Raw genomic sequence first — 42,459 nt, 5'->3', positions numbered from 1 at the left:
CTACGGCGCCAGCCCCGCGACCGCCGGCTTGAAGCCGAGTCGCCGGTTCTCGCAACAGCCCGGACGGCACACGTCGAACCACGGGCCCTCGGCGGTCACCGCGCAGCGCCGCGCCGCCGGACGTCCCTCGATCCGCTCGGCGACCAGGTCGGCCAGGGCGTCCACGAAGGCCGGGTGGACGCCGGGCGTCGGCGTCCGCCGCACCCACAGTCCGGCTTCGGTGGCGGTCTCCACGGCCTCGGTGTCCAGGTCCCACATCACCTCCATGTGGTCGCTGACGAAGCCCAGCGGCACCAGGATCACGCCGCGCCGTCCGTGCAGCTCCTGGATCGCGTCGTTGACGTCCGGCTCCAGCCAGGGCTGGCTGGGCGGGCCGGACCGGGACTGGTACACCAGCTGCCAGGCCATCTCGGGCGCCGCCTGGGCCATCACGTACTCGGCCACGGAGCGGTGCTGCGCCGGATAGGCGCCGCCGCCGCCGGACAGTTCGGCGTCCAGGGTGGGGATCGAGTGGGTGCAGAACAGCACTTCGAGCGCACCGCGGTCGATGCCGTCCGCCTCCGCCGCGGCGATCGCGTCCCGGACGCCCTCGATGAACGGCTGCACGAAGCCGGGATGGTTGAAGAACGGCCGGACCTTGTCGATCGCCACCTGGTCGGCCAGCCCGCAGTCCTCCAGGGCGTCGGCCCAGTCCTCGCGGTACTGGCGGCACGACGAGTACGACGAGTAGGCGCTGGTCGGAATCGCCAGCAGCCGGGTGAAGCCACGCTGGAACGCCTCGGCGACCGCGTCGTTCAGGTACGGCGTCCAGTTGCGGTTGCCCCAGATCACCGGCAGCGGCAGTCCGCGCTGCGCCAGCCGCTCCTCCAACGCACTGCGCAACGCGCGGTTGTGGTCGTTGATCGGCGACACCCCGCCGAAATGCCGGTAGTGGTGCGCCACCTCTTCCAGCCGCTCATCGGGGATGCCGCGGCCACGGGTCACATTGCGCAAGAACGGGATCACGTCGTCCTGCCCCTCGGGGCCACCGAAGCCCGACAGCAGCACCGCGTCGTAACGAGTGGGCGCCTCGACGTGCTCGGGGCCGCCTGCCGCCTCGGGGGTGGCGCTCGGCACGACCGCGCCGGGGCTGAGATGGACGCCGGTCGCCGCCGGCGGCTTCATGCCCAGGGTGCTTCTCATGCCAGCACCTCGGCGACCTCGTCGAGCCCGATCCGGCGTCCGGTGAAGAACGGCACCTCTTCGCGCACATGCAGCCGGGCCCGGGTGGCGCGCAGCTCGCGCATCATGTCGACCAGGTCGGTCAGCTCGTCCGATTCCAGCGGCAGCAGCCACTCGTAGTCGTTGAGCGCGAACGCCGACACCGTGTTGGCGATCACCGACCGGAAGGCCGCGCCCTTGCGGCCGTGCTCGGCCAGCATCGCCTTGCGGTCGTCATCGGGCAGCACATACCAGTCGTAGGAGCGGACGAACGGGTAGACGCACAGCCAGCCGCGCGGCTCGACGCCGCGCAGGAACCCAGGCACGTGCGCCTTGTTGAACTCGGCGTCGCGATGCACGCCCATCGCCGACCAGGTCAGCGCCAGCGGGGCCAGTTCCCGGCTGCGCCGCAGCCGGCGAACGGCCGCCTGCAGGCCTTCCGCGGTGGGCCCGTGCAGCCACAGCATCAGGTCGGCGTCGCCGCGCATGGCGCTGACGTCGTACACGCCGCGCACCACCACGTCGCCCGCCTCGACGGCGGCGACAGCATCGGCCAGCGCCTCGGCACCGGCCGCGGCCTGACCGATCTGGCCCTGCGCGGTCAGCGGATCGCGCCGCAGCACCGTCCACACCGTGAATCCGGTCGGACCCTGCTCACTCATCACAAACTCCCCACTCGCTCACAACTGCCCACTCATCCACAACTACTTGTCAGTTTCTCTGCTTCAGCCCGGGCCTGTGGCACGACGTTGGCCAACCCGACCCCGCTGATTCCGGCCCCGACCATGCCGAGACCGTCGATTCGCTGGCCAGTCAACCATTCCCGCGCGCGGGCCAGGCCGGGCGTTCCAGGGGGCAGGATCGACCAGCCCGTCCGTCGGACGGCGACCGGCTCGGGCACCCGACGGCCCAGCAGCACCGAGGCGTCCGCCCGGACCAGCGCGGTCAGCTCTTCGATCTCCAGGCCGGACGTCACCGGCTGCTGCCCGCGGCGTCCGTAGGAGAGCCGCAGCACGTCCCTTCCGCCGGCCGAGTCGCGTAGCCAGGGCCATTTCGCGGTGGAATGGGTGAGCGCCTTGGCGGCCACCCCGCTCACCCCGGCACCGACCAGGACGCCGGTGCCGCGCGGCGCCTCGCCGTCCAGTCCGGGGGCGTCCAGCACCATGGTGACCACGTCGATCGCGGTGGTCGGCGGCACCACCGGCCCACCGAGCAGCCGGACGGCGACGTCCAGCGGCACGGCCAGCACGACCACATCGGCGTCCAGTTGTCGCCGGGCGGTGGTCACTCGCCAGCCGCCCGGACGCCGGCTCAACTCACGCACCGGGTCACCACAGCCGAGCTCGGCACCGGCCTCGCTCGCCGCGCTGACCAGCAGCCCGGCGAGGGTGTGCATGCCGCCGCGCAGCCCATGCACCGCGCCCCCGGAGGGGGCGGTGTCCGCGGCCTGGCTGACCGCCGCCCGCAGTGGCGTCCCGGCGTCCAGCGCATCCGCCAGCCCCGGCGCCAGGTCGGCCACCCACACCTGGTCGGGCGCGGTCGAATAGACCCCGCCGACCAGCGGGGTGACCAGGTCGTCGAGCACCCGCTGCCCGTACCCGGCCCGGACCACCTCGGCCAGGCTCCCGGACGCCGCGCGCACCGCCGGCACGTCACCGACCACGGCATGCACGTCGCTCGCCCCGGGATCTGCGGGCATCCCGAACACCAGGCGTTTCGGGATCGGACGTGCCCCGGACGCGGTCTGCAGCCAGGCGCCGCCCGGCGCGGGCTGCGCGATCCGGTCGGCTGCACCCAGGTCGGTCAGCAGTTGCGCCACCGCCCCGCCGCGCACCGAGTAGCCCTCCGCACCCACGTCGAGGGCAAGGTCGTCCACTACGACTCGGTTGAGCAGACCGCCGGGTCGTTCGCCGGCTTCGATCACGGTCACAACCCAGCCGGCCCGGGCGAGTTCCCAGGCCGCCACCAGCCCGCCGGCTCCCGCGCCGACGACGATCGCCTTCATCGGCCCATCCTCATCAACGACTGTCTCATCAACGGCTGTGCACGTGGTCGACGATCCGGGTGAGCACCTCGGGATCGGCGCTCGGCGGCACCCCGTGGCCCAGGTTGAACACGTGACCCGGTGCCACTTCGCCACGGCGCAGCACGTCGTCGATCGCCTCCCGCAGCACCGGCCAGGGCGCGCCGAGCAGCGCCGGATCGAGATTGCCCTGCACCGCGGGACCGGTCGGCATCCGGCGCCAGGCCTCGTCCAGCGGAGTGCGCCAGTCCACCCCGATGCAGTCGACGTCCAGGTCGAGGACGCCGTACAACTCGCCCGCGCCGACCGCGAAATGCACCAGCGGCACCGGGCGGCCACGATCGTCGGTCAGGTCTCGGACGGCGTCGAAGGTCTTCGCGGACGCCGGCGCGACGTGCGCGCCATAGATCGCGGCCGGCAGCGAGCCCGCCCAGGAGTCGAACAGCTGCACCGCGGACGCCCCGGCCAGCACCTGGGCGCGCAGGAACCGTCCGGAAAGCTCGGCGCACCAGTCCAGCAGCCGCGCCCAGGCGTCCGGGTGGCGGTGGATCATCGCCCGGGCGGCCAGATGGTCCTTGCTGGGCCGTCCGGCGACCAGGTAGGCGGCCAGGGTGAACGGTGCGCCGGCGAACCCGATCAGCGGATCCCGTCCGTCGTGCAGCAGCCGCAGCGCCATGACGCTGCGCCGCACCGCCTTGCGGATCGGGTCGAGCGCACCGTCCAAACCCTCCGGCGGATGCTCGGCGAGCAGGGCATCAACGGCCTCAGGGGTGTCGACCGGCGCCGCGAAGACCGGGCCGACGCCGGGCTCGATCTCGACCGGCACCCCGGCGAGCTTCAGCGGCACCACGATGTCGGAGAAGAAGATGGCGGCGTCCACACCGTGCCGGCGTACCGGTTGCAGGGTGATCTCGGCGGCCAACTCGGGGTCGAGGCAGGCGTCGAGCATGCGGCGCCCCACCCGCAGCTCGCGATATTCGGGCAGCGAACGGCCGGCCTGCCGCATGAACCAGACCGGGGTCGTGTCGGGACGCTCACCCCGGTACGCACTGACCAGCCACGACGAGGCGGTGTCGGTGTTGAGCGGATGCGTCGCCGGCAGCACTGTCGTGGTCACATCAGCACCCTATTCTCCGTTGACACCGCCCACTGCCGTTATCCGAGGTCTATGCTGGCGCGGTGCTGTTGTGCCTGACCGCGAGCCATCGCACCCACGATTTCGCCGCTCTCGAGCAGTTGAGCGGCGATGCGGGGACGGCACTCGTGGACGCTCTGCTCGCCGCGGACGGCGTCGCGGGCAGCATCGTGCTGAGCACCTGCAATCGCTTCGAGGTCTATCTCGATGTGGCGCCGCACACCCTGTCCAGCATCGAACGACTCCGCGGTCCGCTCACCCTGTTGCGCGGTGAGGCGGCCGCACGGCACCTGTTCGGCGTCACCGCCGGGCTGGAATCGGTGGTGATCGGCGAGCCCGAGATCACCGGTCAGGTGCGCCGGGCGCTCAACCGTGCCGAGAGCCACGGCACCGCCACCCCTCGGCTGCAGCGGATCTTCTCCGACGCGCTGGCCACCCGGCGGCTGGTGCGGGAACGCACCGGGCTGGGCGCGGCGCGTCCGTCGCTGATCCGGCTGGCGCTCGATCTGGCCTCCCATCGGATCACCGATTGGGCCGAACAGAAGGTGCTGTTGGTCGGCACCGGGCGCTATGCGACCTCCTGCCTGGAGGCGCTGCGTGACCGTGGCGTGCAGGCGATCACCGTCTGGTCGCCGTCCGGACGCGGCTCCGGTTTCGGCGCCCGGCACGGGCTGCAGCAGGTGAGCGGGCACGCGGTGGCCGCGACGGCGAGCGCCGCCGACATCATCGTCTGCTGCACCACCAGCACCGAACTGGTGGTCGGTCCCGCCCTGTTCCAGGGCCGATGCCCGGTCACCGCCCACGCCGCCGCGCAGTGCCCGGTCGGTGGGCCGCACACCGGCCACCGCCGCCGGGTGATCGTCGATCTGGGTCTGCCCCGCAACGTCGATCCGCAGGTGGTCGACCAGCCCGGCGTGGAACTGCTCGACCTCGAGGCGATCAAATTGCACGCCCCGTTGCACCATCTCGCGGTGGCCGACGACGCCGAGGCGATCGTCCGGCAGGCCGCCGCGGCACACGCCGAGGATGCCGATTCGGTCGGGCCGGCGGTCGCCGCGCTGCGTTCCCACGTCGGAGACGCGCTCGAGGCCGAACTGACCCGCATCCGCCGGCGTTACGACCCCGAAACCGCCGAGAAGGCTGAAGCCGCGCTGCGGCATTTCGCCGGAGTGCTGCTGCACGGTCCCTCGGTACGGGCCCGCGAGCTGGCCGGCTCCGGACGCCGCGACGAGTTCCTGGACGGGCTGTCCGCCGTCTTCGGCATCGACCGTCCCGCCTGATCCCACCCTTCGCCGGCGACGGCGAAGGCCCACAAGCACCCAGGGGAATGGTGCTCGTGGGCCCGTCGGGAGCCGCGTCAGCCCTGCTGCGGCAGCTTCTTCGTCCAGCCCTTGGTGAGCTCACGGGCGGCCACCCAGCCGGCGTACAGGCCGTCCGCCTCGTCCCGGCTCATCTCGGGCTCGAAGACCCGCTCCACCGCCCACATGTTCGACAGGTCGTCGAGCGAGCCGTAGACGCCGCTGGACAGGCCCGCCAACAGCATGGCGCCGAAGATCGTCGCCTCGTGGTTCTTCGGCCGGATCACCGGAATGCCCAAGATGTCGGCCTGCATCTGGCAGAGCAGGTTGTTCTTGACGGCCCCGCCGTCCACCCGCAGTTCGGGGATGGTGACGGCGTTGTCGACGGTGGCCGCCTCGACCATGTCGCGGGTCTGGTAGACCATCGACTCCACCGCGGCCCTGATGATGTGCAGCCGGGTGGTGGCGTTGCTGATGCCGATGATCGCGGCGCGGGCGTAAGGGTCCCAGGTGGGTGCGGACAGGCCGGTGAAGGCCGGTACCAGGTAGACGCCGTCGGTGCTCTTCACCTGACCCGCGTACCACTCCGAGTCGGGTGCGGCGTGGATCAGCTGCAGGTCGTCGCGCAGCCACTGCATGGTCTTGCCCTGGGCGAACAGCACGCCCTCGATCTCGTAGGACGTCTTGCCCTGCACCGTCCAGCCGACGCTGGGGGTCAGGCCGGGGATCCGCTGCGGCTCGGTGCCGCAGTTGATGTTCAGCACGCCCGCGGTGCCGTAGGTCATCTTGCACTGACCCTGCTCGAAGGCGGCCTGCCCGAACAGGCCGGCCTGCTGGTCGCCGAGGTCCGAACCGATCGGGATCGGCGCGCCGAAGCTCGACTCGAGGTCGCCGAAGTGCGCGTCGCTGGGCAGGATCTTGGCCAGCATGCTGCGCGGAATGCCGTAGTGGCCGAGCAGTTCCTCGTCCCAATCCAGCGTCTTGAGGTTCATCATCATGGTCCGCGAACCGTTGGACACGTCGGTGACGAAGGACTCACCGCCGGTCATGTTCCACATCAGCCAGGTGTCGATGGTGCCGGCGAGCAGTTCGCCGCGCTCGGCGCGCTCCTGGGCGCCGGCCACACGATCGAGGATCCAGCGGATCTTGGACGCCGAGTAGTAGGCGTCGGGGATCAGGCCGGTGCGCTCCTCGATCAGGCCGCCGATGCCTTCGGCGACCCACTTCTCCACCACGTCCACGGTCTGCCGGGAGGCCCAGACGATGGCGTTGTAGATCGGCTCACCGGTCGACTTCTCCCACACCAGAGCGGTCTCGCGCTGGTTGGTGATGCCGGCCGCGGCGATGTCGGCCGGGGTCACCTCGGCCGAGCGCAGCGCCGCCCGCATCACCTCGAGCTGCGAGGCCAGGATCTGCTTGGGGTCGTGCTCGATCCAGCCGGCCCGCGGATAGTGCTGGGTGAGTTCCTGCTGGCCGAAACCGACGACGCTGCCGGCTTCGTCGATCACGAACGAGCGCACGCTCGTCGTCCCGGAGTCGATCCCGAGGATGTATTTGGTCATGGCTCCCCTTCACATCAGTGTGGTTGGGTTGATTGGGTCCCTGGGCCGCACCATCGCGGTCGCCCTCGGGCACACCTTAGGAAGGGTTCACTGAACAGGTCAACCCTTGAACATACTTGTCTATACCTGTAGCCTCCGTGATTCCCCGGGAAGGAGCTCCATGCTGGATCATCTCGACCTGTCCACAGTCCGCGCCGTGGCGCTCGACGTCGACGGGACGCTAGCCGGCGCCGACTCTCTGGTCACCCCGCGCACGATCCGCGCGCTGAACGCGGTGAGCCGGCTCAACCTCCCGGTGATCCTGCTCACCGGACGCACCCGCCACAACGCCATGGACATCGCTCGGCGGGCCGAACTGCCGCACCTGGCGATCGCCTGCAACGGCGCGCTGGTCTTCGACCCGACCACGGACGAGGACCTGGCGGTCAACCCGATGGCGCCGGCCGACAAGCGGGCATTCCGGGAGCTGGCCGACGACCTGGGCCTCGACCTGACCTGGTGGACCAGGGACCGTCTGTACGTGGCCGCCGACGGTCCGATGCGCGAGACGATTCGGGTGCTCAACCACGAGGACGCCGAGATCGGCGATCCGGACGACATCGACGACGCCGTCGTGCTGAAGATGATGGGCTGGGCGACCAACGACCGGATGGACGAGGTCGCCGACGAGATCCACCGCCGGCTGCCCGGCGTGCAGCGCTCGATGGACACCATCGTGGAGTTCGTCGACCGCGAGTCGACCAAATGGCACGCGCTGGAGTGGGTGCTGCGGCGCTACGACATCGCCCCGGACGACGTCCTCGGCGCGGGCGACGGCGGCAACGATGTCGGCTGGCTGAGCCGGATCGGCTTCCCGGTCGCGATGGGCAACGCCCGGCCCGAGGTACATCAGGTGGCACGCGGCGTGGCGCCGTCCAATGCCGACGACGGCGCCGCGCACCTGCTGGAACGACTGGCCGCGGCGCACGGGGCCTGACATGGTGGCACGCGCGATCCTCGCCGAGGTGGCCCGCGAGGGCGACTACCTGCTGGCCAGCTACGCCCTGGAGTTGCCCGCCGACGTCGACCCGTGGGCGCGGATCTCGCGGTTCGCGGTCGGCCAGACCACCGGCACCTGGGTCGAGGTGCCCGGGCTGACCCCCGAGCTGCGGGAGCGGCACGAGGGCCGCGTCGTCCAGGTGCTGCCGATGCCGCCCGCCGACACCACCACGCATGCCGAGGGTGGCGCGGTCGGCTACCTGGCCACCATCGCCTTCCCGACGATCAACTTCGGCGCCTCGCTGCCGCAGCTGCTGAACGCGCTGATCGGCAACGACGCCTCCACGTCTTTGGAGGCGAAGCTGGTCGACCTGCAACTGCCCGGCGCGCTGGAGCGGGCCTTCGGCGGGCCGCGGTTCGGGGTCGCCGGGCTGCGGGAACTCACCGGGGTCGCCGACCGTCCGCTGCTGCTCAACATGCTCAAGCCGTGCACCGGGCTGCCGCCCGAGGTGGCCGCCGAGATCTTCGAAACCACCGCGCGCGGCGGGATCGACCTGATCAAGGACGACGAGCTGATGGGCAACACCGACTATTCGACGGTGCTGCGCCGGGTGGAGCTGTTCACCGCGGCCGCGGAGCGCGCGTACGCGGCGACCGGGGTGCGGACCATCTACCTGCCGAACATCACCGACCGTCCGGACCGGATGCTGGCAACCGCTAAGCGAGCGGTGGACGCCGGCGCCCGGGCCCTGATGGTGGCCTACACCACCGCCGGGCTGGGTGCGGTGGAGATGCTGGCCGACGAGGTCGGGGTGCCGATCCTGGGCCACTTCGCCGGCGCCGCCCCGCTCTACGAGGGCCCGCGCACCGGAATGAGCGCACCGCTGGCGACCGGGCTGCTCCCGCGGTTGGCCGGCGCCGACCTGGCATTGCTGGTGTCACCCTACGGCGGCTACCCGATCTCGAGGCTGCAGTACCTGCGCACCGCGCAGCAGCTGTCGTTGCCGCGTCCGCACCTCAAGCCGGCCTTCCCGGTGGTCGGCGGCGGCGTCCACCCCGGCACCGTGCAGCGCTTCATGGACGAGCTCGGCCACGACATCGTCCTCGGCGTCGGTGGCGCCATCCAGGGCCACCCGGACGGCGCCGCCGCCGGCGTCCGAGCCCTCCGGCAAGCGGTCGATGCCGCCCTGGCCGGCATCCCCGCGTCCGAGGCGGCGAACGACCACAAGGAGCTGGCGACCGCGCTCAAGCTCTGGGGCACCCTGTAGCCCCTAGGTACGTGACCGGGCGATCCGTTCGAGCGACTCCAAGCCGATCACGCCGCGGTCGTCGCGGACGTCGTCGCCGGCCAGGACGACTGCCGGGGAGCCGGGCTCACCGAGGTTCTCGACGACCACGACGGCGTCCGGGAAGGGGTCGTCGCGGGTGAAGTGGCTGACCGTGACGATGTGCGCGATGCCGGCGGCGGCCGCGGCCTTGGCGCCGCTCTCGGAATCCTCCACCACCACGGCGTCGCCGGCCGAGAGGCCGAGCTGGTCGAGGGCGTACAGGTAGATGTCGGGGGCCGGCTTCTTGGCCGGAACGACGTCACCACCGAAGATGCCGGCCAGCCGGTCCCGGGTGGCCTGTCCGAGAACGGCGACCGCGACGGCCTCGACGCTGGGCACCGCCGAGGTGGACGCGATCGCCACCTGCCAGCCGGCGTCCAGCGCCTCCTCGACCAGCCGCTTGATGCCGGGACGGCCCGGGATCCGGCCGCTGTTGACGATGTCCTGGTAGTCGGCGCTCTTCTGCTTGTGCACCCGCGCCAGCAGGGTGTCCAGGTCGTCCGAACCGGGCAGCTCGATCTCGGGGTGCTGGCTCAGGTAGTGCCGCATCCGCTCCTTGCCGCCACCCACCTTGAGCAGGTCGGCGTACTCGTCCTCGGACCAGCGGAACGGGTAGCCGAACTCGTCGAAGGTCTGGTTGAAGGCGACCAGATGGCCGTCCTTCTCGGTGTCGGCCAGGACGCCGTCGCAGTCCAGGATCAGCGCGTGCCCGCTCACTGGGCACCGCCCTTTCCAGCCCCGTCCTTACCGGCGGAATGGAAGATGTCGGCGAAGCTGACGAACAGCTCCTTGGAGGCAGCGATCATCGGTTCGAAGAGCTTCACCGGCTCCCATTTGTTGCTGGCCTCACACTGTTTGAGGTACTCCAGCGCGGTCTTCATGTAGGCGTGCTTGAGCGCGGTCGAGATGTTGATCTTGGTGACGCCGGCGGCGATGAACTCGTCGAACTCGGCGTTGCTCAGGCCGGTGCCGCCGTGCAGCACCACCGGAATGTCGCACAGCGCCAGGATCTGCTCCACCCGCTCGGGCAGCAACACCGGTTGCGCGCTGTACATGCCGTGCGCGGTGCCCAGCTGGGGCGCCATCAGATCGGTGCCGGTCTCCTTGGCCACCTCGACCAGCTGCTCGACGGTGTAGGAGTGCCGGGACTCGTCGGAACCGACGCCGTCCTCGACGCCGATGATGTTCTCGATCTCGCTCTCCACGGTGACCCCGGCGGCGTGCGCCTCAGCGACCACCTCGGCGGTCTCCTTGCGGGCCTGCTCCAAGTCACGATCGGACGCGTCGAACAGCACCGACGACCAGCCCTGCCGGATCGCCAGACTGATCACCTCGCGGTCAGGGCAGTGGTCCAGGTGCAGCGAGACACCGACGGAGGCGTTCTCGGCGGCCTCCTTGGCCGCGAAGTGCAGGACGCCGGCGCCCGCCGATTTCACCGTCTTCACCGAGGTCTGCAGGATGACCGGCGAGCCCACCGAGTCGGCCGCCTCGACGACCGCCTTGATGGTCAGCGGATCGACGATGTTGATCGCGGGAACGGCATAGCCCCTGCCCTTGGCTGCGGTCACCAGATCCAGCGTGTTGACGTAGGGCATGGGCTCCTCCAGATGACTTGTCGGGTCCGACGGTGGACGACACGTATGTACAACTATAGACAACTTGGCGGGGCGCTGACCAGCCTTTGACTAGCCCAATGATTCAGCCGAGTGCGGCGCCGCCGACCTCGAAGACGACTTTGCGGCCCTGTCCGACCAGCTCCAGGCCGGCCTCCCACTCCTCCAGCGGAAGCACGTCCGAGATGAACGATTCCGCGTCGATCCGGCCGTCGGCCAGCAGCCGCAGGGCGGTGCGATAGCTCTGCGCATTCTTTCCCCGTGACCCGATCAGCTCCAGCTCGCGGTTGACCAGCAGATCGAAGTCGACGCCGACCTCACCGTGGTAGAGCGCGACCAGGACCAGCCGTCCGCCGCGCCGCAGCAGCGGCTGCAGGTCCCGCGGCCAGCTGTTGGCCGCCGAACACTCGAAGGCGGCGTCGGCGCCGTAGCCGTCGGTGAGCCCGTTGACGAAGCCGGCCAGGTCGGTGCTGTCGACGTCCACCACGTGGCTGGCGATGCCGCGGTCCAGCGCGCCGGCCAGAGCGGCGGCGTGCCGGGAGCGTCCGATCAGCACCGTGGTGGCCCCGACACCGGTGGCAACCGCGCTGGTCAGCGCCCCGATCGCGCCCGGCCCGGTGACCAGCACCAGCTGGCCGGCCAGGGACGGGCTGCGCTCGATCACCGCATGGACGGCGATCGACAGCGGCTCGGTGAGCGCCGCCGAGAGCAGCGCGACGCCGTCCGGCAGCTTGTGGACGGCCAGCTCAGGCATCACCAGACTGTCGGCCAGGGCGCCGTCGGCGGTGGTGCCGATGCCCTTGCGGTACGGGCAGCGCTGGAACTGCTCGGCCCGGCAGTACAGGCAGGTGCCGCACAGGTAGGCGTCCGTTTCGAAGGTGACCCGGTCGCCGACCGCCAGGTCGCCGCGGAGATCCGGCCCGAGCCCGGCGATCACCCCGGACGCCTCGTGGCCCAAAGTGCGCGGGATCAGTCCGCCGTAGCGTCCGTCGAGGGCGGCCCGGTCGGTGCCGCACACCCCGGCGTAGGCGACGTCGATCAGCACCTGTCCGGGGCCGGGCTCGGGACGGGGCACGTCCCGCAACTCGATGTTGCCGGGACCAGGGGCGTATTTCACCAGAGCTCGCACCCGCATTTCGTACCACGGTCCAGCACGCTTGACCAACGCTAGACATGTCTATACAACTCTGGTTACCATCGCAGCGACCGCGCGGACGCACCGGAGCGTTCGCCTTGGCGGAAGGGACAGCTCAATGCCGCAGTACCTGATGGGGATCGACGCCGGGACAAGCGTGATCAAGGCCGCCATCTTCGACATCCACGGCAACGAACTCAGCCGGGGTGCCAAGAACGTGCCGATCGTCAACCCCACCACCTACATGGCCGAAGAGGACATGGAGACGGTTTGGGTGGCCGCCACCCTGGCCATCCGTGAAGCGATCGAGGGCTCCTCGGTGAGACCGGAGGAGATCGTGGCCATCTCGGCCACCGGGCAGGGCGACGGTACCTGGCTGGTCGATGCCGACGGCCGTCCGGCCGGGCCGGCCATTCTGTGGACAGACGGCCGCGCCGGCGACCTGATCGACGGCTGGTACGCCGACGGCACGATCAGCCGGCAGTTCCAGACCAGCGGTCTCGGCCCCTATGCCGGCACCGCCTCCGCCCTACTGCGCTGGCGGTTGGACAACCAGCCCGAACTGCTCGAGGGCGCCACCAATCTGTGGTGCAAGGACTGGATCGAGTACAACCTCACCGGCGACCTCTCCACCGATCCCTCGGACGCCTCGCTGGCCGGGATCGACGTCCGCACCCGGCAGTGGTCGCTCGAGGTGCTGAATCACTTCGGGCTGACGGACGTCCGCAACGTGCTGCCCGAACTGAAATCCCCGATCGCTCAAGTGGGCGGGATCACTGCCACCGCCGCCGGGCTCACCGGGCTGGTCGAGGGCACCCCGGTGTTCAAGGGCCAGATGGACATCACCGCCTCGTCGCTGGGCGTCGGCGTGGCCCGTCCGGGCGACTGCATGGCGGTGATCGGCACCGCCGGCATCGTCACCGTGGCCACCGACGACCTGAGCGGCACGATCGCCCCGGACGACGTCGGCTGGGTGATCCCGCACAGCCCGACCACCTGGATCCGGGCCATGGGGATGAACTCCTGCACCCCGAACCTGGACTGGTACCTGCGCGAGTTCGGTGCCGAGTTCCGGCACGAGGCGGAGGCCCGCGGCCCCCAGTTCAGCTTCTTCGACTACCTCGACGAGGTGGTCGAGAGCGTGCCGGTCGGCTCCCGTGGGGTGCTCTTCCACGGCTACACCGCACCGGGCGGCGAGCGGGCCCCGTTCGTCAAGCCGAGCGCCCGGGCGTCCTTCATCGGCATCACCGGTGCGCACACCCGCAACGACCTGCTGCGGGCCGTCTACGAAGGTGTCGCCTACGGCATCCGGGACTGCCTGGACGCCATCCCGACCGAGGTGAAGACGGTCCGGATGGCCGGCGGCGGTGCGAACTCGGCGGTCTGGTCGCAGATCTTCGCCGACGTCCTGGGCCGCGAGGTGATCGTGCCGGCCGGCACCGAGTTCGGGGCCAAGGGTGCGGCGATCGTCGCCGGCGTCGGGGCCGGGCTGTTCGACTCCTACGAGCAGGGCGCGGACGCCACCGTGAACATCCTGCGGCGCTACCGCCCGAAGAAGAAGCGGACGGCGCTGTACGACGAGTACTTCGAGATCTACCGCGAGTACCGGACGGCGATGCCGCCGATCTGGGACAAGCTGCAGGCGATCACCCGGCGCGCATGACCGACCTCGACGCGTTCGCGCGGCGGAGTTCCGCCGGCGCGCTGACCCGGCTTGCCGCCGGCCCGGCGGCATTGGATGAGATCCCGGGGTTGGCGCGCCGGCTGGCCGCACCGGGCGAGCGGGTGTTGTTGTCCGACGACACCGTCAAGACGGCCGCCGACGTCGACCTGCTGTCCTGGGTGGCCGGTCTGGTCGGCCCGGCCCGGCTGGTCACCGCCGGCGAGCCCCACGGCCACGTCACGCTCGACGAGGCCACGGTCGAGGCGGCGGTCGCCGAGGTCGGGACGCCGGGCCTGGTGGTCAGCGTCGGCTCGGGAACGATCACCGATCTGGGCAAGGTGGTGGCGGCGCGTTCCGGCGCGCCGCTGCTCGCCGTGCAGACCGCGGCGTCGGTGAACGGCTTCTCCGATCCGCTCAGCGTGCTGGTGATCGGCGGGGCGAAACGCACCAAGCCGTCCAGCTGGCCCTCGGCGCTGGTGATCGACGATCGGGTGATCCGCGCCGCCCCGGCGCGGCTGAACCGCTCGGGGGTGGGTGACGCGATCGCGATCTGGTCGGCGCCCGCGGACTGGTACCTGGCCTGCCGGCTGGGACTGGACGGCCCGTTCGACGACGCCGTCGTCCGTCCGGTGCTGGACGCGGTCGAACAGCTCGCCGACCCGGACCCGGAGGTGGCTCAGCGGGCGCTGGTGGACGGCCTCACCCTGGGCGGCCTGGTGATCGGCATCGCCGACTCCACCGCGCCGCTGTCCGGGTCGGAGCACCTGGTCAGCCACATCCTCGACATGACCGCGATGGCGCGCGGCACCGAGCACGACCTGCACGGCGCCCAGGTGGGTGCCGCCACCGTGCTGTGCACCGCGTTGTGGCAGGAGGTGCGGGCCAGCTGCCGGGTGTTCGACCTGCGTTGGTCCGAGCTGACCTACCCCGACGACCTGGCCGAGCGGGTGCTGGGCACCTGGGCCGAGCTCGATCCGTCCGGACGGCTCGGGCAGGAGTGTCTGAGCGCCGTCCAACGCAAGGTAGAAGCCTGGGACGCCGCCGACAAAACCGCCTGCGACAAGGGTCGCGGCGAGTTGCTGGACGTCCTGTTCGGCTATGTCGGCGACCCGGCCCGCAGCGCGGCGACGCTGCGGCATTGGGGTGCCGCCGTCCGATTCGACGAGTTGACCCCGGCGGTCGGTCGCGAGCAGCTGGCCTGGACGCTGTCGGCGCTGCCCTTCATGCGTGACCGGCTCACCCTGCCCGATCTGCTGGTGATGTCGGGTGAGTGGACGCCGAAACTGATCGGGCGGGTGCTGGACCGCGCCGAAGCTAGCGTTTCCGGGGACCGGTGAGGTCGTAGTCGAACTCGAGCCGCACCCGGTCGCCCCGGAACTTGATCCGGGTGTACTCGAACAGCCGGTGCGAGGCGTCCCTGATCCGCTGTTCGAGCAGCAGCAGCGGAATGCCGCGGCGCACCCGCAGCGCGCTCAGCTCGGCGGGTGAGGGGTTCAGCGACTCCAGGCTTTCGTGCACGTAGGCCATGTCGAGGCCGTAGTCGCGGGCCAGCACCTGGCAGAGCTGCTTCTCGGCGAGATCGTGGCTGAGCAGGCCGGGCGCCAGCGGCATCGGCACGTACGACTTGTGCAGGCTGATCGGGGTGTCGCCGGCGTAGCGCAGCCGTTCGACCATCGACAGCGGCGTGCCGACCGGCACGTCGAGCTCGCGGGCCAGCCGGACGTCGGCCTCGAGTTCACCCGAGTTGAGCATCTCGGTGCGGGTCGAGTAGCCCTGCTGCTCGAGTTGCTCACGAACCCCGTGGTACGACGGCGAGCGGGTGGCGATCTTGGGCTGCGCGACGAAGGTGCCCTTGCCGTGCACCCGGAACACCAGGCCCTCGTCGACCAGTTTGCCGAGCACCTGCCGGATGGTCATCCGGCTGATCGAATAGATCTGGTTGAGCTCGTTCTCGGACGGGATGCGCTGTTCCGGTTGCCATTCACCACTGAGGATCTTGTTCCGCAACTCGTCGGCGAGCTGCAGGTAGAGCGGAACAGCCGAGTTCCGGTTCAGGGTGGTGGTCACGCATCACTCCTTGGGGGATCGGAACGAGCATGCAACTTGGCTGTACATGTACGATCATGTCCTGTAGCTTGAGGCTACCTGAGCTTACCTCACCCGTAGTCACCGCATGGATGCGGTGCCCGCGTGCCCTAGGAGGCAACGAAGTATGCCGACCATTGAGCCCTTGCAGCCCTCGGCCGCCTGGAACCAGTTCATCGCCGAGCAGGCCGACTGGGACGCCGCCGATCCGGCCCTGCTGGAGACCATGACGGTGCAGATGCACCTGATCCGGGCCTTCGAGGAGCAGGTGCTCGAGTTGGCCGGCCAGAAGCTGATCAACGGCCCGGCACACTCCTCGATCGGGCAGGAGGCCGGCGCGGTCGGATCGGCGCTTCCGCTCACCACCGCCGACCAGATCAATGGCTCGCACCGCGGTCACCACCAGTTCCTGGCCAAGGCGCTCAACGCAGTGGCGCCTGACGGGTTCCGGTTGGGCGCCGACTGGACGCCGGACGTGGTCACCGTGCTGTACCGGACGCTGGCCGAGATCGCCGGGCTGTCCGACGGCTACTGCCACGGCCGGGGCGGCTCGATGCACCTGCAGTGGAAAGAGATCGGGGCGATGGGCACCAACGCCATCGTCGGCGGCGCCGTCCCGTTCGCCACCGGGTTCGCCAAGGCCCACCAGCTGGCCGGCACCGACGCGGTCGCCGTCACCTACTTCGGCGACGGCGCCAGCAATATCGGCTCCACCCTCGAGGCGCTGAACATCGCGGCCGCCTGGAAGCTGCCGATCGTCTTCTTCATCGAGAACAACCACTACGCGGTCTCCACCACCGACGACGAGTCCACCGCCGATGCGCGGCTCTCCGTCCGCGGCCTCGGCTTCGGCATTCCCAGCTGGCGGGTCGACGGCCAGGACGCACTGGGGGTGAAGCTGGTGATGGACGAGGTGCTCGCCCACGTCCGCACCGGGCAGGGGCCGGCCGTGGTCGAGGCCGACACCTACCGCTACTTCCATCAGAACGGCCCCTTCCCGGGCAGCGCCTTCGGCTACCGCAGCAAGGAGGAGGAGGCCAGCTGGCGCGACCGCGACCCGCTGCAAATGGCCGAGCGGCACCTGGAGCGGCTCGACATCGCCGACCGCGAGCAGCTGGACGCGCTGCGCCGCGCCTGCAAGCAGCTGATGCGCGAGCTGGCCGGACGGATCACCGAACCCGACCCGGACGGACGGCCCGGGCAGCTGCGAATCAGGCCCGAACTGTGGCCCCCGGCGTCCTTCATCGACGTCGGCATCCGCGGCGACTGGCCGGAGATCGACCCGGCCCGGGTGCGCACCGGACTGGACTTCGCCGCCGACGAGCTGGCCACTGCGCGGTTCGTGGACGTGATCGCCGCGGTGATGCATCGCCGGATGGAGACCGACGACCGGGTGCTGGTGCTCGGCGAAGACGTCCACAAGCTCAACGGCGGCTCCCGCGGCGCGACCAAGGGCCTGCCGCAGGACTTCCCCGGACGGGTGCTGGGCACCCCGATCGCCGAGGCCGGCTTCACCGGGCTGGGCGGCGGCATCGCGCTGGACGGCCGGTTCTACCCGGTGGTCGAGCTGATGTACGCCGACTTCATCTGGGTGGCCGCCGACCAGATCTTCAACCAGATCGGCCGGGCCCGGCACATGTTCGGCGGCGACCACGACATGGCCATGCTGATGCGGCTGAAGATCGGCACCACAACGGGTTACGGCTCGCAGCATTCGATGGATCCGGCGGGCGTGCTGTCCACCTCGGTGGGCTGGCGGATCATCGCGCCGTCCACCGCCGTCGACTACGTCGGGCTGCTCAACGCCGCGATGCTGACCGGCGACCCGGTGGCGGTGCTCGAACACGACGCCGACCTGTACAAGCTGGAAGGGCCGGCCCCGACCGACCTCGACTACGTGCTGCCGTTCGGCAGGGCCGCGGTGCGCCGCGAAGGCTCCGAGGTCACCCTGATCAGCTACCTGTCGATGGTGCAGCGCTGCCTGGACGCCGTCGAACAGTCCGGCGTCGACGGCGAGGTCATCGACCTGCGCTGGCTCGACCGGGCCAGCATCGACTGGGACACCATCACCGAATCGGTGCGGAAGACCAACCGGGTGGTGATCGTCGAGCAGGGCGCCCAGGGCACCTCCTACGGCGGGTGGCTGGCCGGCGAGATCGGACGCCGCTTGTTCGACTGGCTGGACGCCCCGGTGCTGCGGGTGCAGGGCGGCGAGGCCGCGCCGAGCATCTCCAAGGCGCTGGAGACCGCCGCCAACGCCAACACCGACGACATCGTCGCCGCCCTCAACGAACTGAAGGGATGACCGATGGCCTTCCTGCTGCGCATGCCCGGTGTCTCGGCCGACGCCGACACGGCACTGCTGGACCATTGGGCGGTCAGCCCCGGCGAGAGGGTGTCGGAGGGCACCGTGCTGGGAACGGTCGAAACCGATAAGGCGCTGGTCGAGATCGAGGCGGACGCGGACGCGGTCGTGCACACCCTGCTGATCGCCGACGGAACCCGGGCCCCGGTGGGCGACCCGATCGCGGTGCTCTCCGAACCCGGCGAGGATCCAGCGGTGGCGGCGGACCTGGTCGCCCAGCTGCGCGGTGCGTCCGAGCCGGAACCGTCGGTGGAGACGATCGCGGTGGCCGAAGACATGCAGGCAGCCGATCCCGAGACTCCGAAGGCTCCCGCGGCACCAACCCCCGAGCCCGAGGCTCCCGCCGCTCCGGCCCGCCGCGCCGGCGAGCGCATCTTCTCCAGCCCGCTCGCCCGCCGGCTGGCCAAGGAGTACGGCCTGGAACTGGACGACATTCCGGGCACCGGCCCGGCGAACCGGATCACGAAGAAGGATGTCGAGGCGGCCCGCGCACGAGCCGCCCAGCAACCCGCCCCGGCCGTCCCCGCCCCCACGCCCACCGCTCCGGCGCCGACCGCCGAAGTCACCCGGATTCCGCACACCCGGCTGCGGCGGGCGATCGCCAACCGGCTGCAGGCGTCCAAGCAGAACGCACCGCACTTCTACCTGACCCGTGAACTCGATCTGGGTCCACTGCTGGCGCTGCGCGCCGAGGTGAACGCCGCCGCCGAGCGGCGGGTGTCGGTCAACGACCTGTTGGTGAAGGCGGCCGGACTCGCCCTCCAGCGGGTGCCCGAGGCGAACGTCAGCTGGAGCGACGACGAGATGCTGCAGTACGCCGGCAGTGACGTCGCGGTGGCGGTGGCCAGCGAGCGCGGGCTGGTCACCCCGGTCATCCGTGGCGTCGAGCAGCTGGGCATCACCGCGCTCGCTGCCGCGATCTCCGACCTCGCGGCCCGCGCCGGCGAGGGCCGGCTGCAGCAGCGCGAGCTCGAGGGCGGGTCGCTGACCGTCAGCAATCTGGGCATGTTCGGCATCGACGACTTCGCCGCGATCCTGAACCCGCCGCAGAGCACCATCCTGGCCATCGGCACCGCCAAGCCCCGGCCGTGGGTGGACGAGTCGGGTCAGCTGAGTGTCGCCACCACCTGCCGGATCACCGCGTCGTTCGACCATCGCGCCATCGACGGCGCCCTGGGCGCGCAGTACCTGCAGGCCCTGGCCACGCTGATCGCGCACCCGATTCAGCTACTGATCTGATCCGCCGACCGGTGGCGACGAGGCCGCCGGCAGTCCAAAGGGAGAAGTCATGAAGAAGATCATCAACGACCCGGCGACCGTGCTGGACGAGATGAACCGCGGCTTCGCCGCCGCCTACGCGAACATCGTCGAGGTCCATGAGGACCCGCTCTACGTGTGCCGGGCCGGCGGCGCCGTCCAAGGCAAGGTCGGCGTCATCTCAGGTGGCGGCAGCGGCCACGAACCGCTCGGCGGCGGCTACGTCGGCAAGGGCATGCTGAGCGCCGCGGCGCCCGGCGCCTTCTTCAGCTCGCCGACTCCGGACCAGATCCTCGCCGCCACCCAGGCCGCGGACGGCGGCGCCGGCGTGCTGCACCTGATCCTCAACTACACCGGCGACATCCTGAACTTCGAAACCGGTGCCGAGCTGGCCGACATGGAGGACATTCCGGTCACCACCGTGGTGATCAACGACGATGTCGCCGTGGAGGACTCCACCTGGACGGCCGGACGCCGCGGCGTGGCCGGCGCGATCGTCGCCTTCAAGCTGGCCGGCGCCGCCGCCGACCGCGGCGACGACCTGGCGAACGTGACCCGGATCGCCGCCAAGGCCAACGACTGGATGGCCACCATGGGCCTGGCGCTCACCCCGTGCACCGTGCCGACGGTCGGCAAGCCGTCCTTCGAGCTCGGCGAGGACGAGATGGAGCTGGGCATCGGTGTGCACGGCGAGCCGGGCGTGAAGCGGGTCCCGATGATGAAGGCAGACGACATCGTCGACACCCTGCTCGACGCCACCGTCGGCGACCTGAAGCTGGAGCGCGGCGAGAACGTGCTGCTCTACATCAATGGCCTCGGCGCCACCCCGCTGTGCGAGCAGTACATCATGTACAACCGGGCGGCGAACCGGCTGGCCGACATGGGAATCAACGTCACCCGTAGCCAGGTGGGCAATTTCTTCACCTCATTGGAGATGGCCGGGGCCTCGCTGACGGTGATGCGGCTGGACGACGAACTCACCGAGCTCTACGACGCCCCGATGCACACCGCGGGCTGGCGCGCAGGCATGTAGCCACTAACCGGCCGTGCCTGGCGGAGCCCGGGTGTCTCAGCACTAGACTCCGAGCCGTGAGCGCAGCGACCACCTCCGAAACCCACGGCACGCCCGAGGGGATCCGGATGCTCTATGCCGGGGCCGCCATCGTGGCCTGCCTCGTCGGCGTCTACTTCATCCGCGACGTGGTGGCGCCGGTGTTCCTGGCGATGACGCTGGTGCTCACGGCTCGCCCGCTGGTCTTGTGGCTGAACGCGCACCGGGTGCCGAAGTTCCTGAGCGCACTGATCGGCATGCTCGTGGTCTTCCTGGTGCTGTTCGCGATCCTGCTTGCCGTGACGGTCGCGATGATCCAGTTCGTCGCCGCGATGCCGGCCTACGCCGACCGGTTCAACGCCCTGTACAGCCAGGCGTCCGCCCAGTTGATGGCCTGGGGAGTGAGTCAGGAGACGATCACCCAATGGGTGACCACCTTCGACTACTCCCGGCTGCTCGGTTATGTCACCGGGGTGATGGGCCAGGTGGGGTTCTGGGTGACCTTCCTGGGCTCGCTGTTCCTGTTCGTGGCGTTCATCTCGATCGACCTGACCGACACCGGCGAGGGCGGCACGAAGCTGGCTCGGGTACGGCCCAATCTGGCGGCCGCCCTGCTCGACTTCTCCTGGCGGGTGCGCAAGTACTGGATCGTCAACACGATCTTCGGCCTCGCTGTCGCCGCGATCAACATGGGCATCCTGACCTGGCTGCAGATCCCGCTGGTGATCACCTGGGGCATCCTGGCCTTCGTCACCGCCTACATTCCCAACATCGGCTTCATCATCGGCATGGTGCCGCCGGCACTGATGGCCCTGCTGGCCCGCGATCTGCAGACCATGGTGATCATGGTCGTCGCCTACCTGGTGGTGAACTTCATCGCATCGATGGTGATCCAGCCCAAGGTGACCGGCGACGCCGTCGGCCTGAACATCACCACCACGTTCATCTCGCTGGTCTTCTGGTCGATCATCATCGGCCCGCTGGGCGCCATTCTGGCCGTGCCGCTGACCCTGTTCTGCAAGGGCATCTTCTTCGACGCCGACCCCCGGACGCGCTGGCTGTCGATCTTCCTGGGCGGCAATCTCGACAACGTCGTGCCGGGCGCGGCCGAGCCGGTGCCGCCGCTGGAAGCGCCGGCCGTCACCGAAGAGCCCGAGGTCGAACCGGAACCGGAACCAGAACCGGAGGACGATCGCTCCTGATCGAAGTCGGCGCGCGGACCGGCCGAACCGGTATCAGCACCGGCTCCCCCGCGCTCTGAATGCTCACACGAGCATTCGAGACAGGAGCCGCCGTGAGCGTCGATCTCTCCCCGGCCTCGCCGGACCAGCCGGCCAAGAAGTTCGCCTTCCTGGCCCATCCCCGGGCCGATGTGGCCGCCGACATGGGCCGGGTCTGGAGTCCGCTGGGCCGCATCCCTTCGGCCGCCTGGGACTGGGGACTGCGCCGGCTGCCAGTGCCGCCTCAGCTGCTGGCCACCATTCGCCGGCGTGACACCGCGCCGCAGGCCGGCCCGGACGGCTGGATGCTGGTCGTGCCGGTGGGCGCTCGCCAGCTGCTCACCGAAGACCGGCGCTGGGCGATCGACAAGGTGGAACAGAGCATCGACCGGGCGCAGGAGCTGGGCGCGGAGATCGTCGGGCTGGGCGCCCTCACCGCGCCGGTGACCGGTGCCGGACGGCTCCTGCGTCCTCGTCGGGGTGTCACGATGACCACCGGGAATGCGTTCACCGCCTACCTGACCGTCGAAGCGCTGCGCCGGCTGCTGCCCGCGGCGCCCGGTTCGCACATCGCGATCGTCGGGGCCACCGGCAGCGTGGGTTCGTGCGTGGTGCGGCTGCTGGCCGACGAGCCGCTCGGTGCCACGCTGACCCTGATCGCCCGCGGCGAGCGGCGGCTGGCGTCACTGGCCGCGAGCCTGGCCCCGCACGACACCGGCGTCGAGGTGCGCACCGCCACGTCGCTGGACGCCGTCCGTGACGCCGATCTGGTGCTGCTGCTCACCTCGGCCGCAGATGCGCTGATCGGGTCGACGCACCTCAAGCGCGGCGCGGTCGTGCTGGACGACACCCAGCCCCGCAACACCGACCCGCGGCTGCTCACCGAGCGGCCGGACGTGCTGGTCATCGACGGCGGCGTGGCGGCGATACCGGGCATCGACGTCCGCGGCGACATCGGGCTGCCGCGTGGGCTCGCCTACGCCTGCCTGTGCGAAACGATGCTGATGGCCTTCTCGGGTCACACCGAATCCGCGCTGGGCGAGGCCAGTGTCGACCACGCGATCCGGATGCGGGACGCCGCCCGGCGCTTCGCCCACCTGGGCTTCACGCTGGCTGAACCGTTGTCCTTCGGCCGTCCGGTGAGCTGGCCGGAACCACTGTCCGAGCCCGACCTCGTCGCGGCGGCCTGAGATGGTCACCGAGATCGTGGTGGCCGGCGGCGGCTACACGGGAGTCTGGGCGGCGCGGGCGATCGCCCGAGCCGTCCGGGCCGGAACGCTCGAGGGCGTCCGGGTCCGGCTGGTGTCAGCGACACCCGAGCACTCCTTCCACGGGTGGACCGCCGAAGTGATCACCGGCCACGTCCGTCCCGAACGGGCTCGGGTGCCGCTCACCCGGCTGCTGCCCGGCGTCGAGATCATCGCCGGCACCGTGGACGCGGTCGCCGTCGACGAGCGGCTGGTGCACATCACGACCGCTGAGGGGCCACGCACTCTGCCGTACCACGAGCTGGTGGTCGGCGTCGGCAGCCGGGACGCCACTGCACCCGTGCCGGGGCTGGCCGAGCACGGTTGGTCGCTGAAGGATCCGGATGGCCTGGCCGCCCTCCGGGCGCACTTGGCCGGGCTGACCGAACCGGAGACCGTGGTAATCGCCGGCGGCGGGTTCACCGGCGTGGAGGCCGCGGCGGCGCTCGCCCAGCGGCTACCGGAGGCCCGCGTCGTCCTGGCTCACTCCGGTGCGCAGGCGCTGCCGATGCTGCGTCCGCGGTTCGCCCGGATCGCCGACTACGCGGTGGCGCAGGCTCGGGCCTGCGGCGTCGAGTTCCTCCCAGGGGCCCGGCTCTGCCGGGTCACCGCCGAGGGTGCCGATCTCGGTGCGGCCGGTTTCGTGCCGTCCACGACGGTGATCTCCACCGTCGGGCAGACCCCGGTCGCGCTGCCCGGCCTGCAGCGGTTCGTGCGGGATGCGTCCGGACGGCTGGTCACCGACCGTTGGCTACGGGTGACGCCCGGAATCTGGGCGGGCGGCGATGTCGCGGCGGTGCCGCATCCCTCCGGTGACGGCCCGTGCCCGGCCAACGCGCTGTGGGCGATCTATCACGGCCAGCGGATCGGTGGGAACGTCGTCCGTGCCGTCCAGGGCCGGGCGCCGAAGCCGTTCACCTTCCCGGGCCTGGGACAGGGCGCGAGCCTCGGTGTGGGTCGCGGAGCCACCGAGCTGTACGGCGTCCAGCTGACCGGATGGCCGGCCTGGCTGGCCCGCTGGTTCTTCTTCCACTGGTTCATGCCGTCCCGCACGGTCGCGCTGCGCACCGCACTGGACTGGGTGAGCGGCACTCAATCCCACCAGAACGTCCAAGCCGGCGAGCCGGCGATCTGCTCGCCGTACTCGGCCAGGTCGTCGGTGCCCTGGTCGACGTTGTCGGGGCAGAAGGCGTAGTGCTCGGCGACCAGCCGATCGAGGTCGTCACCCGAAGTCGGAACCGCTTCGTTGGCCACACCCAGCACGTCGAAACCGAGCAGCACCGGCACGGTGCCGAACCGGTCCTCCCAGGACCGCAGCACGACCGTCAGGTCGGCGGGCGAGTGGTGGTTGGTGGCACCCAGCCAACCCAGCCGCGACAACACGTCGGAGGGCCGGGTGGTCGGCACCAGCAGGATCCCGCCGGACGGCAACGTCAACCGGGGCACCTGCACCGTCTCGGAGTCGCTGCGTAGCGTCGCCGCCATGCCGGGGAAGCCCGCCGGATACCGCCATTCCAGACCCTCCAGCTCAGGGTCGGACGGCGCCTGCTCACCCGGCAGCACCTCGGCGAAGAATTCCTCCGCGGAGCGGACCGGCTCGATCGGGTCGGAGAACTCGCCGTCGCTCCACGGACGCCCCGGGTTGCGCGGGTCATCGAGCGACTGAACCACCAGCGGCCACAGGCCCGTCTCCGGAAACACCCGGGCCAGCCGCCACCACAGCGCGGTCGGATCGTCCAACTGGCCGGCCGACATCCAGGCCCGCTGCGTCGGCGCGGCCGGATCGTCGGAGAATCCCGGATCGGCCGTCACCAGGACACCCAGCGGCAAGTCCACCCCGGCGATCCTGGTGGGTGCTGTCGGCGGTAGCCGTCCAGGCTCGTCGGAGCGGACGACAAGGGTTTCGCTTTCAGTCATGGGAGCCATCCTCACCCAACCGGTCCCGGCACGGCCAGCCGCGGAGTACCGTCGGTGTACAGCAGCAGGAGGTGCCTATGTCCCCCACTCAGAGCGGACCCACCGAGCGCGAGGCCCGCAAGGTTGCGGAGGCCGCCCGGGAATCCGAATGGATCAAGCCGAGCTTCGGCAAGGAACTCTTCCTCGGCAGGCTCCGGCTCGACCTGGTCGACCCGTGGCCGACCAACAGCCCCGAACAGGTAGCCGCCGGCGAGGCCTTCCTGGAGCGGCTGCGAGTCTTCATCGAGGGCGTGGACGGCGCCGCCATCGAGGCCGAGGCGTCGATCCCCGACGAGGTGTTCACCGGCCTGGCCGAGCTGGGCGCGTTCGGCATGAAGCTGCCCACCCAGTACGGCGGACTCGGCTTGTCGCACCTGTACTACTGCAAGGCGCTGACGCTGGCCGGCTCGGCACACTCCTCGCTCGGCACCCTGCTCAGCGCCCACCAGTCGATCGGCGTCCCGCAGCCGGTGAAGATGTTCGGCTCCGAGGAGCAGAAGCAACGGTTCCTGCCCCGGGTGGCCGGCGGCGAGGTGTCGGCCTTCCTGCTCACCGAGCCCGACGTGGGTTCGGACCCGGCCCGGCTGGCCTGCTCGGCCACCCCGGTCGACGGCGGCTACCTACTCAACGGCGTGAAGCTGTGGGCCACCAACGGCACCATCGCCAGCCTGCTGGTGGTGATGGCACGAGTGCCCGCCGGTGAGGGACGCCGCGGCGGCATCACCGCGTTCGTCGTCGAGGCCGATTCCCCCGGCATCACCGTGGAGAACCGCAACGCGTTCATGGGGCTGCGCGGCATCGAGAACTCGGTCACCCGGTTCCATGACGTCTTCGTTCCGGCCGAGAACGTGCTGGGCGGGGAGGGGCGCGGCCTGAAGATCGCGCTGACCACGCTGAACACCGGACGTCTCTCGCTGCCGGCGCTGTGCGTGACCGCGGCTAAGTGGTGCCTGAACGTAGCCCGTGGCTGGCCGGCCGAGCGGGTGCAGTGGGGGCGTCCGGTCGGACGGCACGAGGCGTTGGCGACGAAGATCAGCCACATCGCCGCGACCGCCTACGCCCTGGAGGCGATGCTCGATCTGTCCTGCCTGCTGGCCGACGACGACGCCAACGACATCCGGATCGAGGCGGCGCTGCTCAAGCTGTACGCGTCCGAGCAGGCCTGGACGATCGCCGACGAACTGGTCCAGATCCGCGGCGGACGCGGTTTCGAGACCGCCGCCTCGCAGCGGGCCCGCGGAGAACGCGGCATCGAGGCGGAACAGGTGCTGCGTGATCTGCGGATCATGCGGATCTTCGAGGGCTCGACCGAGATCATGCATCTGCTGATCGCCCGCGAGGCGGTCGACGCCCACTTGGCCGTCGCCGGCGACATCATCGACCCCGAGGCCTCCCGCGAGGACAAGATCAAGGCGGTGGCGAAGGCGGGCGCCTTCTACGCCACCTGGCTGCCCACCCTGGTCGCCGGCAAGGGCGCGGTGCCGACCTCGTTCGCCGAGTTCGGTCCGCTGGCCGCTCATGTCCGCTACCTCGAACGCACCACTCGCAAGCTGGCCCGTTCGATCTTCTACGGCATGGGCCGCTGGCAAGGGGCTATGGAGCGCAAGCAGGCATTCCTGGGCCGAGTGGTCGACATCGGCGCCGAGCTGTTCGCGATGACCGCGGCCTGCCTGCGGGCCAAGGCCGAACGGGCTGAACACCCCGAGGGCGTCGAGCTCGCCGACCTGTTCTGCCAGCAGGCCCGGGTGCGGATCGGCGCGCTGTTCACGGCCCTGTGGGAGAACACCGACGACGCCGACGATGACGCAGCCAAGAAGGTGCTGGCCGGCCGCTACACGTTCCTCGAAGGCGGCATCGTCCTGCCCTCGGACGAAGGGCCCTGGGTGAGCCCCGTCGTAGCGGGGCCATCGGCGAAGCCGGATGTCCGGCGGCACCTCCCACAGCCGGGGGGCAGGTGACCGATGGGCTCAGCACAGATAGGCCTTGGTCACGCTGCTCGAACTGTAGGTGTCATCTCCGCTGAACGAAGCCGTGATCCGGCACTTGGTGGCGCCGCGCGGAATCGTGAACTCGCTGCGGTAGTTGCCCGTCTTGCTCAGTGACGCCGACCGCACCGCGACCACCGACCACGAGGCGCCCTTGAAGACTTCCAAGCGAACGGCAACCGGGGGCTTGGTGAGCGCCGGTGTCAATCGGCCTGTGGCCACCAGATTGTCCGCGACGCATCCGCTCGGGGTGCAGTGCCCGCTCAGCGTACTGACCACGGTGATCGAGGTGGGCTTGCCCACGGCCTTGAACACGGGGCATCCCTTGGGGCCACAGGCCTGCCAGTCGTAGAGCGGACCGTGGACGCTGGTGGTCTCAATCGCACCCTTCAGGCTGATCAGGGCCACGTTCAGCCCGTCGGAGAACGCATAGGAGTTGCCGTCCGGCGCCGGTACGACCGGGCGATTGCCGACGATCTGGTCGCTGGTGACAGGTGGCCACGCCGCCACCTTCGTGGGTTTCGCCGATCCGAGCTGCAGGCTGCCCAGGGACCATGAGCAGGGCGCATCCTCGTTGCAGTCGTAGATCGACACCGCCAGCCGATCGCCCGTCGGCTGCCAACGAACCTTCTGCCCCGCGTAGCTATTCGGCGACTGGCCCCGGCACTCATTGAGGTCGCCGCGGTAGGTGGTGTCGAGCCCCCGTGGATAGGCGCAGTTGCGCGTCCACTGCGACAGCTGCTTGCCGGACGAGTCCATGGTCCAGATGTCCCTGCCGAAGGTGAACGCGATCAAGTCACGACTGGGATGCCAATCGAGGCTGGGCTCCCAGCCCGGCCAGTCGCTGCTCGCCGTGGTCATGATCGACGTCGCCGTCCCGCCTGAGACGGGGACGGTGTAGATCGACTTGACGCCAGTGACTTGGTGTCCATCGAGCTCGCGCACGAGGAAGGCCAGTCGCTTCCCGTCCGGCGACCAGGTCAGCTCCTGGACGGCTCCGTTCGCGATGCTCGTCACCTGCGCATCGCTGCCGTCGGCCCGGTGCACACGCACGTCCTCGGAGTTGGACTTCGCCGAGCGTGCCAGGTAAGCGACGGAAGCACCGTCCGGGGCCATGCGTGCATCGTGGGTGTAGTCGGTGGTGATCCGGGTCACCGGACCGCCTGTGACGGGAGTCAGCCCCAGCCCCCCGCGCGAGATGTGCACCAGCAGCATTCCGTTGGCGCCGCTGGTGGTCGCGTGCGCGGGCAGCTGCGCCGGTGTGGTCGCAAGCAGCAGCAGTGCGACGGCGAGCCAACGGCTCCATTGCATCGGCCGCCGGGTTCGGATTCGGTTCATGACGCCACTCAATCGTTCGCCAACGGACCGCATTGCGGGCTCGGGACGTGCACCCGGTATTTCTTGCTGTACGCCTTGCGTAGCGAACGCGGGTACTTGAGGTTGATCTCCATATCCCACGACGAGGCCGAACTGAACGACTGTCCGAGGCCTGTGGCGTTCAGCCACCCCTTGAACTTCTTGTTCTTCTTGGTCTTGTACTTCGCCGTCTTCGACCAGTTCGACCACCATTGAATCTGGCCGTCGGTGCCCCGCGCCACCAGTCGGTACTTGAACTCGGCCCCCTTGACCCTGTCCTTGCCCTTCGACCACACATAGATGGAAGCCCTGGTGACCTTGAACACGGCTTGGTCGGGCACACAGGAGTACCACCAACGGGCGATGCCATCGTTGTAGCTCGGAGCGTTCTGGCCCGCGCCGTACGTGCCCTGCCAGACACCACCGGCATGGCTCACCCCCGGCGCAACCAGCGACAGCATCAGGGCCAGGACGGCGACGGCCGCCAGTCGAAATCGATTTCGTCGTCGCCGTCGCGGTCCGTCCGCACTCGGATTCGCAGCTGCCGCCGGCGCCTGTGCAGGCACGTCAAATAGATCGTCCGTGGACACGATTCCCCCCCTGAATCAGCACGCGCCCCCCGCGCGTAGCAAACAAATATCGGACAGTTGCACTCTGGTCAAGCCATGGCATTGAGGTCGGCATTTCCCCGAGCCCCCGGTCACCCGGCTACCCTTACGGCATGCCGCCGCTTCGTCTTGCCGCCATCGGCTTGGTCCTGGTGCTGGTCGAGATCCGCCTCGGTTCGCTGCTGTTGTCGCTCGACCTGATCGGTTGGGCCCTGGCTGCGATCGGCATGAACCAACTCATCGATCTGAGCAAGTGGTTCGTCTGGGCCCGCAATCTGGCGATCACCGCGCTGGTGCTGGAACTCGTCCAATTCATCTCGCCACTCGCCCTGATCAGCCTGCTGGCGGACGTCGGACTGCGGCTGGCGGTGCTCGGTTTCGTCTACTGCCTGTGCACCGCGCTGCTGCAGCGACTCGGCAAGCGGGACGGTGGCTACGCCGTCACCCTGCAGGTGCTGCGAGTGGCCATTCCACTGGTCACCCTGCTCGGCGCGGCGTCCGCCGTGGTGTCGCTGCCGGCGAGCGTGCCGGTGGGTTGGCTGTATCCGGCACAACTGGCCGCAACGGTGGTGCTGGCCGTGGTGATCTGGTTGTTGGGTTCCCGGTACACCTACAGCCGCTGAAGTCGATTTCCGTCGCCGACGAAAGGCTCCAGCATTTATTCGGCTGAACAACTTCTGAGAACCGCCTGTGCGCCAGCCTAGTCCTGTGCAAGTATGGCGGATCGCCTGAGCAACGACGCCGGGCGATAGCCCCCCATTCCAGCGCCGGAGCGGTTCGATCCATACCCCCGGGCTTGGACTGATCGAAGGAGTCGCATTGCGAACCACCCCAACCCTGGCCGCCATTGTTGGCGGCGTGCTCACCTGCACATTATTGGCCCCACCGGCGGCGCAAGCCGATCCGTACGGCCAAGGCCCGACCGAGAAGACGGTCACCGACGGAACCACCTCCTTCACCGTGGTCACCAACCCCAATGGTGGCGCCACTCTGAGCTACATCGCCGGCGGGCCGGTCAAGCTGCTGAAGATCAAGTCGGGGAAGACCACCCTGGCCTTCAAGGACATGAACGCCAACGGCAAGCTGGACACCTGGGAAGACTGGCGCAAATCGGTCGACGAGCGGGCGAAGGCCCTGGCCCAAGAGGTGACCATCGAGCAGATCGCCGGCCTGATGCTATTCAGTTCACACGAGCGCAACCCGCAGGACGGTCTCACCGACGCGCAGCGGAAATACATCAAGGAGGACCAGCTTCGCAATGTGTTGAACGCCGGCCCGAACGATGTCACGGCCAACGTCACCTGGGTGAATGCGATGCAGGCCTTCGCCGAGAAGCAGGCGGCGTCCGGGCTGCCCTACATTCCGGTGAACTTCTCTTCCGACCCGCGTTCCACCGCGGCCCAGGACTCGGCCTACAACGCCGAGGGCGATGATATTTCGCGCTGGCCCTCGAACATCGGCCTAGCCGCGACGTTCTCTGAGAAGACCATGCTGAACTTCGCCAAGATCTCGTCGGCCGAGTACCGGGCGATGGGAATCACCACCGCACTCGGTCCGCAGATCGATCTGGCCACCGAGCCGCGTTGGCTGCGCAACGACGGCACCTTCGGTGAGAACGTCGAGCTGGCCAAGACGATGGCCAAGGCCTACGTCGACGGTTCGCAGAACACCTACGACAAGCGCGGACGCTCAACCGGCTGGGGTTCGGACTCGATCAACACGATGATCAAGCACTGGCCCGGCGACGGTGCTGGTGAGGGCGGTCGTGAGTCGCACCTGAATGCCGGCAAGTACGCCGTCTACCCGGGCAACAACTACGCCGAACACACCAAGCCCTTCATGGCGGCCAAGAACGCGACCGCGGTGATGAGCTCGTACTCGATCGCGATCGCCGGCAACGGCAAGCCGCTCACCGGCAACCGGGTCGGCTCCGCCTACGACAAGGTCAAGATCGGCGGCCTGCGCAACAGCGGCTACGACGGCGTCATCTGCACCGACTGGGGTGTCACCACGGGCTACACCGACCCGAACTCCATCTTCGGAATGGCCTGGGGCATGGAGAAGGCGTCCGTCGAAGAGCGGCACTACGCCGTGTTGAAGGCGGGCGTTGACATGTATGGCGGCAACAACAAGAAGCTGCCGGTACTGGCCGCCCACCAGATGTGGCAGGACGATTTCAAGGCCGGCAAGAACAGCATCGACGCCGACACCCGGTTCCGCCAGTCCGGCGAGCGCATTCTGCGCATGCTGATGTACCCGGGCCTGTTCGAGAACCCCTACCTCGACCTGGCCACGTCGCAGAAGATCGTGGCGAGCGCCGACAAGGTGCAGGCCGGCATCGACGGACAGTTCGACTCGGTGGTCATGCTGAAGAACTCCCACCGGACGATTCGGCAGGCATCGCTGCGGCAGTTCAAGAACAAGACCGTCTACATTCCGAGCTCGATCGGGCACGGTTTCCCGAGCGTCTTCTCGCAGGCCACCGTCGACCGAGTGGGGCCGACGCTCGATGCCGACCTGGCCAAGAACTACTTCAAGAAGGTGCTCACCGATACCCCGGTGAAGAACTCGAATGGCGATGTGGTCGACTACATCATGCCCGACCTCAAGAACGTCGATCTTGTTCTGCATGCGATGCGCAGCCCGGACAACGGCGACAACTTCACCGGCGCCGGACGGAATCCCGATAACACCTACTACCCGTTGTCGCTGCAGTGGAAGCCCTACACCGCCACCGGTCCGAACGTGCGCAAGAAGTCGATCGCGGGCGACATCCTGGACAACGGTCGCCAGGAGAACCGGTCCTACTTCGGCGCCACCTCCAAGATCGGCAACGAGTTCGACCTGAAGGCACTCAACCGCACGGTCAAGGCCGTGAAGCAGGTCGAGCGCCGCACCGGGAAGAACATTCCGGTCATCGTCTCGGTCAAGGCCAAGAGCAGCTTCATCCCGAAGGAGTTCGAGAAGAAGGTGGACGCGATCCTGGTCGGCTACTCGATCAACGACCGGGTGTTCATCGAGACCGCTCTGGGCCAGCACAACCCGCAGGGGCGCCTGCCGCTGACCAGCCCGAAGAACATGAACGCGGTGGAGAAGCAGAAAGAGGACGTCGGCGAGGACATGAAGCCCTACGTCGACTCTCGCGGCAACGTCTACAAGTTCGGCTTCGGCTTGAACTGGTACGGCAAGATCCGCGGAAAGCACCAGCACCGCTGACAGCTGAGCGGGGTGAGTCCGATCGCGGTCGGACTCACCCCGCTTTGCCGTTGGTCGAGTTCGTCCCGTTGCCCGAGCTTGTCGAGACCCGGGCCCTCAACCGAGTTGGTACACCCGCCGGGCGTTGCCGTTGCCGATCAACTCGGCGATCCGGACGGCGTCCGCGACTGAGGCATGACCACGGTCGATCCACTCGGCCAGGGTCTCAGCGAGACCTTGACGGAACAGCTGCGCCCCGACGTAGTAGAGCTCGGGCAGCCCGAAGGTGTCGGTGGAGAACAGCGCCTTGTGGAACGGGGTGAGCTCCAGCGATTCGGCGATCACCGCTGCCGAGCGCGCCCCCGTGTAGTTGATCGCCAGCCCGACGTCGCAGTAGACGTGCGGATACACCTGGGCCAGGTAGCCGGCCTCGCGGTGGTACGGGTAGCAGTGCAGCAGCATCACCGACGTTCCCGACTCGCGGGTCGCCTTCAACCAGGCGGACATCAGCAACGGGTTGCAGCGAACCAGGTCGACGTCGGCGTCCCCGTAGCCGACATGGAATTGCAGCGGCAGCGCCAGGTCGACGCCGCACCAGATGCCGAACCGCAAGAGCACCGGGTCGGTGAGCCGGACGACGCCGGTGCGGGCGATCTCGTCCAGCCAGGCCGCGGCCCGTTCGGCCACCTTAGCCTCGCTGGGCCGTCCGGGCGCGAAATCCAGGCCGTACCGGTAGGCGACGATGCTCTTCAGCCCCACCGCGTCCGCGGTCGCGGAGGCCAGCGCGGCCCGGTACGCCTCCGGATAGCCGGCCCCGGAACCCACCACCGCCGCCACCTGTTCGGCGACCGCCTCCAACCGGACGATCTCGTGCGCCTCGGCACCGCTGACCTCCGCCATTCCCGGCACGTCGAGGATGTCATCGCCGCGGTAGCCCGTGTCCAGCAGCAGGGTGTGCAGGCGGGCTGCCCCCAGCAGTCGCCGGTTGACCTCGCCGGCCCCCAGCTCGGCGCGCCGCGCCAGGTAGTCGGCCGGACTGCGGTCGGGTGACAGGTCGAGCGCCGGTGCGCACCGACGACGGATCGCCAACCCCACCTGGGAGTCCCAGCCCGAGGTTCCCGCCGGGGCCGGCCACGGTGACTCGGTCATCAGGTCGTCGAAGACGGCGGCCGTGGGATGGCCGGTGATCACCCCGTGGCAGTGGTGGTCGATCAGTTCGACCGCGTCGATCAGGTCTCGACAGGCTCGACCAGCAGAGATGTCAGTAGACATCGCGGTAGTCGGCGCAGATGTCGGCCTCCGAGCGTCCCTTGGCCCGGGCGATCTCCTCGCGCTTGATGGCCAGGAAGGTGTCCAGCATCTCGCGGTCGAACCAGCCCGTGACCACCTCGTCGGCCAGCAGCGCGTCCAAGGCCTCGGTCAGCGACGCCGGCAACGTCCGGACGCCGGCCGCCTCACGTTCGTCGGGCGTCAGGGCGTCCACCTCGACGTCGAGCACCCGCGGTGCCGGCAGCTTGTTCCGGATGCCCTCCAGGCCGGCCCGGACGATGCAGCCGAGGTAGAGCCACGGGTTGCTGGTGGCGTCGCCGGCGCGGTACTCGATGTTGTACTGCGCGGCACGGTTCTTGCCCTCGACCTCGACCAGCGGGCAGATCCGCAGCATTGCCTCACGGTTCTGCTCGCCGAGGAAGGCGTGTCCGGCCGACCAGCGATGCGGGGTGAGCCGCTGGTACGAGACCACGCTGGACGCGGTCAGCGCCGTGATCGCCCGGCAGTGTCGCAGGATGCCGGCGGCGAACTGGCCGGCGACCTCGGACATCCGTCCCGGCCGGGAGGCGTCGAAGGTGGCCGGCACACCGTCGCCGGTGCGCAGCGACACATGCAGATGGACGCCGTTGCCGGAGCCGTCCGGGTCGAGCAGTGGTGAGAAGGACGCCTGCTTGTCGTGCAGTTTCGAGTAGTGCCGGACCAGGTCGCGCAGCAGCACCGCACGGTCGGCGATCTCGACGTCGAGGGCCGGTGGGATAACCACCTCCCACTGGTTCGCCCCGTACTCGGGCAGCCAGTTCTCCGGTTCGATGCCGGCCTTGGTGAGCGCCGCCACCAGGCCCGAACCCCACGGTTCGCCGCCCAGCAGGGCGTCCAGCGAGAACGGTGCCGGCGGCGCGTCGTCGGTGACCAGCATGAACTCGTGTTCGAAGGCGCCGTAGATGTGCAGCCCGGTCTCGGCGGCCAGGTCGGCCAGCGCGGTGCGCAGGAAGGTGCGCGGACAGGCGGCCCAGGGCGTCAGGTCGATGTTGACCGTGTCCCCCAGCATCACGGTGACCGGCCGGCCGTCCGGCCCGGGTGGGAACTGGGTGCGGGTCGCCGGGTCGGGGATCAGCCGCAGATCACCGGTGGAGCCGAACACCGCACCGTCGGCGACGATGTGCCCGAACGGCCCGATGCCCAGGTTCGCCGGCACCCAGCCGCAGCCGGTGTCCAGGGAATCTTCGAGCCGGGCCAACGGCATTGCGCGTCCGCGGGTGATGCCGACCAGATCGTTGGTTCCGACGAAACCGAGTTCGCTGGTCATCAGGACTCCTTACCGGCCGCTGTCGCGGCCTCGTCGGGTTCACCGAGCTCTTCGGTGAGATGGGCGCCCACTCGCTGGGCGATGGACGGTGCGAGGAAGATCACCAGCAGGCCGATCACGCACCAGGCGCCGGCGATCCACGGGAAGAGGGTGTAGGGGAACTCGGTGCCCAACTGCTGGCTGTAGACGTAGAGCAGGTAGCCGATGCCGAGCACCGGGATGGCGATCTCCCACTTCGGGATGGTGTTGTTGCCCTTGAGGGTGAAGTAGATGACGCCCGCCGAGGCCACCGAGTAGGCGACCAGCATGCACAGCACGGCGATCGTCGCGTACCAGTAGTAGGCGTCGAAGGCGGCGACGCCGGCGAAGCCGAGCCCGGCGCACAGCGCGAACGACAGCACCACCACGCAGGTCACGGCGTTGCCCGGCACCCCGTGCTTGCTCAGCACGCCAAGTTGCTTGGGCCCGAATCCGTCCCGGGCGAGGGCGAACAGCAGACGTCCGGCCGCCGCGGTCGATCCGATGGTGGACGCCAGCGCCACTGCCAACGCGCAGAACGCGAGGACGACCGCGAACCATTCGCCGACGTAGATGGCGGCCAGGTCGGTGATGCTGGAGGTCGATCCGGCGAACGCCGCGATGCCGGCCGCGTCGGTGCCGAAGCCGACGGTCTGGGCGAACATCATCAGCACGTACAGCAGGCCGCCCAGGATCACGGCGCCGGCGATCGCCCGCGGAATGTTGCGGCGCGGGTTCTCTGTCTCTTCGCCCAGCGACGAGCAGGACTCGAAGCCGGCCCACGAGAGGAAGGCGAACACCGAGGCCGCCATCAGGGTTCCGAACGGGACGTCGCCGGGGGTGAAGGTGCTGACCACGTCGATCGTCTGACCGTTCGGTGCGCTGCCCGCCGCGGCCCGGCCGAAGATCACCGCGGCCAGCGCCAGCAGCGCGGCGATGCCGATGCCGCCGATCAGCAGCAGCACATTGGCCGTGACCGTCGACTCGCGGAGGTTCAGCGCCAGCACCAGGACGGCGGCCAGCAGCGCCACGATCAGCCAGTTCGGCATCGCGGTGACGCCCAGCTGTTGCAGGAACGCTTCGAAGAACACTCCGCAGGAGGCCATCGTGCAGGCGGCGAAGAACACGTAGGTGCCGAGCAGCGACCAGCCGCCGAAGAAGCCGGCGCGCGGTCCGACGGTGATGCCGACCAGGCCGTAGATCGAGCCGGCATGGTTGAAGTACGAAGTGAGCCGGACGAAGCCGTAGGCGACCGCGCCGACGCCGGCGAACGCGATGACGAACACCAGCGGAACGCTCGCGCCCACCATGCCGGCCACCCCGATGCCGTTGAGCGACATCGCCAGCACCGGCGCCATGAAGCCGACCGAGATGGCGATCGCCTGCCAGAGTCTGAGCTTTCCGGTGGTGGCGGTATCAGACATGGCTCCTGCTTCCTTGGCGGGTTCTCAGGCAAACGTGCTGGCTAGGGGTTCTCGGCGTCAAGCACCCCCCTCCCGGGCTGAGACCTTGTCATGGGCGGGTGACAGCCGGCGATCAGCACAGTCCGAGCGCTACTCGGCCGTCAGGTCGCCCGAGGCGAGGGCCGCCGCATCGCCGGCCATCCGGCCGCTCGCGTAGCCGGCGGAGTCGTAGCCACCACGGACCCGTTCGGAGGTGGTGCGTGCGAACCGGTCGGCCATGAACTCGTCGATGCGGGTGTCCCGCGAACGCAGCACGGGCAGGAATCCCTGCGCGTCGGTGCCCGCGTAGGCAAGCCTGCGGACCTCCTCCAGTCGTTCCCCGATCCGTCCGGTGAAGCCGAGCAGGAAGGCGGAGCGGAACGCCTGGGACCGGGTGCGCGCCCCCGCTGGAGCCGTCGCACTCGCCTCAGCCAACGCACGTTGGGCCTGCACAAGCAGCGAGGTGAACAGCAGTTCGACCGCCTCCAGGTCGTCGCTGTAGCCGATCACGTGGGACAGCGCCAGTTCGGCTAGGAAGAGGGCTCGGCAGCGGGTGTTCTCGGCGATCGTCTGCAGCAACAGCGCCTTGGCGTCGGCGTAGGGCGGGTCGAGTGGAACCCGAATCATCCCCGGAGAATTCTCGGCTGCGCCGCCCTCATCAACCATCGCTTGCTCGATGGCGTGTTTGGTCATCAGTTGCTGGGCTTTCGCGGTGAACGCCATCGCCTCGGACTCGTGCTCAGTCGACTCCGCCTTCGCCAGCAGCGCACGGACACGCTCGAGGATCGGATTGGCGCTCGCGGCGGAGGCGGACCGGCCGACCAACGGACGTCGGACGCGAACGCCGGGCGGCGGAGCCAGAAGCTGTTCCAAGTCGGGAAGCCGGCCCAGGACCGCCGCGAGCCTGAGGACGCTCACCAGGGCATCGTCGGGCACCCGCCTGGCCCAGGTCATCGCCCAGCCATGGCCCGGCAGCTGCCGGGGCAAACCTGCAGCGGTCCACTGCCGGATCCACTGCGGATCGTCCAGCGTCGGGTCGTGCCGCGAGGCTCGCTCGGCCGCGACAGCGAAGCGGACCAGGTCAGCACCGGCAGCCTTCGCCCGCGTCCGCGCGATGCGGATCAGCTCCGTTGGCTGCCAGCCGCTGCCGTACAGCTCGCGCACCCAGCCCACCAGGACCGGTTCGGCGTCGGCATAGAACTTGGCCGGTTCGACGGACCGCGCCTCGGTCAGGATCGGCAGCATCGGCCTGCCGGCGCGGGCATCCGCCAAGATCTCGGTCGTCCCCCGCGGACGCGGATCCGGTTGTCGGGGCCGATGGAAGGCACTGTCGAAGAACCTGTCGGCCTCCGCCGTGAACGGGCTGGCCGGCCCATTGGGCCGTGGCGGCTGCTGCTTCTCACGCGCCCGCTGCCGGGCCCGTTCCTTGGCTCGGGTGGCCCTCTTGGTCTGACTTCCGCGACTCATGACGCAGATCGTAAGAAGTGCCTCCGACAGAATCTGCGGGCGAGAGTTTGTGTCAGTGCGGCGTGGCATTGTGGTCGCGTCATGGCAGACGACGTTCTCGATCGGTTCTCCCCGGCCACCGCGAGCTGGTTCCGGAGCAGCTTCTCCGCGCCCACCGCGGCCCAGGCGGGGGCCTGGGAATCGATCAGTTCCGGTCAGCACACCCTGGTGGTCGCGCCCACCGGATCGGGTAAGACGCTGTCGGCATTCCTCTGGGCGCTCGATCGGCTGGCCACCGAACCGACCCCTGAGAAGCTGAAACGCTGCCGCGTGCTGTACGTGTCGCCGCTGAAGGCGCTGGCCGTCGACGTGGAACGCAACCTGCGCTCGCCGCTGGTCGGGATCGGCCACGAGGCCGTCCGGATGGGGGTCGAACCGCCGGTGATCACGGTCGCGGTGCGCTCCGGCGACACCCCCGCCGACCAGCGCCGCAGCTTCGCGCGCGAGCCGTCCGACATTCTGATCACCACCCCGGAGTCGCTGTTCCTGCTGCTCACCTCGGCCGCCCGCGAGACCCTCAGCAATATCCAGACCGTGATCGTCGACGAGATCCACGCCCTGGCCGGCGGCAAGCGCGGCGCCCATCTGGCGCTGTCCCTGGAACGCCTGGACGCCCTGCTGGAACGCCCGGCGCAGCGCATCGGGCTGTCGGCGACGGTGCGTCCGATCGAGGAGGTGGGCCGGTTCCTGGCCGGTGGGCGTCCGGTCAGCATCGTCAACCCGCCCAGCGAGAAGTCCTGGGAGCTGTCGGTCGTCGTTCCGGTGCCCGACCTGGGCGCGCTCGGCGAGGTCACCGACGACCTCTCCGGCCCGGCGGCGGGTGATCCGCGGCGCACCTCGATCTGGCCGCACGTCGAAGAGAAGATCGTCGACCTGATCGCCGCGCATCGTTCGACCCTGGTGTTCGCCAACTCGCGCCGGCTGGCCGAGCGGCTGACCGCCCGGTTGAACGAGATCTGGGCAGAGCGATCCTCGCTGGGTCTCGACAAGCTCGACCAGCGGACTCGGGCGCCGGCGGAGATCATGGCCCAGTCCGGCCAGTCCCACGGCGCCCCGCCACTGCTGGCCCGCGCCCACCACGGCTCGGTCAGCAAGGAACAGCGCGCCCAGACCGAGGACGACCTGAAGGCCGGGCGGCTGCCCGCCGTGGTGGCCACCTCGTCGCTGGAACTCGGCATCGACATGGGTGCGGTCGACCTGGTGGTGCAGGTCGAGGCGCCGCCGTCGGTGGCGTCCGGGCTGCAACGGGTCGGCCGTGCCGGCCACCAAGTGGGTGCGGTCTCCCGCGGCGTGCTGTTCCCGAAGTTCCGCGGCGACCTGGTGCAGACCGCGGTGATCACCGAACGGATGCGGGCCGGCGCCATCGAGGAGTTGCGGGTGCCGTCCAATCCGCTGGACGTGCTGGCCCAGCAGATCGTCGCGATCTGCGCGCTCGATTCGATCACGGTGCCCGACCTGGAGGCCCTGGTCCGGCGCGCCGCGCCGTTCAGCGGGCTGACCCGTCCGGTGCTCGAATCGGTGCTCGACATGCTGGCCGGACGCTACCCGTCCGAGGCGTTCGCCGAACTGCGGCCACGGCTGGTCTGGGACCGCACCACCGACACCCTGACCGGACGCCGCGGCGCGCAACGACTGGCCGTCACCTCGGGCGGCACCATTCCCGATCGCGGCATGTTCGGCGTGTTCGTGCTCGGCGAAGGGGTCGGACGCCGGGTCGGCGAACTCGACGAAGAGATGGTCTACGAGTCCCGCGTCGGCGACGTGATCACCTTGGGCACCTCCACCTGGCGGATCGAGGACATCACCCACGACCAGGTGCTGGTCAGCCCCGCGCCCGGCGAACCCGGACGACTACCGTTCTGGAAGGGCGACACGCTGGGTCGGCCCGCCGAGCTGGGCAAGGCGCTGGGCGCGTTCGTCCGCGAGCTCGGTGGCCTCTCCCCCGAGGCGGCCCGGCAGCGAGCCACGGCGGCCGGCCTGGACGCCTGGGCGGCCGACAACCTGATCGGCTATCTGACCGAGCAGCGCGAGGTGATCCCGCAACTGCCCAGCGACACCACGATCGTGGTGGAGCGATTCCGCGACGAACTCGGCGACTGGCGGGTGGTGATCCATTCACCCTTCGGCGCCGGGGTGCACGCGCCATGGGCGCTGGCCATCGCGGCCCGGCTGCGGGAATCGCACAGCGTCGACGTCCAGGCCATGCACGGCGACGACGGCATCGTGCTGCGGCTGCCCGATGTGGGCTGGGCCGAGGAAGGGAACCCGGTTCCCGACCTGGTGGACGCGATCGTGCTCGATCCCGACGAGGTCTCCGGCCTGGTCACCGAGCAGATCGGTTCGTCGGCGTTGTTCGCCAGCCGCTTCCGGGAGTGCGCGGGCCGGGCGCTGCTGCTGCCGCGGCGTCGTCCGGACAAGCGTCAGGCCTTGTGGCAGCAGCGTCAGCGGGCCTCGCAGCTGCTCGAGGTGGCCGCGCAGTATCCGAGCTTCCCGATCGTGCTCGAGGCGGTGCGGGAATGCGTCCAGGACGTCTTCGACGTGCCGGCGCTGGTCGAGCTGATGCGGGCGATCGCCGCCCGACAGGTGCGCACCGTCGAGGTGACCACGCCGAGGCCGTCGCCGTTCGCCGGTTCGTTGCTGTTCGGCTACGTCGCGCAGTTCCTCTACGAGGGTGACTCGCCGCTGGCCGAGAAGCGCGCGGCGGCGCTCACCCTCGACCCGGCGCTGCTCGCCGACCTGTTGGGCACCTCCGACGGTCTGGCGCTGGCCGACCTGCTCGACCCCGAATCGCTGACCCGGACCGAGTCCGAACTGCAGCATCTGGTCGAGACTCGCCGCGCCCGCGATCTGGAGGACCTGGCCGATCTGATCCGGATTCTCGGTCCGCTCGACCTGCCCGCGCTGCGTGCCCGCAGTGCCGAACCCGAGCGGGTGCCCGAGTGGCTGATCGCGCTGACCGAGCAACGCCGGGTGATCGAGGTGCGCATCGGCGGCGGTACCCGGTGGGCCGCTGTGGAAGATGCCGGACGGCTGATCGACGCGCTGGGCGTCAGCGTGCCGGTGGGAGTGCCCGAGGTGCATCGTGCGCCGGTGCCGGATCCGCTGGGTGATCTGGTGCTGCGCTGGGCCCGTGGGCATGCCCCGTTCCTGGCCGCCGACGTGGCCGCCTGGCTCGGTCTCGGACCGGTCGTGGTGCACGGCGTGCTGCGCCGGCTGGTCGCCGACGGACGTCTGGTCGAGGGCGATCTGCGACCGCCGGGTTGGTTGCCGCCGTCGGCCGAGCCTCCGCTGATCGAGCTTGTCGAGCCTCCGTTGGTCGAGCTTGTCGAGACCCCGCGAGGTGGAGGCGGTCTCAGTTACTGCGACCCCGGGGTGCTCCGCGTGCTCAGGCGCCGCTCACTGGCCGCACTGCGCAACGCCGTCGAGCCCGTCCCACCTCGACAGTTCGCCCGCTTCCTTACCCAGTGGCAGGGTCTCCGGACGCCGCTGACCGGAACCGCGGGCGTCTTGTCCGCGGTCGAGCAGTTGGCCGGCTACCCGGTGCCGGCCAGCTCACTGGAGTCATTGGTGCTGCCGGCCCGGGTGCGGGACTACCGTCCGGCGATGCTCGACGAACTGCTCGCCGCCGGCGAGGTGGTCTGGCAAGGAGCAGGTGCCCTGGCCGGCACGGACGGCTGGGTCAGCCTGCACCCGGCCGAGATGGCGCCGCTGACCCTGCATCCGCCGGGCGAAGTGCCCAGCGAGCTCGCCGGACGCGTCCTGGAGGCGTTGACCGGTGGCGGCAGCTACTTGTTCCGCACCCTCGGCGAACGTGTCGAGGCCACCGACGCCGAACTCAGCGAGGCGCTGTGGCAGCTGGTCTGGGCGGGCCACCTCAGCAACGACACCCTGGCGCCGCTGCGGGCGCTGCTGAGCGGTGGCCGGGCCAGCCTGAAGTCCCGGCCGACGCCCGCGCGAGGCCGGTTCGGACGCCGTCCGCTGCCCCGCGGACCGCTGCCCCGGGCGTCCGGCCCGCCCGAGGCGTCCGGACGATGGGCGCTGCTGCCGGCGGTCGAGACCGAGCCGACGGTGCTGGCCGCGGCACGCGCCGAGGTGCTGCTCGACCGGTACGGGGTGGTCACCCGGGGCAGCGTCGCGAACGAGGAGGTGACCGGGGGTTTCGCCGGCGCCTACCGGGTGTTCAGCGCGCTGGAGGAGGCCGGTCAGGTGCGCCGCGGCTACTTCGTCGAGGGCTTGGGTGCCGCCCAGTTCAGCGACCGGCACGCCATCGACCTGCTGCGTGAAGCGCCCGCGGCGCCAGGTGCGTTGGTGCTGGCCGCCACCGATCCGGCCAACCCCTACGGCGCCGCCCTGCCCTGGCCGGCGCGCGCCGAGGGCACCAAGCATCAGCCCGGGCGCAAGGCCGGCGCCCTGGTGGTGCTCGCCGACGGCGATCTCACCCTCTACGTCGAACGGGGCGGCCGCACCCTGCTGTCCTTCGCCGACGACGCCGACCAGCTGACCGCCGCCGCGCAGGCACTGGCGCAGGCGGTGCATGCCGGTGTGCTCGGCAAGATGACGGTGGCCAAGATCGACGGTGCCGACGTGCTCGGCTCCGACCACGCGCTGGCCGAAGCCCTGGCCGCAGCAGGATTCCGGTTGACGCCCCAGGGCCTGCG

General features: G+C 69.7%; 31 protein-coding genes. 15 read left to right on the top strand and 16 right to left on the bottom strand.

Annotated elements, in window-relative coordinates:
* From Q0066_RS13980 to hemE, 4 genes are read right to left on the bottom strand one after another with little or no spacing between them, the layout of a single operon-like run.
* Positions 1–1,182, bottom strand: a complete 1,182-nt coding sequence (locus tag Q0066_RS13980; RefSeq protein ID WP_298133922.1) for a ferrochelatase — start codon at positions 1,180–1,182, stop codon at positions 1–3.
* A complete protein-coding gene (hemQ, locus tag Q0066_RS13975; protein ID WP_298133920.1) occupies positions 1,179–1,862 on the bottom strand; it encodes a hydrogen peroxide-dependent heme synthase in 684 nt (227 codons plus the stop codon). The genes Q0066_RS13980 and hemQ overlap by 4 nt, the downstream gene beginning before the upstream one ends.
* 32 nt (positions 1,863–1,894) lie before the next feature.
* On the bottom strand, positions 1,895–3,205 hold the full coding sequence (locus Q0066_RS13970) for an FAD-dependent oxidoreductase (RefSeq protein ID WP_298133918.1): 1,311 nt from the start codon (positions 3,203–3,205) through the stop codon (positions 1,895–1,897).
* A 28-nt stretch (positions 3,206–3,233) separates the two neighbouring features.
* On the bottom strand, positions 3,234–4,340 hold the full coding sequence (gene hemE / locus Q0066_RS13965; RefSeq protein WP_298133916.1) for a uroporphyrinogen decarboxylase: 1,107 nt from the start codon (positions 4,338–4,340) through the stop codon (positions 3,234–3,236).
* A 62-nt stretch (positions 4,341–4,402) separates the two neighbouring features.
* Between hemE and Q0066_RS13960 the strand changes: the two genes are divergently transcribed.
* Positions 4,403–5,638, top strand: a complete 1,236-nt coding sequence (locus Q0066_RS13960) for a glutamyl-tRNA reductase (RefSeq protein ID WP_298133914.1) — start codon at positions 4,403–4,405, stop codon at positions 5,636–5,638.
* 77 nt (positions 5,639–5,715) lie between these two features.
* On the opposite strand, the gene Q0066_RS13955 is transcribed toward Q0066_RS13960, so the two are convergent.
* A complete protein-coding gene (locus tag Q0066_RS13955) occupies positions 5,716–7,218 on the bottom strand; it encodes a glycerol kinase (RefSeq protein WP_298133912.1) in 1,503 nt (500 codons plus the stop codon).
* 160 nt (positions 7,219–7,378) lie between these two features.
* Here Q0066_RS13955 and Q0066_RS13950 point away from each other — a divergent pair, with 160 nt between their 5' ends.
* Together Q0066_RS13950 and Q0066_RS13945 are read left to right on the top strand one after the other, a co-directional pair.
* Entirely contained in the window at positions 7,379–8,194 is an 816-nt protein-coding gene (locus tag Q0066_RS13950; RefSeq protein WP_298133910.1) for an HAD family hydrolase, read from the top strand.
* Between the two features lies 1 nt (position 8,195).
* Positions 8,196–9,464 carry a RuBisCO large subunit C-terminal-like domain-containing protein gene (locus Q0066_RS13945; protein ID WP_298133908.1) on the top strand — a complete coding sequence of 423 codons (1,269 nt, stop codon included), beginning with the start codon at positions 8,196–8,198 and terminating at the stop codon, positions 9,462–9,464.
* A gap of 3 nt (positions 9,465–9,467) precedes the next feature.
* Here the strand turns inward: Q0066_RS13945 and Q0066_RS13940 are convergent, their stop codons facing one another.
* From Q0066_RS13940 to Q0066_RS13930, 3 genes are all read right to left on the bottom strand, one after another.
* A complete protein-coding gene (locus Q0066_RS13940; RefSeq protein WP_298133906.1) occupies positions 9,468–10,241 on the bottom strand; it encodes an HAD-IA family hydrolase in 774 nt (257 codons plus the stop codon).
* Positions 10,238–11,119 carry a class II fructose-bisphosphate aldolase gene (locus tag Q0066_RS13935; protein ID WP_298133904.1) on the bottom strand — a complete coding sequence of 294 codons (882 nt, stop codon included), beginning with the start codon at positions 11,117–11,119 and terminating at the stop codon, positions 10,238–10,240. Before Q0066_RS13935 ends, Q0066_RS13940 begins: the two co-directional genes overlap by 4 nt.
* Before the next feature lie 103 nt (positions 11,120–11,222).
* The gene (locus Q0066_RS13930; RefSeq protein WP_298133902.1) at positions 11,223–12,266 is read right to left on the bottom strand and encodes a zinc-binding dehydrogenase; all 1,044 of its coding nucleotides are present in this window, start codon (positions 12,264–12,266) and stop codon (positions 11,223–11,225) included.
* Between the two features lie 124 nt (positions 12,267–12,390).
* Here Q0066_RS13930 and Q0066_RS13925 point away from each other — a divergent pair, with 124 nt between their 5' ends.
* On the top strand, positions 12,391–13,935 hold the full coding sequence (locus Q0066_RS13925) for an FGGY-family carbohydrate kinase (protein ID WP_298133900.1): 1,545 nt from the start codon (positions 12,391–12,393) through the stop codon (positions 13,933–13,935).
* A complete protein-coding gene (locus Q0066_RS13920; RefSeq protein ID WP_298133899.1) occupies positions 13,932–15,272 on the top strand; it encodes an iron-containing alcohol dehydrogenase in 1,341 nt (446 codons plus the stop codon). Before Q0066_RS13925 ends, Q0066_RS13920 begins: the two co-directional genes overlap by 4 nt.
* Here the strand turns inward: Q0066_RS13920 and Q0066_RS13915 are convergent.
* Entirely contained in the window at positions 15,250–16,002 is a 753-nt protein-coding gene (locus Q0066_RS13915; protein ID WP_298133897.1) for a GntR family transcriptional regulator, read from the bottom strand. The genes Q0066_RS13920 and Q0066_RS13915 overlap by 23 nt on opposite strands.
* Before the next feature lie 145 nt (positions 16,003–16,147).
* On the opposite strand from Q0066_RS13915, the gene Q0066_RS13910 reads away from it, so the two are divergent.
* From Q0066_RS13910 to Q0066_RS13885, 6 genes are all read left to right on the top strand, one after another.
* Positions 16,148–18,325 carry an alpha-ketoacid dehydrogenase subunit alpha/beta gene (locus Q0066_RS13910; RefSeq protein ID WP_298133895.1) on the top strand — a complete coding sequence of 726 codons (2,178 nt, stop codon included), beginning with the start codon at positions 16,148–16,150 and terminating at the stop codon, positions 18,323–18,325.
* Positions 18,326–18,328: 3 nt separating this feature from the next.
* Complete coding sequence (locus Q0066_RS13905) at positions 18,329–19,624, top strand: dihydrolipoamide acetyltransferase family protein (RefSeq protein ID WP_298133893.1); 1,296 nt, start codon at positions 18,329–18,331, stop codon at positions 19,622–19,624.
* Positions 19,625–19,673: 49 nt separating this feature from the next.
* Complete coding sequence (dhaK, locus tag Q0066_RS13900) at positions 19,674–20,675, top strand: dihydroxyacetone kinase subunit DhaK (protein WP_298133892.1); 1,002 nt, start codon at positions 19,674–19,676, stop codon at positions 20,673–20,675.
* Positions 20,676–20,731: 56 nt separating this feature from the next.
* The gene (locus Q0066_RS13895) at positions 20,732–21,895 is read left to right on the top strand and encodes an AI-2E family transporter (protein ID WP_298133889.1); all 1,164 of its coding nucleotides are present in this window, start codon (positions 20,732–20,734) and stop codon (positions 21,893–21,895) included.
* A 92-nt stretch (positions 21,896–21,987) separates the two neighbouring features.
* Entirely contained in the window at positions 21,988–23,103 is a 1,116-nt protein-coding gene (locus Q0066_RS13890) for a hypothetical protein (protein ID WP_298133887.1), read from the top strand.
* Position 23,104: 1 nt separating this feature from the next.
* Complete coding sequence (locus tag Q0066_RS13885) at positions 23,105–24,355, top strand: FAD-dependent oxidoreductase (protein WP_298133886.1); 1,251 nt, start codon at positions 23,105–23,107, stop codon at positions 24,353–24,355.
* Here Q0066_RS13885 and Q0066_RS13880 read toward each other — a convergent pair.
* Positions 24,253–25,077 (bottom strand): DUF4253 domain-containing protein, encoded by an 825-nt coding sequence (locus tag Q0066_RS13880; protein ID WP_298133885.1) that lies wholly within the window; start codon positions 25,075–25,077, stop codon positions 24,253–24,255. The two genes, Q0066_RS13885 and Q0066_RS13880, sit on opposite strands and share 103 nt — an antisense overlap.
* Before the next feature lie 77 nt (positions 25,078–25,154).
* Here Q0066_RS13880 and Q0066_RS13875 point away from each other — a divergent pair, with 77 nt between their 5' ends.
* A complete protein-coding gene (locus tag Q0066_RS13875) occupies positions 25,155–27,074 on the top strand; it encodes an acyl-CoA dehydrogenase family protein (protein ID WP_298133883.1) in 1,920 nt (639 codons plus the stop codon).
* Between the two features lie 9 nt (positions 27,075–27,083).
* Here Q0066_RS13875 and Q0066_RS13870 read toward each other — a convergent pair whose 3' ends face one another.
* The gene (locus Q0066_RS13870; RefSeq protein WP_298133881.1) at positions 27,084–28,412 is read right to left on the bottom strand and encodes an LpqB family beta-propeller domain-containing protein; all 1,329 of its coding nucleotides are present in this window, start codon (positions 28,410–28,412) and stop codon (positions 27,084–27,086) included.
* Between the two features lie 35 nt (positions 28,413–28,447).
* Positions 28,448–29,047: a hypothetical protein gene (locus Q0066_RS13865; protein WP_298133879.1), complete on the bottom strand. Its 600-nt coding sequence runs from the start codon at positions 29,045–29,047 to the stop codon at positions 28,448–28,450.
* A gap of 131 nt (positions 29,048–29,178) precedes the next feature.
* Here Q0066_RS13865 and Q0066_RS13860 point away from each other — a divergent pair, with 131 nt between their 5' ends.
* Positions 29,179–29,688 carry a hypothetical protein gene (locus Q0066_RS13860; RefSeq protein ID WP_298133877.1) on the top strand — a complete coding sequence of 170 codons (510 nt, stop codon included), beginning with the start codon at positions 29,179–29,181 and terminating at the stop codon, positions 29,686–29,688.
* Positions 29,689–29,884: 196 nt separating this feature from the next.
* Positions 29,885–32,281, top strand: coding sequence for a glycoside hydrolase family 3 N-terminal domain-containing protein (locus tag Q0066_RS13855; RefSeq protein ID WP_298133875.1), 2,397 nt, complete (start codon positions 29,885–29,887; stop codon positions 32,279–32,281).
* A gap of 96 nt (positions 32,282–32,377) precedes the next feature.
* Here the strand turns inward: Q0066_RS13855 and Q0066_RS13850 are convergent, their stop codons facing one another.
* The 4 genes from Q0066_RS13850 to Q0066_RS13835 all read right to left on the bottom strand — a co-directional run bounded on the left by Q0066_RS13850 (position 32,378) and on the right by Q0066_RS13835 (position 37,762).
* Complete coding sequence (locus Q0066_RS13850; protein ID WP_298133873.1) at positions 32,378–33,532, bottom strand: amidohydrolase family protein; 1,155 nt, start codon at positions 33,530–33,532, stop codon at positions 32,378–32,380.
* On the bottom strand, positions 33,522–34,835 hold the full coding sequence (locus Q0066_RS13845) for a glutamine synthetase family protein (protein ID WP_298133871.1): 1,314 nt from the start codon (positions 34,833–34,835) through the stop codon (positions 33,522–33,524). Before Q0066_RS13845 ends, Q0066_RS13850 begins: the two co-directional genes overlap by 11 nt.
* Positions 34,835–36,277: an APC family permease gene (locus tag Q0066_RS13840; RefSeq protein WP_298133869.1), complete on the bottom strand. Its 1,443-nt coding sequence runs from the start codon at positions 36,275–36,277 to the stop codon at positions 34,835–34,837. Before Q0066_RS13840 ends, Q0066_RS13845 begins: the two co-directional genes overlap by 1 nt.
* Positions 36,278–36,406: 129 nt before the next feature.
* Positions 36,407–37,762 carry a DUF2786 domain-containing protein gene (locus Q0066_RS13835; RefSeq protein ID WP_298133866.1) on the bottom strand — a complete coding sequence of 452 codons (1,356 nt, stop codon included), beginning with the start codon at positions 37,760–37,762 and terminating at the stop codon, positions 36,407–36,409.
* Between the two features lie 81 nt (positions 37,763–37,843).
* Between Q0066_RS13835 and Q0066_RS13830 the strand changes: the two genes are divergently transcribed.
* Positions 37,844–42,459, top strand: a 4,616-nt coding sequence (locus Q0066_RS13830; protein WP_298133865.1) for an ATP-dependent helicase, incomplete at its 3' end; no start/stop codon positions are given.

Origin of the sequence: Micropruina sp. (assembly GCF_027492755.1) — a bacterium.
Classification (GTDB): Bacteria; Actinomycetota; Actinomycetes; order Propionibacteriales; family Propionibacteriaceae; genus Micropruina.
Note: the sequence above shows the minus strand (reverse complement) of the source record. Positions and strands in the feature narration are given on the sequence as shown.

Bases quoted from the DNA above. Each gene is read 5' to 3' on its own strand.
- Q0066_RS13980 (WP_298133922.1), bottom strand. From the start codon at position 1,182: ATGAGAAGCACCCTGGGCATGAAGCCGCCGGCGGCGACCGGCGTCCAT.
- hemQ (WP_298133920.1), bottom strand. From the start codon at position 1,862: ATGAGTGAGCAGGGTCCGACCGGATTCACGGTGTGGACGGTGCTGCGG.
- Q0066_RS13970 (WP_298133918.1), bottom strand. From the start codon at position 3,205: ATGAAGGCGATCGTCGTCGGCGCGGGAGCCGGCGGGCTGGTGGCGGCC.
- Q0066_RS13955 (WP_298133912.1), bottom strand. From the start codon at position 7,218: ATGACCAAATACATCCTCGGGATCGACTCCGGGACGACGAGCGTGCGC.
- Q0066_RS13950 (WP_298133910.1), top strand. From the start codon at position 7,379: ATGCTGGATCATCTCGACCTGTCCACAGTCCGCGCCGTGGCGCTCGAC.
- Q0066_RS13945 (WP_298133908.1), top strand. From the start codon at position 8,196: ATGGTGGCACGCGCGATCCTCGCCGAGGTGGCCCGCGAGGGCGACTAC.
- Q0066_RS13935 (WP_298133904.1), bottom strand. From the start codon at position 11,119: ATGCCCTACGTCAACACGCTGGATCTGGTGACCGCAGCCAAGGGCAGG.
- Q0066_RS13925 (WP_298133900.1), top strand. From the start codon at position 12,391: ATGCCGCAGTACCTGATGGGGATCGACGCCGGGACAAGCGTGATCAAG.
- Q0066_RS13920 (WP_298133899.1), top strand. From the start codon at position 13,932: ATGACCGACCTCGACGCGTTCGCGCGGCGGAGTTCCGCCGGCGCGCTG.
- Q0066_RS13910 (WP_298133895.1), top strand. From the start codon at position 16,148: ATGCCGACCATTGAGCCCTTGCAGCCCTCGGCCGCCTGGAACCAGTTC.
- Q0066_RS13905 (WP_298133893.1), top strand. From the start codon at position 18,329: ATGGCCTTCCTGCTGCGCATGCCCGGTGTCTCGGCCGACGCCGACACG.
- dhaK (WP_298133892.1), top strand. From the start codon at position 19,674: ATGAAGAAGATCATCAACGACCCGGCGACCGTGCTGGACGAGATGAAC.
- Q0066_RS13885 (WP_298133886.1), top strand. From the start codon at position 23,105: ATGGTCACCGAGATCGTGGTGGCCGGCGGCGGCTACACGGGAGTCTGG.
- Q0066_RS13880 (WP_298133885.1), bottom strand. From the start codon at position 25,077: ATGACTGAAAGCGAAACCCTTGTCGTCCGCTCCGACGAGCCTGGACGG.
- Q0066_RS13875 (WP_298133883.1), top strand. From the start codon at position 25,155: ATGTCCCCCACTCAGAGCGGACCCACCGAGCGCGAGGCCCGCAAGGTT.
- Q0066_RS13870 (WP_298133881.1), bottom strand. From the start codon at position 28,412: ATGCAATGGAGCCGTTGGCTCGCCGTCGCACTGCTGCTGCTTGCGACC.
- Q0066_RS13860 (WP_298133877.1), top strand. From the start codon at position 29,179: ATGCCGCCGCTTCGTCTTGCCGCCATCGGCTTGGTCCTGGTGCTGGTC.
- Q0066_RS13850 (WP_298133873.1), bottom strand. From the start codon at position 33,532: ATGTCTACTGACATCTCTGCTGGTCGAGCCTGTCGAGACCTGATCGAC.
- Q0066_RS13845 (WP_298133871.1), bottom strand. From the start codon at position 34,835: ATGACCAGCGAACTCGGTTTCGTCGGAACCAACGATCTGGTCGGCATC.
- Q0066_RS13840 (WP_298133869.1), bottom strand. From the start codon at position 36,277: ATGTCTGATACCGCCACCACCGGAAAGCTCAGACTCTGGCAGGCGATC.
- Q0066_RS13835 (WP_298133866.1), bottom strand. From the start codon at position 37,762: ATGAGTCGCGGAAGTCAGACCAAGAGGGCCACCCGAGCCAAGGAACGG.